Raw genomic sequence first — 57,366 nt, forward strand, 5'->3', positions numbered from 1 at the left:
AACACGAACGGGCCGCTTGGGTCTTTCTTGTCTGCTACGAGAGCATCAACGATGGCTTTGTTTGCAGGGTCTGCGTCGAAGGATTTCGGCAGGGTCACCAGCAGGCCTTCGGAAGCGCCCTGGGCGATTTGCGAGATGGAGTCGTTGCCGACGCCTTCCGGGCCCATGAACTTGGCGTTCAGGCCTTTTTCCTTGGCTTGGCGCAGGATCAGGCCCAGCTCAGGGTGGTAGCCGCCGTAGTAGACGAAGTCGACGTTGGCTTGCTTGAGCTTCTGGATGATCGAGGAGAAGTCTTTGTCGCCGGCGTTAAGGCCTTCGAAGACAGCAACCTTGGTGCCTTTCTTCTCGAGGGTCTGTTTAACGGCGGTGGCGATGCCTTCACCGTATTGCTGCTTGTCGTGCAGTACGGCAACGATCTTCGGCTTCACGTGGTCGGCGATGTAGTTGCCGGCGGCTGGGCCCTGGGCGCTGTCCAGGCCGATGGTGCGGAAGATCAGCTTGTAGCCACGGGCGGTGATTTCCGGGCTGGTGGCAGCCGGGGTAATCATGATCACGCCTTCGTCTTCATAGATGTCGGAGGCAGGTTGAGTGGAGCTGGAGCAGAGGTGGCCGACCACGAACTTGACGCCGTCGTTGACCACTTTGTTGGCGACGGCAACGGCTTGTTTAGGATCGCAAGCGTCGTCGTATTCCTTGGCCTCAAGCATCTTGCCGTCTACGCCGCCCTTGGCGTTGATGTCGGCGATGGCTTGCTTGGCACCCATGAATTGCATGTCGCCGTATTGCGTCACTGGACCGGTCTTAGGACCTGCAATACCGATCTTGATGGTGTCGGCTGCGAACGAATGGCCGGCAACCCCAGCCAGGACCATAGCGGCAAACAGTTTGGAAATCTGCTTAGTAGCCTTATTCATAGTGCTCCACTCTTACTGTTGTATTTTTTATAGTTCTAGCGGCCTTGTGAGCTGCAGAACCGGATCGGATATCTCGGATATCCCCCCGGCAGTGCCCTGGCAACTGTACCGGTACAGTGTAGAGCGCCGGTTGATCGCTTGAAAAGCTGGCTGCTGGGGGCAAAACCCGGGTATGTCGCTTAAATGAAAGAAAAAGACAGAATTGCGGCGGGGTGATGCCAGAGTTTCGGGCAATCCTTGGCTTTCCTGACACTTTCTCTCGGTGACTCATTTGCAACTGGGTTTTTCTACCTGGGCCACGACGTTATGATTGCGCCGTTTTTTTACTCAGGTGAATTCCCATGACGCAAGAACCTAGCACCCTCTATGCCAAGCTGCTCGGTGAAACCGCCGAAATATCCTGGAAGGAGCTTGAGCCGTTCTTTGCCAAGGGTGCCCTATTGTGGGTCGATGGCGGCCTGGATTTGATCGAAGCCGCCGAGGGAATGGCCGAGGACAACCGCGACAAAGTCGCTGCCTGGCTGGCCTCTGGCAGCCTGGGCGAAGTGTCTGCGACGCGGGCGCTGGACCTGGTGGAGCGCGACCCGAGCCTGTGGGCGGTGGTGGTTTCACCATGGATTCTGATCCAGGAAAGGGCGGCGTAAGAAAAACCTGCACGAAAAAGGTGCGCGTTTTTTGCCGAGAGAAGTGTGTAGCGGAGTAACTGCTGAAGCGGTGATGGCATCTTGCCGTAGAGAAAGGTCACAGCCGAGGGTGACGTGCGCGTCACGGGAACAGTTGGGGCGGTGGTGAAATCACTGGGGAATTGTTTCCAGGTGTGCCAGGGCTATAGATATCTGTTGCCTGGGCTGTTGCCTTCGCGAGCAAGCCCGCTCCCACATTCGACCGCATTCCTACAGGATGCACACCGTCAAGTGTGGGAGCGGGCTTGCTCGCGAAGAGGGCGCTTCGGTCTAGGCGGTCTTGCCCGTGTGGTTATTCAACGAAATAACCTTGGTCTTGCCGATGCGGTGACGGTAGATCTCACGCAGGTACTTGATCGACTTCTTCACGCAATCCCGTGACAAGCGAATGTCATTGATCGACACGAACTTGTCTTTGTCGTTGATCAGCTCGCGGTACTTCTTCTCATACATCGGCTTGATCGCGTACCAGTTGGTATCGAGGATCTTCGCCGGGTTTTCGAACTCGTTGAGCAGCTCGTCGATACGGTCCTCGTCGAAGTCCTCGTGGATGATGAAATCCAGGATCGAGTTGTCCAGCGTGTCATCGAAGCGGTACGGGTTGCGCGCAAAGCAGCGTTTGATAAATGCCACGATCAGCGTAAGAAAGTCGTCCGACAGGCACGGGCTCTTGGCGATCAAGGTGGTCAGCGACAAGTTGGCCGAGGCACCGATCACCAGGGCATAGCGCTTGAGCGTGGTGTTGGGAAACAGGCTGTTGAGGTGGGTCTTGAGCCGGTTCAGGTCCATGTAGGACAGCTTGTAGTCCTTGGGCAACGAGACAATCGACACCACCGATGAACAGTTCTTGAAGAAGTGCAGGTCGTGCAACGCGGCTGCGTCGTAGCCCGAATTCTTGTACTGCTCCAGCGAGGCCTTGTATCGCTTGGACTCGATCGGCAGCAGGCTGATGCCTTCGATGGCCTGGGTGACCTTGTTGAAGTGCGGCAGGTCGATGGAGCGGAAGAACAGGTCATCGATGTTCAAGCGCTGCGGCTCTTTGTCGAACACCTTGAACTTGTCACTCGACGGCGCCGGGGTTTCCGGGACCACGGATTCTGCATAGGCAATCGCCACCGGGCCGGCCAGGCTCATGAACAGGTCGTTGGCATCCAGGCGGATGGTTTCGCCGATATCGATCCCGGCACGACGGAAGTAATTCTGGTCGTAGTCGGTGGTCACGGCCTGGGCGGTGAGGATGTTGAAGATCTGCTGGGAAATGTATTGGTTGGCGTGTTTTTCCATGGCATTGACGTCAATGTTCTGGATATTGCCGTCATCGCTTTCTTCGGCGTAACGCATGATGTCGTTGGAAATCAGCATCATCGCGTTCCACGGCCGGATACGCCCCTTCACGCTGGCTTCGCTGCTGTCTTCATTGGCGAAGTTGTACGAGAAATCCCATTCTTCCGACAGGTATTTGCACAGCAGTCGTCCGGCGTTGATGTGCAGCGCCTCGGACATTTCGCTGCGATGGTCGGAGATGTTCGGCAGCACGCAAATGCCGCTGGTGAAGATCGGTTCGAACACGAAGGCATGGCCGCTTTTGCTGTCGTGCTCGTCGGCGGGCTTGGTGTCGAACGTCTTGTTCATGTACGAGTGCTGCTGGGCCAGGCCGAACTCCGAGGCCATGCCCGAGCCGGTGCCGCCGCCGGCGCTGAAGATCGAGAAATACAGGCGCGACTGGTTCGCTTTGATGCCGCAAGAGTCGATCAGGTACGAATGGATCATCTTCCAGTCAGGGCTGGAAAAACGCTGGGTGTCTTTATTGAGGATGATCTTGGCCAGGTACTGGCCGAGGATCGGCGCGTTACCGGCACCACCGGCATGGACTTCCGACAGGTCCATGATTTTCATCTTGCTGTAGTCGCGCAAAAAGCCACTTTTTTCACCCTTGCGCGAGAAACGGATGCGCCCGGCGATGTCTTTGTCCAGGTCGCCGAGCATCACCAGCGGTTCCACCAGGAACACCGGTTTGCTGGCCTTGCCGCCGCCCAGGCGCAGGTTGTTGCGGATCCACTGGGCGGGGCTATAGCCCTTGTCTTGCGACTTGTCTTCGTTGCTGAATTCGTTCAGGTAGAACTTGCGCGCGTTGTACACCAGCTCGGCCACGTCCAGCGCAATGTTGGAACCGCAGCGGCCGAGGCCGATCAGGCAGACCGAGGGAAATTCCTGCTCGTTGCGCGGGTCGTTGTCGCCTTCCAGGTGGGGCGGGCGCGGGAACACCATATCGCGCAGGCCGTCGAGGTTGTCGAGGATGCGGTCGGTATTGGTTTCGGTGAAGTACAGGTATTGCTGGGTGGCCAGCGGGCGGGCGCTGCTCAATGACTTTGAACCTGAGGGCTTGTCCGCAGGAGCTGGGAGCAACACGTCGGATATCACGGTGGCAGAGTTATTTTTAGAAGTCATTGTGCGCCATGTGCCTGGGCGGATGGCTGAAAAGTATCAAAGGGCCATCACGGAATGGGAGTTCGCGACTTTACAGTGCGTCCTTGTCCTGGGCGAGTGGGCTAAACCCTAGTGTTTTCGGGGGAAAACCTGGCCGGACTCTGATGAATCGGCCGTTCGTCGGCGTTCTTTAGGCAAATGATGGCTAAATGCCAAAGTTTCGGCGTCAGCGAATTGGCCTGACGATGGACGTGGAGCCGCCTCGGTTTGGAGAAGGCTCTTTCGGCGAGTTGCTGTCCTTGGTGAGCACTCCGCTCGGTGAGTGGAGGGGGTTGCGCATGTTGATGCCTTGCATCACACCGATGATGTCGCTGGCCGGCACCGCCGGGCTCAGCAGGTAACCCTGGACGAAATCACAGCCATGCTTGTGCAGCAGCTCAAACTGGGCCTGGGTTTCGACGCCTTCGGTCACCACTTGCAAATGCAGGGTGTGGGCCATGCCGATCACCGCCTGGACGATCTCGATATCCGCAGTGGACTTGGGAATATCCTGGATAAACGAGCGGTCGATCTTCAGCGTGTTGAGTGGCAAGCGCTTGAGGTAAGCAAGGGACGAGTAGCCGGTGCCAAAGTCGTCGATGGCCAGCGACACGCCCAGCGCGCGGATCTGCCGCAACAACGCCAAGGTGCTGCTGATGTTGCCCATCAGGGCGTTTTCGGTGACTTCCAGCTCCAGGCGGTTGGCGCCGATCCCACTGAAGCGCAACGCGTCTTCGATTTCATCCGCCAACTCATCGCGGGCCAGGTTCAGGGCCGAGCAGTTCACGGCCATGGTCAGGTCGGTGTATCCCCGTTCCGACAACAGGCTCAGGTCATGACAGGCTTGGCGCAGTACCCAGTGGTCCAATTCGGCAATCAGGCCGTTGCTTTCGGCGATACCGATAAAGCGGTCCGGGGCCAGTAAGCCGTGCTGTGGATGTTGCCAGCGCACCAGGGCTTCCAGCCGCGTGACCTTGCCCAGTTTCATGTCGAAGATCGGTTGATAGAACAGCACCAGTTGGTTACGGGTGCGCAGGGCGCCGCGCAATTCTTCTTCCAGTTGCAGTTCGAGGAAGGCGCGGGTTTTCAGGTTGGAGCTGAAGAAGTTCAGGCTGTTGCGCCCGGCATCCTTGGATTGATACAGCGCCAGGTCGGCGGTTTTCAGCAGTTCTTCGCAGGTCAGGCCATCATCGGGGAACAGGCTGATGCCGATGCTGGTGGTCATCACCATGCGCCGGCCGGCCAGTTCGATGGGTTCTTTCATCTGTTGCATGATGCGCTGGGCCAGGTGCCGGGCTTCGTCACGGTGGTGGATGCTGATCAGGATGCAGAACTCATCGCCGCCAAACCGCGCGACCACATCGGCGTGGCTGCGCACCGAGCCTTTGATGTGCCCGGCCAGCACGGTGAGCAATTGGTCGCCGGCGTCATGCCCGAGGCTGTCGTTGATGCGTTTGAAGTGGTCGATATCGAGGAAAATCACCGCCATCATGCCGTGGGAGGCAGTTTTTTCGGCGAGCTTTTCCGCAAAGATCTGGTTGAAGCCGCGGCGGTTGAGCAGGCTGGTCAAGGCGTCGTAGTGGGCCACCTGTTGCAGCGAGGCGCGGGCCTGGTCCAGTTCGCTGAGCAGCGCATTGACCCGGCGCAGGTCACGTTCCTTGTGCTGCAGCTTCTTGTCGGCCAGTGCCGCGCTGATGCTGCTGCCGATCACCAGCAGCGTGATGACGGCCACCGACAGACCCAGTTGAATCGGGTTGTTGTCCAGTGGCAACGACAGGTCCGCCCCGGTCGGCACCATCAGGCGCATAGCGGCCATGCCGGTGAAGTGCATGCTCAGGATGCCGGCGCCGAGCACCAGGCTGGCGGCATATTTGAGCAACTGGTGGAACACCCCGGCGCCGTTGCGCAGGTAACTCGACAGCAGCAAGGCCGCCAGGCTGGCACCGATGGCAATGCCGATCGAGGCCAGGAACAGCCGCGTTTCGAAATACACCTGGGCCTGGGAGCGCATGGCCGACATGCCGACGTAATGCATCAAGGCGATGCCGATGCCCATCCAGACCGACGCCAGCAAATACTGGTGGAAGCGCAAGTGGGGGTGACTGAGGGTTTGCATGGCAATCAACGACGCGATCAGCGCGATCAGCAAGGACGCGAACGTCATGAACAGTTCGTAATGGATCGCAATCGGGGCCTGGAAGGCCAGCATGCTGATGAAATGGGTCGACCAGATCCCGCCTGCCAGGCAACCAGCACCGAGCCAGCGCCAATGGCGCTGCGCGGTAGGGTCTTCGACATGGCCGACGCGTTCGGCCATGTCCAGCGTGCCGAAACCCGCCGCGCACGCGACCAGATAGGCGAGCAGTACCAGGAAGGGGTTATGACTGCAATTGAGTAATAAGTGCCCGCTCTCTGGAAGCTCGGTAAAAAAATGCAGACCCAGCCATTCCATAGCATGTCCCGTCATAGCGTCACGTCACTGCCTACGGCGATGACCTATGGGGACGAGTGTAGACGTGTAGGAGAATTCGCCAAGGAGTAATGGCACTTTGCTTGTCTACGATTTTGGCATGCCACCCATAGCGTTTGATGCTAAGCGCTGATGGGCAGGTCCAGTTCGAACGGTGCTTCCAGCGGCGCCAGGCCAAACGCGGCACGGGCTGCATCGCAATCGGCGTTGTGCACGCCCTCATACCAGGAGGACTCGAATTCGCGGCACACGCTGGAGCGCTGATCGTAAATCGTGCAGCGGGTGCCTTGGCCTACGTCTCCTTCAAGGCTGCAGCAGCGCGCCGGTTTCTGGTCGGTGCCGATCATCGCCACGCGGGTGGGGTTGATCTGTACCACCAGGTCATCGGGCACCGTGCCCCCCGACGAGGCGCACTCTCCCCAGAAGAAAGACACACGAAAGTGTGAACAGCAGGCACCGCAATTCAGACACGGACTGGCTTCGGACATGGGCGTCATCGATAAGAAAAGTAGGAGTGGGGTGTTACGGAAGGCTCGCCATTCTATCCGGGCCATGGTCGTTGGGAAGGGGGGCAGGCACTTATATTTTTGTAGGCGAAGTCCCGTGCTGCCGGGCGAAATCATGCCCTATCAGCTTTACGAATCATTACAGACAACCGGGTGCCGTCTGACTATGTTGCAGGTACCGGGCAGGATGCATCGGGCATCGCAGCTCTCATAACAATAAAAGAGACGGACCCATGCAGAACTCGACCCAAGCGGCGAATGCCTGGCGCATTCTGTTCCTGCTGTTCCTGGCCAACCTGTTCAACTTCTTCGATCGCACGATTCCGGCGATCATCATTGAGCCAATCCGCATGGAATGGCACCTGAGCGACTTCCAGCTCGGCATCATCGGTACCGCGTTCACCATCGTCTACGCCATTGCCGGCTTGCCCCTCGGGCGCCTGGCCGACACCGGTTCACGCAGCAAACTGATGGGCTGGGGCCTGTTCGCCTGGAGCGGGCTGACGGCGGTCAATGGCATGGTCGGCAGTTTCTGGACGTTTTTGCTGGTGCGCATGGGCATTGGCATTGGCGAAGCCAGTTATGCGCCGGCGGCCAACTCGCTGATTGGCGACCTGTTCCCGGCGCACCGTCGCGCGCGGGCGATGGGCATTTTCATGCTGGGCCTGCCGTTGGGGCTGTTGCTGGCGTTCTTCACCATCGGCTGGATGGTCAAGGCGTTCGACAGTTGGCGCGCGCCGTTCTTTATCGCGGCGGTACCGGGGATGATCCTGGCGGTGTTCATGTTCTATATCAAGGAGCCCAAGCGCGGCGCCGCCGAAACCGTGCAAGTCTCCCAGGAACGCGTCGACCGCCCGATCCGCCGCGTTCTGGCGGTGCCGACCTTCCTGTGGCTGGTGCTGGCCGGGTTGTGCTTCAACTTTGCGACCTATGCCTGCAACTCGTTCCTGGTGCCGATGCTGCAGCGTTATTTCCTGATGCCGTTGCAGGAAGCCGCCGTTGCCACGGGTGTGATCGTCGGTCTGACCGGCCTGGTGGGCCTGACGCTAGGCGGCTGGGTCGCTGACAAGATCCACCAGCGTGTTGCCAATGGTCGCCTGTTGTTCGCCGCGTTCAGCCTGATTATCTCCACCGTGACCACCGCTTGGGCGTTGCACGCCGGGCGCATCGAGATTGGCGTGTTCGTGGCGCTGTTCAGCGTGGGTTGGTTGTTTGCCTATAACTTCTACACCTGCGTGTACACGGCGATTCAGGACGTGGTCGAGCCGCGCCTGCGGGCCACGGCCATGGCGCTGTTTTTTGCCGGGCTGTATTTGCTGGGCGGTGGGATGGGGCCGATCGTGGTGGGCGGGCTTTCCGATCATTTCGCGCACTCGGCGATGTATGCGGCGGGGGCGGAACAGATGACCGAAGCTTATAAAGCGGTGGGGTTGCATGACGCCATGTACCTGATCCCGGTGGCGCTGTTCTTGACCATGCTGTTTCTGTTCCAAGCGTCGCGCAGCTTTGTGCGCGATGCCAAGAAGATGAAGGAGGGGTTGAGCGGGGTAGAGGTGCCGGCTGCGGGGGCAACAGCTTGAAACCGAGGTGACGCCATCGCCGGCAAGCCGGCTCCTACAAGAGATTGTGTATACCTGTAGGAGCCGGCTTGCCGGCGATGGGGCCTTTGATGACGGCGATTAGCCCGCGACCAACACCCGAATCGCTTCCAGTCGCAGCGCCGCCTTATCCAGCATGGCCAAGCCTTGCTCACGTTGGGTGCGCAGGGCGACCAGCTCACTGTCACGCACGGTCGGGTTGACCGCTTGCAACGCGGTCAGGCGCGCCAGTTCTTCGTCGGTGTCCGCCGCCAGGCGACGCTTGGCCTCGGCCACGCGCTCGGCATGTTGTGGGGTGATCTTCTCTTCACCGGCGTTGATCCGTGGCGTCAACTGGTCGCGTTGGGCCTGGATGAACTTGTTGGCGCTGGCCCTCGGCACGCTTTCCAACTGGTCGTTGAGGGTCACGAATGACACGCGGCTCGACAGGTCGTTGCCATTGGCATCCAGCAAGCAGCGCAGGGCGGCCGGCGGCAGGTAGCGGCCCAGTTGCAGCGAGCGCGGGGCGACCACTTCGCTGACGTAGAGCAGTTCCAGCAACACGGTGCCAGGCTTCAGCGCCTTGTTCTTGATCAGCGCCACGGCGGTGTTGCCCATGGAACCGGACAGCACCAGGTCCATGCCGCCCTGCACCATCGGGTGTTCCCAGGTGATGAACTGCATGTCTTCGCGCGACAGCGCCTGGTTGCGGTCGTAGGTGATGGTCACACCTTCGTCGTCACCCAGGGGGAAGCTGGCGTCGAGCATCTTTTCGCTGGGCTTGAGGATCAGCGCGTTTTCCGAATGGTCTTCGCTGTCGATGCCAAAGGCGTCGAACAGGGTTTCCATGTAGATCGGCAGGGCGAACTGGTCGTCTTGCTCCAGGATGTCCTCGACCAGCGCATCACCTTCGCCGGCGCCGCCGGAGTTGAGTTCCAGCAGGCGGTCGCGACCAGTGTGCAGCTCTTCTTCAAGACGCTCGCGCTCGGCACGGGCCTCGTCGATCAGGGCTTGCCACTCGCCGTCGTCGGCGTTCTCCAGCAGCGGCAGCAGGCGTGGGCCGAACTGATGCTGCAGGGCGTTGCCGGTCGGGCAGGTGTTGAGGAAGGCGTTGAGCGCTTCGTGGTACCACTGGAACAGACGCTCTTGCGGGCTGGTTTCCAGGTACGGCACGTGCAGTTCGATCACGTGTTTCTGGCCGATCCGGTCCAGACGGCCGATGCGCTGTTCCAGCAAATCGGGGTGGGACGGCAGATCGAACAGCACCAAGTGGTGGGAGAACTGGAAGTTGCGGCCTTCACTGCCGATTTCCGAGCAGATCAGCACTTGGGCGCCGAATTCTTCATCGGCAAAGTAGGCAGCGGCGCGGTCACGTTCGAGGATGTTCATGCCTTCGTGGAACACCGTGGCCGGAATACCGGAGCGCACGCGCAAGGCGTCTTCCAGGTCCATCGCGGTTTCGGCGTGGGCGCAGATCACCAGGACCTTGGTGCGCTTGAGCATTTTGAGCTGGTCGATCAGCCACTCGACGCGCGGATCGAAGCGCCACCAGCGGTTTTCTTCTTCGATGTCCGGTTGCGACTGGAAGCTGACTTCCGGGTACAACTCGGCGTGTTCGCCCAGCGGCAACTCGAGGTATTCGTCCGGGTTTGGCAGCGGGTAGGCGTGCAGCTTGCGCTCCGGGAAACCTTGCACGGCGGCGCGCGTGTTGCGGAACAGCACGCGGCCAGTGCCGTGACGGTCGAGCAGCTCACGCACCAGGCGTGCGCTGGCTTCGGTGTCGCCATCGTTGACGGCGGTCAGCAGGGCTTCACCTTCGTTACCGAGGAAACCCTGAATGGTCTTGTGCGCGGCCGGGGAGAGACGCCCCTTGTCGAGCAGCTCCTGCACGGCTTCGGCGACCGGGCGATAGTTCTCGCTCTCGGCGCGGAAGGCTTGCAGGTCGTGGAAACGGTTTGGGTCGAGCAGGCGCAGGCGTGCGAAGTGACTGTCCTGGCCCAATTGCTCGGGGGTGGCGGTCAGCAGCAATACGCCAGGAATCACTTCAGCCAGTTGCTCGACCAGTGCGTATTCCGGGCTGGCCTTTTCTTCGTGCCAGACCAGGTGGTGGGCTTCGTCGACCACCAGCAAGTCCCAGCCGGCAGCGAACAGTGCGTCCTGGGCCTTTTCGTCGTCCACCAGCCATTCCAGGGCGACCAGCGCAAGCTGGGTGTCTTCGAACGGGTTGGTGGCATCACTTTCGATGAAGCGCTCTTCGTCGAACAGCGCCACCTGCAGGTTGAAGCGGCGGCGCATTTCCACCAGCCATTGGTGCTGCAGGTTTTCCGGCACCAGGATCAGCACGCGGTTGGCGCGGCCCGACAGCAGTTGGCGATGGATCACCAGACCGGCTTCGATGGTTTTACCCAGGCCCACTTCGTCGGCCAGCAAGACCCGTGGCGCGATACGGTCAGCGACTTCACGGGCAATGTGTAACTGGTGAGCAATAGGTTGCGCACGCACGCCGCCCAGGCCCCACAGCGAGGACTGCAATTGGCGGCTGGTGTGTTCCAGGGTGTGGTAGCGCAGCGAGAACCAGGCCAGCGGGTCGATCTGCCCGGCGAACAGGCGGTCGCTGGCCAGGCGGAACTGGATGAAATTGGACAGTTGGGTTTCCGGCAGGGTGACCTGCTCGTTCTGCCCATTGAGGCCGTGGTACACCAGCAGGCCGTCGACGTCGTCGACTTCCTGTACGGTCATTTTCCAGCCTTCGAAGTGGGTGATGCTGTCACCCGGCGAAAACCTCACGCGAGTGAGGGGCGCATTCCGTAGCGCATACTGGCGGGTGTCGCCAGTGGCCGGATAGAGCACGGTCAACAAGCGCCCGTCCTGTGCCAGAACGGTGCCTAACCCCAGCTCTGCTTCGCTGTCACTAATCCAGCGTTGCCCCGGTTGATACTGCTGCGCCATGCTGCCTGACTCCCGCCGTGAAAAAGCCGACTATCTTAACGGAACAAGCCCCCACGCCCAAGGACTCTGACAAAAACTACTCCGTTTGCGCTGGAAGCCGGAAGCCGAATCGACGGGTGGCGGGCACTTGGGAGTGTCGACTGGGTCACAGGTTGGCAACCCTGTGCTCAAGTCGCCCTGTCACCCGCCGACAGCCTGTTGATCAGGAGAATAATCACTATGCTGCCACCCATGCTGCCCGTCAGCGTTGTGCCGGTGACGTCACAACTCGATCCGGTGCGACAGAAGCCGGATATCCCGCCCGTGGTGCCAGTTCAGCCGGGCTCCAACGAGAGCACCATCGACCTGAAAAAAGGCGACGCCGAGACGTCGGCCTTTTTGCTGCGCGAAGAACAGCGCCGCCAGCAGGAGCAACAGAAACGCCGGCGTGAAGCCGATGAAGACCCGGAGCAGCACCTGGCCATTCCGGGCGACATACTCAACGCCGACAACACCGTGCCGGTGGTGCCGCTGATCGAAGATGCCCCGCGCCAGGGCTTGTGGGTGGACGTCGAGGTTTAGTCGCGCAACGCGCGCAGGGCGGCGATCAGCAACTCGATATCCTGTTCGGTATTGAGTGGGCTGACCGAGATCCGCGCCACGCTTTCCAGGCCCCGTGCCTGCATATCCAATGGCGTGTAGGCCACGCCGTTGGCGCCGATATTGATGCGTTTCAGGCCCAGGCGCCGCTTCAGTTCGAATGCATCCCAGCCTGCCAGGTTGAAGGCGATCAAGCCTGATTGCCGCGTGCCCAGGTCATGCAGGGTAATGCCCGCCATCCCACGCAATTCGTCGCGGATTCGCCCGGCGGTTTGCGACACCCTTTCCCAGACGCGCTCGATGCCCAGACGATTCATCTCCTGTAGCGCATTGCCTAGGCCTGCGAGCAAGGCGAAGGAGGTCTCGCTGGTTTCGAAGCGCCGGGCGTCATTGCGCAGATCGAAACCCTGGGCGGTCCATGGCGCTGAAAACACGTCGCGCTGGGCCGGGTTCAAGCGCTCAAGAAAGTCCGGTCGCACATACAACAGCGCGGTGCCGCGTGGGCCACGCAGGTGTTTGCGGCCGGCCGACTTGAGCACGTCGCACTGCAACGCTTGCACATCCACGGGCACCTGGCCGACAGCTTGGCCGGCGTCGATGAAGTAGGGGATGGCATGCCGCCTCGCCACTTCACCGATGGCCTGGGCGGGGTTGATCAGGCCGCCATTGGCCGGTAGCCAGGTGAGGTCGATCAGCTTGACGTGTGCATCGATCATCGATTCCAGCGCCAGCGGGCAGACGGCGCCGGTTTCGTCGCAGGGGATAATTTCTACCCGTGCACCGGCGTGCACTGCCAGCTCCATGCTGGCCAGGTTGCCGCCCCATTCGTGGCGGCCCACCAGAATGCGATCGCCCGGTTGCCAAGGCGCCAAGGCCTGGAACGCCAGGCTCCAGGCCGTCGAGCCGCTGCTGGCAAAGGCAATCGAGGCAGCGGGGGCATTGAGCAGTTGCGCGGCGGCACGGCGGGCTTTTTCCACCAGCACCGCGCCATGTTCGCCGGCTTCCATCGGGCCGTCGCGAGCTTCGCGTTGCAGTTGCTCGATGATTGCGTCGAGGGTCGCCTGGCTGGGCAGGGATGCGCCGGCAGAGTTGAAGTGTACGATGCCGGATTGGCAGCCCGGCGTGTCGTCCCGCAGTTGCTGGACTTCGAGCGGGCTCACGGGCGTAACTCGAAAATGGCATCCACCTCCACGGCCACGCCGGCCGGCAGGCTGGAGACGCCCACGGCGGTGCGCACATGTCGGCCTTGTTCGCCAAGGGCGTTGACCAGCAGGTTGGAGGCGCCATTGGCGACCACGCTTTGTTGCTTGAAATCGGCGCTGCTGGCGATGAATACACCCAGGCGCACGGTGCGCACCAGGCGCGACAGGTCATCACTCAAGGCATTGCTCAATTGCCCCAGCAGGCCCAAAGCCGCCAATTGCGCCGCCTGTGCGCCTTCCTCATCGCTGAGGGATTCGCCCAGGCGACCGATGTAGGCGGGTTTACCGTCGACCAGGGGAATTTGTCCCGAAACGAAGAGGTGGTTTTGGCTGATGACGTGGTTGATGTAGTTGGCAATGGGCTGGGTGGGGGTAGGCAGCGTGAGGCCAAGGGCTTGAACGCGCTGGCGGATGGAGTCGCTCATGGTGAATCCTCTTGGGTCGGGAGGTTTCAGCATGTTGTTTGCACCGAGGGGCGGCAAACGGATAGATCTCACGCGACGTATCAAAAAAACTCACGCGTCGGCGCAAGCTTCCTTCAACCACTGGCTGAAGCACATGGCGGCTTCGTTGGCGGGGCCTGGGGGCGCGATGAGCCAGTAGCCGATGTCGCTGTGATAGGGCGGCCAGTCGAACGCTTCCACCAGGCTGCCGTCCTGTAATCGGCGCTCGATCAGGCGATGGCGGCCCATGGCGATGCCTTGTCCGGCCACGGCGGCTTCGACCACGATGTTGTAGTCGTGCAGCATTACGCGGGGATGCTGGGCAAGGTCGACCTGGTAGTGCGCGGACCAGTCGGTCCATTCAAAGGGGCGGTGCGAAGTGGCCATCAGCAACGGGCTGTCCTGGCGTGCCTTGAGCGACGGGCTGCACACCGGGGAGATGATCTCGGGCATGAGTCGCGTGGCCTGGACATCGGGCCAATCACCCTTGCCGTAGCGGATGGCCAGGTCGACCTCGGCGCCCGTGACATTCGCCAACTGGATCGCCGGCAACAACTCCACCTGGATATGCGGGTAGCGGTTTAGAAACCCAGCCAGGCGCGGTGCCAGCCACAGCGTGGCAAAGGACGCCAGTAAACCGATGCGTAATACGGTGGCGCTGGGGGCAACCCGCTGGGCGCGAGTGGCAGCGGCGATGGCATCGAGGGCGGGGCGGATTTCGTCGTAGTACTGTTGGCCGTCGACGGTCAGATCGATCGCGCGGGTGCGTCGGATAAACAGAGGTTTGCCCAGGTGTTGCTCAAGTTTCTGCACCTGATGACTCAGGGCGCTTTGGGTTACTGACAACTCATTCGCCGCTTTGATAAAACTCAAATGCCGCGCCACGGCTTCGAAGGCACGCAGTGCCAGCAATGGCGGAAGGTCCTTATGCAGTGCCACTTGAGAGCGTCTCCGGGTTCGGGAAAGGCCTCGATTTTGTGCGATGCCCTGCCTTTTGTCGCCCGCTGATTTGCCGTTGAGCGGGGGAGGCCGCATTATTGAGCCATTCCCTTCCACGACGTAAGCCAAGCCATGAGTGAAGACGACAAGCTGATCGACCTGAATGCCGAACGCGCCAAGCGTGTGCATGACCTCAATGACAAGCGCCTGAATGAAGTGCGCCAGGCATTTGAACACGCGATGCCACTCGGCAAAGTGAAGAAAAAGCCGAAGAACAAACCGAAAAAGCGTTGAAACAACCTGCATCCCTTGATGCAGGTCAGTTATTGCCCTTCTTTACGCCCCGTCGCGGGCGACATTGATCCCCGTCAATTTTCCAATTCGCCTTCTCCATTAACTTAGCCCTATCGCAACAGGGCAAGCACAGGAGGCCGGTCATGTTTATCGATAATGTGGTGTTTGCCGGAGTGCTGACTGTAAGCCTCATGGTGCTGTTTTTTGTAGGGTTTGGAATTTTTATCTGGAAAGACGCGAATAAGCGTAAAAAACCATAGGTTTTTCCAGGTTGCATGAGCACGCAAGGCATTTTGGGCGACTTCGGTCGCCCTTTTTTTTGCCTGTTATTTGAGTCGGCTTCTACAGAAATACGAACATAAAAAAAGGTGCGATCCACGCGGATCGCACCTTTTTTATTGCGGCTGGGGTATCAACTGCCCAGCGCCTTCGACGCCAACCAGAACAACCCGGCCGACAAGCCTACCGTCGCCGGCAGGGTCAGCACCCAGGCCATCAGGATGGTTTTCACGGTGCCGCCTTGAAGGCCGCTTTTGTTCGCGACCATGGTGCCGGCCACGCCGGAAGACAGCACGTGGGTGGTCGACACCGGCAGCGCGAAGATGTTGGCAAAGCCAATCATGGTCGCGGTGGTGATCTGTGCCGACATGCCCTGGGCATAGGTCATGCCTTGCTTGCCGATCTTCTCGCCGATGGTCAATACCACGCGCTTCCAGCCCACCATGGTGCCCAGGCCCAAGGCCAGTGCAACGGCGAGAATCACCCAGAACGGGGCGTACTCCGTGGTGGCGGTCAGGTCTTTGCGCAGCTTGTCGAGGTCGGACTTCTCACGCGCATCCAGGCCTGGCAACTTGCCGACCTTTTTCGCGGTGTCATCCAGGCAGAGCAAATAGCGACGCACTTCAATACGCTGGTCAGAAGTCAGCGAATGATAGTCGGACACGCCTTTCAAGGTGTCGACCAGCGCGTTGATGGTCGGCTCGGTCTGCTGTGGGTTGCACTGGAACTTGCCTGGCAGATCGTTCTTCACGCTCTTACCCAGGGCCAGGAACTCACCGAGCGTGGCGTTGTTACGCTGGTAGAACTGGCTCAAATGCACGGTTGCATCGCGGGTACGTTCGATCTGGTAAGTGGTACTGCCCAGGTCGAGCACGAACTGCGCCGGCACGATACCGATCAGCACGAGCATGATCAGGCCGATGCCTTTCTGGCCGTCGTTGGAACCGTGCACGAAACTCACGGCCATGGCGGAAATCACCAGCACCAGGCGGTTCCAGAACGGCGGGTGTTTCTTGTCGTCGAGCTTGCGGCGCTGGTCCGGGGTCTTGTGCATCTTCGACAGTGGGCGCCACCACTTCAGGCCGATCAGCACCAGGGCTGCGACCAGGAAGCCGGCCATCGGCGAGAACACCAGGGAAGCGCCGATATCCACCGCTTTCTGCCAGTTCACACCGTCAGCCAGGGGGATGTCGTTGATCAAGGCATTGGCCAGGCCGACACCGAGGATCGAGCCGATCAGGGTGTGGGAACTGGAAGCCGGGATACCGAAGTACCAGGTGCCCAGGTTCCAGGTGATCGCCGCTGCCAATAAAGAGAAGACCATCGCCAAGCCATGGCCGGTGTTCACATTGATCAGCAACTCCACCGGCAGCAAGTGCACGATGGCGTAGGCGACACCGACACCACCGAGCAACACGCCGAGGAAGTTGAACACCCCGGAGAAGAACACGGCCAGGTGCGGCGGCATGGCTTTGGTATAGATGACTGTGGCCACCGCGTTAGCGGTGTCATGAAAGCCATTGATGAACTCGAAGGCGAGGACAAAGGCCAGGGCGAGCAACAGGCTCACGAGAACCCAAGCATCCAGTCCGCTGAATAAATCGATCATGAAGGTTTTCTGACCCGGTCGTAAGGGGGCGCGATTATGCCAGAAAACCTCAGTAATCGATGCACTAGCTGCTCATCGGTAACAATCTTCACCGAAAAAAATACCGGGAAAGGCGTGCATCCCAGGGTTTTCGGGGCTTTGGCAAGTCTTTGATTTATAAAGCAGAGGGGCCGCAGAGCGGGGTTTTGTCACAAAAACGTCACGCCTGAAACATTTGTATGAAATTTTACTGGTGGTGGTGGGATTCAAGGTTGCCGGCTGCTAGCTATGTGCCAGCAGCCGAGGCAAAAACCTTGGGGTTCAAACCGGATCGCTTATGGCTCTTCGGTTTTCAGCTCTTGTTCAATCTTTTGGATTTCCTGGGCAAATGCCTGGTCGAGCAGGCTGGCTCGCTTGCGCCATGGTTTGCGTTCAGGTTCTGGCTGGGCGGCGTAGGTGGTCACTTCCCCGCCGTAAACGTCCTTGTAACGTTGCTCCTGGCGCTCAAGTTCCGCGCGCAGTTCATCTTTCGTCACATCGTTACCTAATTGAGTTGAGTGTTAATACGTTGCAGCGTTATGCCGGAATGCGCCCTCGGCGTGTTCCAAGTTGAAGCGCAGAAACGTTCAAGTTTGGAATAGGTACGAGCGGCCACTTGTTAGTGGTGCATTCGAGGCAGGTAGTTGCGATCGGCAATGCACGGTAGGTGCATCACCTGACGAGTTCCTGTCCCGCTGATCGAGCCGGGCGGACCCGCGCATAGAATGCATTATAGCCGTGCCTCTGAATAACACTATCAGCATAAAGTTAAAAACCGTCAACTTTGTGTGAGCGTTTTGTTACACAGGCGTGTCGGTAATTGCACAAATTTCTGGCGTCATTAACTCAGTCCAACTTCAGGCGTTATTAAGCGTCACCTATTTTTACTCAGCGCTTCAGGTCGACTCGGCCTAGGTCGCTCGCAAATTGCGATAATCGAATGATCGTCCGATAATCGCACGATGTTCTCGGCGCTGCCTTGTGCATCCCGGCTGACGCGGCTTGTAATAGCAGCCGAACCTCCCCTGCGGTCGACAATAAGAGAAAGGATCCCTGACATGAACGATCAATTGCGCAACTCTTTCGCGTCAGTGGCGCCGCCGATCGTTGCCTCTCCGGCCAAGCGTATCCAGGCGTTTACCGGTGATCCGGACTTCATGACGTCCCTGGCCCGTGGCCTGGCCGTGGTACAGGCGTTCCAGGAACGCAAGCGCCACCTCACCATCGCCCAGATCAGCCACCGCACGGAAATCCCCCGCGCCGCCGTGCGCCGTTGCCTGCACACCTTGATCAAGCTCGGCTACGCCACCACCGACGGGCGCACCTATTCGCTGCTGCCCAAAGTGCTGACCCTGGGCCATGCCTATTTGTCGTCCACACCGTTGGCCGTGTCGGCCCAGCCCTATCTGGACCGCATGAGCGAGCAGCTCCATGAAGCCTGCAACATGGCCACCCTCGAAGGTGACGACATCCTCTACATCGCCCGTTCGGCCACCACCCAACGCCTGATTTCCGTGGACCTGTCGGTGGGCGGGCGCTTGCCGGCCTATTGCACCTCCATGGGCCGCATCCTGCTTGCCGCACTGGATGACGCCTCGCTGCAGGACTACCTCGACCACGCCGACCTGCAGACCAAGACCAGCCGCACCCTGACCACCCCCGCAGCGCTGTTCGAATGCCTGCAACAAGTGCGTCAGCAGGGCTGGTGCATTGTCGACCAAGAGTTGGAGCAGGGCCTGCGTTCCATCGCGGTGCCGGTGTATGACGCCTCGGGCCAAGTGCTGGCCGCGCTGAACGTCAGCACCCACGCCGGACGCGTCAGCCGCAGTGAACTGGAGCAGCGCTTCCTGCCGAGCATGCTCAGCGCCAGCCGTGAGTTGAGCGCGCAACTGTTCGCCTAAGCTGTTCGGTCACCGCACAGATCCCGGTTTGCTCAATTGACGGTGTTTCCTCCGACTTATTACTGTGCGGCAGCGCTGTTGAAGCGCCCCAATAATAACGACGACCCCAGGTCGTCAGCCCGCCATCGGTGTGGAAATAAAAACAATGAATCAGCCTTCTGTCGGTTCCACGTTGGACGTCCAGTCCTTCATCAACGCCCAGCCACTGTCCCGTTATCAGTGGCGCGTGGTGATCCTGTGTTTCCTGATTGTTTTCCTCGACGGCCTCGACACTGCCGCCATGGGCTTTATCGCACCGGCGCTGTCCCAGGACTGGGGCATCGACCGCGCCAGCCTCGGCCCGGTGATGAGCGCCGCGTTGATCGGCATGGTCTTCGGCGCCCTGGGTTCCGGCCCGTTGGCTGACCGCTTCGGCCGTAAAGTGGTGCTGGTGGGCGCGGTGCTGGTGTTTGGCGCGTTCAGCTTAGCGTCCGCCTACAGCAGCAACGTCGATCAATTGCTGGTGCTGCGTTTTCTCACCGGGTTGGGCCTGGGCGCCGGCATGCCGAACGCCACGACGCTGCTGTCCGAGTACACCCCGGAACGCCACAAGTCATTGCTGGTGACCAGCATGTTCTGCGGCTTCAACCTGGGCATGGCCGGTGGTGGGTTTATCTCGGCCAAGTTGATCCCGGCGTTCGGCTGGCATGCCTTATTGCTGATCGGCGGCATCCTGCCCTTGATCCTGGTAGTGGTGCTGATGCTGTGGCTGCCGGAGTCGGCACGCTACCTGGTGGTGCGTAACCGGGGCACCGACAAAGTGCGCAAAACCCTCTCGCCCATCGAACCCAGCATCGTCGCCCAAGCCACCCATTTCAGCGTGCCCGAGCAAAAAACCGTCAAGGCGCGCAACGTGTTTGCGGTGATCTTCTCCGGCACCTACAGCGCCGGCACGTTGCTGCTCTGGCTCACCTACTTCATGGGCCTGGTGATCGTCTACCTGCTCACCAGTTGGTTGCCGACCCTGATGCGCGACAGCGGCGCCAGCCTGGAACAGGCCGCGTTTATCGGTGCGTTGTTCCAGTTTGGCGGTGTGTTGAGCGCAGTGGGCGTAGGCTGGGCGATGGACCGGTTCAATCCCCACAAGGTCATCGGTATTTTCTACCTGCTGGCCGGGGTGTTTGCCTACGCGGTAGGGCAGAGCCTGGGCAATATCACGCTGCTGGCAACCCTGGTGCTGGTGGCCGGGATGTGCGTCAACGGTGCGCAGTCGGCAATGCCTTCACTGGCTGCACGTTTCTATCCGACCCAAGGTCGCGCGACCGGCGTGTCGTGGATGCTCGGCATCGGTCGCTTCGGCGCGATCCTCGGTGCCTGGATGGGCGCGACCTTGCTGGGCCTGGGCTGGAACTTCGAACAAGTGCTCACCGCCCTGGTGATTCCGGCTGCATTGGCCACGGCTGCCGTGGTGATCAAGGGCATGGTCAGCCATGCCGACGCTACCTGACAAGCCCTTGTGGGAGCCGGCAAGCCGGCGCCTACAGGGCGTCGTACCCCAGATAAATAGCAAGACAACAATCCGTTCGATAATCGAACACTGAGTCGATTATCGGATTGTTTGGCCCATTTCCCCGGCTTAATCTTCAAGCACTTCGGCGCCACCTCAGCGCCTTTTTCGATCCATACCGGGAGCCCGAACCCCATGGCTGAAATCCTCGCGCTGCGTGACGCGGTGAAGCAATTTGTGAACGACGGCGACACCGTCGCACTGGAAGGCTTCACCCATCTGATCCCTACGGCAGCGGGTCATGAAATCATTCGTCAGGGCAAGAAAGATCTGACGCTGGTGCGTATGACACCTGACCTGATCTACGACCAGTTGATCGGTGCCGGTTGCGCCCGCAAGCTGATTTTCTCCTGGGGCGGCAACCCGGGTGTGGGCTCCTTGCATCGCCTGCGCGACGCGGTCGAGAAGCAATGGCCGCAACCGCTGGAAATCGAAGAACACAGCCACGCCGACCTGGCCAATGCCTACGTTGCCGGCGCCTCCGGCCTGCCCTTCGCGGTGCTGCGTGCCTACGCCGGTTCCGACCTGCCCAAGGTCAACCCGCTGATCAAGACCGTGACCTGCCCATTCACTGGCGAAGTGCTGGCGGCGGTGCCGTCGGTGCGTCCGGACGTCACCGTGATCCATGCGCAAAAGGCTGATCGCAAGGGCAACGTTTTGTTGTGGGGCATCCTCGGTGTGCAGAAAGAGGCGGCTCTGGCGGCCAAGCGTTGCATCGTCACCGTCGAAGAAATCGTCGATGACCTGAATGCGCCGATGAACAGTTGCGTATTGCCGACCTGGGCACTGACGGCGGTGTGTCATGTGCCAGGTGGCGCACACCCGTCCTACGCCCATGGCTACAACGAGCGCGATAACCGCTTCTACCAGGCGTGGGACCCGATCGCCCGCGACCGTGGGACTTTTACAGCCTGGATCAACGAATACATCCACGGCACTGCCGACTTCACCGAATTCCAGGCCAAACTGGCCACCGCGCAGGAGGCCAAGTAATGGCTTACTCGACCAATGAGATGATGACCGTCGCCGCCGCGCGCCGCCTCAAGAATGGCTCCGTGTGCTTCGTCGGCATCGGCCTGCCGTCCAAGGCGGCCAACCTGGCGCGCCTGACCTCGTCGCCAGATGTGGTGCTGATCTACGAATCCGGTCCGATTGGCGCCAAACCGTCGGTATTGCCGCTGTCCATCGGTGATGGCGAACTGGCGGAAACCGCCGACACCGTCGTGCCGACCGGTGAAATCTTTCGCTATTGGCTGCAAGGCGGGCGCATCGATGTGGGCTTCCTCGGCGCAGCCCAGGTCGACCGTTTCGGCAACATCAACACCACCGTGGTCGGTGATTACCACCAGCCTAAAGTGCGCCTGCCGGGTGCCGGTGGCGCGCCGGAAATTGCCGGTTCGGCCAAGAGCGTGCTGATCATCCTCAAGCAGTCGGCGCGTTCGTTTGTCGACAAGCTCGACTTCATCACCTCGGTCGGTCATGGCGAAGGCGGCGACTCGCGTCAACGCCTGGGGCTGCCGGGCGCCGGTCCTGTAGGGATTATTACTGACCTGTGCATCATGGAGCCGGAAGCGGGCACCCATGAGTTCGTGGTCACCGCGCTACACCCTGGGGTGACCCGTGAGCAGGTGGTGGCCGCCACCGGCTGGGCAATTCGTTTTGCTGACCAGGTCGACACCACCGCCGAACCGACTGATGTGGAGCTGACCGCCCTGCGTGACCTTGAAGCACGTACCGCGGCCGCCCATGGCCAAGCGCCTGGAGAAGCCTGATGCACGACGTATTTATCTGTGATGCCATCCGTACCCCCATCGGCCGTTTCGGCGGGGGATTGTCCACCGTTCGTGCGGATGACCTGGCAGCGCTGCCGATCAAGGCGCTGATCGAGCGCAACCCTTCGGTGGATTGGACTGCCGTCGATGAAGTGTTCCTCGGCTGCGCCAACCAGGCCGGTGAAGACAACCGCAACGTGGCGCGCATGGCGTTGTTGCTGGCGGGCCTGCCAGAGAGCATTCCAGGCGTGACCCTCAACCGCTTGTGCGCCTCGGGCATGGACGCCATCGGCACCGCCTTCCGCGCGATTGCCAGTGGTGAAATGGAGCTGGCGATTGCCGGTGGCGTCGAGTCGATGTCCCGCGCGCCCTTCGTGATGGGCAAGGCCGACGCGGCGTTCTCGCGCAACATGAAGCTTGAAGACACCACCATCGGCTGGCGCTTTATCAACCCGTTGATGAAGGCCCAGTACGGCGTGGATGCAATGCCGCAGACGGCCGACAATGTGGCCGACGACTACAAGGTGTCCCGCGCCGACCAGGACGCTTTTGCCCTGCGCAGCCAGCAACGTACCGCTGCTGCCCAAGCCGCCGGGTACTTCGCTGAAGAAATCGTGCCCGTACGCGTCGCCCATAAAAAAGGCGAAACGCTGGTGGAACACGATGAACATCCACGGGACACCACGCTGGAAGCCCTGACGAAGCTCAAGCCCGTGAACGGCCCAGACAAAACGGTCACTGCCGGCAACGCCTCGGGTGTTAACGACGGCGCCGCCGCGTTGATCCTGGCCTCAGCCGAAGCCGTCAAAAAGCATGGCCTGACCGCCCGCGCCCGCGTGTTGGGCATGGCCAGCGCCGGTGTCGCGCCGCGTGTGATGGGCATTGGCCCGGTGCCGGCCGTGCGCAAGCTGGTGGAGCGTCTTGGCCTGGCCGTGACCGATTTCGATGTGATCGAACTCAACGAGGCCTTCGCCAGCCAAGGCCTGGCCGTGCTGCGTGAACTGGGCATTGCCGACGACGCGCCGCAGGTCAACCCGAACGGCGGCGCCATCGCCCTCGGCCACCCGCTGGGCATGAGCGGCGCGCGGCTGGTGCTGACGGCCCTGCACCAACTCGAAAAAACCGGCGGCAGCAAAGGCCTGGCGACCATGTGCGTGGGCGTCGGCCAAGGCTTGGCCCTGGCGATTGAACGCATCTAATAAGAGAGGACTGCGCCATGAGTGACAAGCCTGGATACCGGCGCCCGCAAGCGGGCACTCAACCTGATTACCTGCACCCGGCCTACCAGTCGACGAACCTGCGTTCGCCGTCCCAGCCGTTGGTGTTCCTGCCCCATTCTTTGTCGGAAATCACCGGCCCGACCATCGGCGCTGAGCGCGTCAACGAGAAGGACAACGACCTCACGGCCCAGCATGAAGGCGAGCCCCAGGGCGAACGCATCATCATTCATGGCCGCGTGCTCGACGAAAACGGTTTGCCGGTGCCGGGCATTCTGGTGGAAATATGGCAAGCCAACGCCGCCGGTCGCTACAACCACAAGCGCGACCTGCACGACGCGCCGCTGGACCCGAACTTCACCGGTACCGGCCGCACCGTCACCGACGCCGATGGCTGGTACCAGTTCCAGACCATCAAGCCTGGCGCCTACCCGTGGGGCAACCACCACAACGCGTGGCGCCCGGCGCATATCCACTTTTCGCTGTTCGGCCCGAGCGTGCTCACGCGGTTGGTCACGCAGATGTACTTCCCCGGCGACCCGCTGCTGGAATACGACCCGATCTACAACTGCGTGCCGGACACTTCGGCCAAGCAACGTTTGATCGCCAGCTTTGACCTGGAAAAAACCATTCCTTCCTATGCCCTCGGCTACCGCTGGGACATCGTCCTGCGCGGCCGCGACGCCACGCCGATGGAGAAATGAGATGACACTCAACGCGACCACGTCCCACACCGTCGGGCCGTATTACCACATCGGCCTGACCTGGCTGAACCGCGAAGACCTGACCGTGGGCGCCACCCTCGGCGAACGTGTGGCGATCAGCGGGCAAGTGGTGGATGGCAATGGCGATGTCGTCAACGACGCCATGCTTGAAGTCTGGCAGGCCAATGCCGCCGGTAAATATGACCACCCGGAAGACGAGCAGGACAAAGCCGTCGACCCGAACTTCGAAGGTTTCGGCCGGGTGCCGGTGGATGCCGAAGGGCGGTTTCGCTTTACCACCATCAAGCCGGGGGCGGTTCCTGGCCTGAAAGGCACCACCCAGGCGCCACACCTGGTGGTGCTGGTGTTTGCCCGTGGTTTGGTGAAGCACTTGCTGACACGGATTTATTTTGATGGCGAAGCGCTGAATGGGGATGACCCGTTGCTGGCGTGTGTGCCTGCAGAGCGTCGCAGTACCTTGATTGCTCAGCAGGATACGGCCGGGGTGTATCAGTGGAATGTGATTTTGCAGGGCACAGATAAGGAAACGGTGTTCTTCGATTATTGAGGCTTCCTGTAGGAGCGAGCTTGCTCGCGAAAAGCCTGAGAGCGCCGCATTCATTCAGGCTGCCCGCGTCATCGTTGGCGATTTTCGCGAGCAAGCTCGCTTCTACAGAGATGAGGCTTCAGGCAACACCCATCCAAAAGTCTGCTTGCATGACATGGTTGTTGCAAAGTATGTCTAGGCTACACACGTTCCCACTGAGTGAAAAATCATGACAACAACAACCAGTCACTACACCGGAGAAGAACGCAGCAAACGGATTTTTGCGATCGTCGGGGCATCCTCCGGCAACCTCGTCGAATGGTTTGACTTCTACGTTTACGCCTTCTGCGCCATTTACTTTGCCCCGGCGTTCTTCCCGTCGGACGACCCCACGGTCCAACTGCTCAACACTGCCGGTGTGTTCGCCGCCGGCTTCCTGATGCGACCTATCGGCGGCTGGCTGTTTGGCCGTGTGGCTGACAAGCACGGGCGCAAGAATTCGATGATGATCTCGGTGCTGATGATGTGCGCCGGTTCCCTGGTCATCGCCTTCCTGCCCACCTACAAAGACATCGGCGCGTGGGCCCCGGCGTTGCTGTTGGTGGCGCGCCTGTTCCAGGGCTTGTCGGTGGGTGGCGAGTACGGCACCACCGCGACCTACATGAGTGAAGTCGCGCTCAAGGGCCAGCGCGGTTTCTTCGCCTCGTTCCAGTACGTGACCCTGATCGGCGGGCAACTGCTGGCGGTGCTTGTAGTGGTGATCCTGCAACAGATCCTCACCGAAGAAGAATTGCGCGCCTGGGGCTGGAGGATTCCGTTCGTGATCGGCGCCATTGCGGCGGTGATCTCCCTGTTGCTGCGTCGCACCCTCAAGGAAACCACCAGCAAGGAAATGCGCCAGGACAAGGACGCCGGTAGCGTGGCCGCGTTGTTCCGCAACCACAAGGCGGCCTTCATCACCGTGCTCGGCTACACCGCCGGCGGCTCGCTGATTTTCTACACCTTTACCACCTACATGCAGAAATACCTGGTGAACACGGCCGGGATGCACGCCAAGACCGCCAGCTACATCATGACCGGCGCGCTGTTCGTGTACATGTGCATGCAGCCGCTGTTCGGCATGCTCTCGGACAAGATCGGCCGTCGTAACTCCATGCTTTGGTTCGGTGCGCTCGGCACCTTGTGCACCGTGCCGATCCTGCTGACCCTGAAAACCGTGACCAACCCGTTCCTGGCCTTTGTGCTGATTTCCCTGGCCCTGGCCATCGTCAGCTTCTACACCTCCATCAGCGGCCTGGTGAAAGCGGAAATGTTCCCGCCTCACGTGCGTGCCCTGGGTGTCGGCCTGGCCTATGCGGTGGCCAACGCGATCTTCGGTGGTTCGGCGGAATACGTGGCCCTGGGCCTCAAATCCATGGGCATGGAAAACACTTTCTACTGGTACGTCACCGGCATGATGGCGGTGGCCTTCCTGTTCAGCCTGCGCCTGCCGAAACAGGCAGAGTACTTGCACCACGACCTATAAGGGACGCGTTATGACACTGCGCACGAGCAATCAATTGTTCGACGCTTACTTCACGGCGGGCAGCATGGCCGAGGTGTTCTGTGACCAGGGACGCTTGCAGGGCATGCTGGATTTTGAAGCGGGGTTGGCCCGGGCCCAGGCCCAGGTCGGCTTGATTCCCCAGGCCGCCGTTGCACCGATTGCCCAGGCGTGCCTGGCCTCGCTGTACGACGTGGATGCCCTCGGCGTGGCGATTGCCACGGCGGGGAATTCGGCGATTCCGCTGGTGAAGGCGCTGGGCAAGTTGATTGCCAGTGAAGATGCCGGGGCCGAACGCTATGTGCATCTGGGGGCGACCAGCCAGGATGTGATGGACACCGGCCTGGTGCTGCAACTGCAGCGTGCGGTGGGGTTGATCGAGGCGGATTTGGTGCGTCTGGGCGACATTCTTGCCGCCCAGGCCCAGCGCTATACCGGCGTGCCGTTGGCCGGGCGTACCTGGTTGCAGCATGCAACACCGGTCACCCTGGGGATGAAAATCGCCGGTTGGTTGGGCGCGGTCACCCGCAATCGCCAGCGTCTGGCGCAACTGAAACCGCGTTTGCTGGTGCTGCAATTCGGTGGTGCATCCGGAACCTTGGCAGCGCTTGGCGAACAGGCCATGCCGGTGGCCGAAGCGCTGGCGGCTGAGTTGCAACTGACCTTGCCCGAACAACCTTGGCACACCCAACGGGATCGTTTGGTGGAGTTCGCCAGCGTCCTCGGTTTGATCGCCGGCAGCCTGGGCAAGCTGGGCCGTGATATCAGCTTGTTGATGCAGACCGAAGCCGCCGAGGTGTTTGAGCCGTCCGCACCGGGCAAGGGCGGTTCGTCCACCATGCCGCACAAGCGCAACCCGGTAGGCGCTGCGGTGCTGATCAGCGCCGCTACCCGCGTGCCGGGCCTGGTCTCGACGATGTTCAGCGCCATGCCCCAGGAGCACGAACGCAGCCTGGGCCTGTGGCACGCCGAATGGGAAACCCTGCCGGAGATCTGCCGTTTGGTCTCCGGTGTGTTGCAACAGGCGTTGCTGGTGAGCGAAGGCTTGGAAGTCGACCCGCAGCGCATGGCACAAAACCTCGACCTGACCCAAGGCCTGGTATTGGCCGAAGCCGTCAGCATCGTGCTTGCCCAGCGCCTGGGCCGCGAAACCGCGCACCATCTGCTGGAGCAGTGCTGCAAGCGTGCCGTCGCAGAGGGTCGTCACCTGCGTGCGGTATTGGCGGATGAGCCACAGGTCACCGCCGAGCTGTCTGCAACAGAATTGGACCGTTTGCTCGATCCCGCCCACTACCTGGGCCAGGCCCACACTTGGGTCACCCGCGCCGTAGCCGAACACTTTGCTTGAGGAGACCATCGTGGCCTTTGTAAAACTCGCCGAGGGCGAACTGCATTACCAATTGGATGGGCCCGAGGATGCGCCGGTGCTGGTGCTCTCCAACTCGTTGGGCACCGACCTGCACATGTGGGACATCCAGGTCCCGGCTTTCACCCAACATTTTCGTGTGCTGCGTTTCGATACCCGTGGCCATGGCAAGTCCCTGGTCACTCCAGGCCCCTACAGCATCGAGCAACTCGGTCAGGATGTGATCGCACTACTGGATGCGTTGGATATACAACGCGCGCATTTCTGCGGGCTGTCCATGGGGGGGCTGATTGGCCAATGGCTGGGCATCCATGCAGGCCTACGTCTGCAGCGCCTGGTGGTGTGCAACACCGCCGCCAAGATCGGCACACCCGAGGTGTGGAACCCGCGCATCGAGATGGTGCTGCGCGATGGCGCAGCGGCGATGGTGGCGCTGCGCGATGCATCGATTGCACGCTGGTTCACCGCAGACTTTGCGGCGGCCAACCCGCACCAGGCCAAGCAGATTACCGACATGCTGGCGGCCACTTCACCCGAAGGTTATGCCGCCAACTGCGCCGCGGTGCGTGATGCGGATTTCCGTGAGCAACTGGCTTCAATCAAAGTCCCGACCCTGGTCATTGCCGGCACTGAAGATGCGGTCACACCGCCGGCCGGCGGTCACTTTATCCAAAACCATGTGCAGGGTGCCGAGTACGCTGAGTTCTATGCGGCGCACCTGTCCAATGTGCAGGCCGGTGCGGCGTTCAGCGACTGCGTCATTGAATTTTTGCTGGCCCGCTGAGGAGCTTTTTGTGGACGAGAAACAACGTTATGCCGAAGGCCTGCAAGTGCGCCGCGAAGTGCTGGGCGACGCCCATGTCGATCGCAGCCTCAATGCCCTGACCGAATTCAACAGCGAGTTCCAGGAAATGATCACCCGCCATGCCTGGGGTGACATCTGGACCCGTCCCGGCCTGCCCCGGCACACCCGCAGCCTGATCACCATTGCCATGTTGATCGGCATGAACCGCAGTGAAGAACTCAAGCTGCACCTGCGCGCCGCCGCCAGCAATGGCGTGACCCGTGCCGAGATCAAGGAAGTGCTGATGCAAAGCGCAATCTACTGTGGGATCCCGGCGGCGAATGCGACGTTCCACTTGGCGGAGTCGGTGTGGGATGAGTTAGGCGTTGAGTCGCAAGGTTAACGCCTGGATCTGCTGACACGTGTCCTCCGTAGAGCGTCAATCAAAGTATCGGGTACGTAGTGATTCTCCCATTTCTTGGTGAAGGGCATTTTCATTAAACGGATCGGGGTTGGTATCGGTTGGCGGTGTTGCCGGATCATTGTCAAAGTCAAACGGGGTGGCGTCGGTGGGTAAGCCCACGGCTTGACGTTCAATATTGGCTTCGTTTTCGGTTGTACCTGGCAGCACGGTGCCATTTCTGCCGTTATAGGCATGCGACATCTCGTGGTACAAGTAGCTGACGGGGTGGTTCTTATGCGTTCCGTTATTCACATATGAACGATTGTATTGCAGCGCTCCATGAGTCAGAGGTGTGCCTCGCACACCATTTTTTATAACGCCCAAGTCTGGGTCTTCTGCTGAGTGAGGTTCAATCCCGTCTTTGACTTTTTGATCAAAATGCGAGTTTCTGCCCATATAAAAGCTATTGTCTTCGGATTCTACTTCTATTATGTTTAGTGGCACACCGATGTTATTTGTTGAGGCATCAAATTCTTTAAGCATTTGCTGTCCGGAGGGCGACGCACGCAACATCTCCAAGTCATCCTCAACTCGCTGTTTGAACTCAGGGGAGCCCTCGATTTTAATGCCCGTTTTGCCGACGTTTTCGTAAACAATGGGAATGAACGTTGCTTCGGTTTTTTTCTGAATCAAGTCGGTGGGTTTTGCATAAATCAGATCTTCAACATTTTCCGAAATGATGCTGTCCTTTCCATCGCCCGCATAGAATGTGCTACGACCTATACCTTTCAGTGTGTCGTCACCCAAACCGCCGTTCATCACTGAGTGCGCGCTTCCACCGCTAATCGAATCGTTTCCTGCACCACCGTCCATGTAGACTGGATTGGCATCAGGTCCTACATACCCTATCAGACGATCATTACCGTTGTTGCCGTACAGGACGCCTTTGCCACGCCCGGCGTAAATGCAGTCATCACCGTCGTTGCCTTCGGCGTAACCTGTACCCCGGCCTAAGCGAATAGTGTCATTACCTGCGCCACCGAAGATTCGAGTAGTGCCGCCACCCGCCGTTATGTCGTCATCCCCATCCCCACCTTCGACAATGATTTCGTAATCAACGTCATCGTCAATTTTGACTGTGTCATCGCCTCCCTGAGTTTGAATGACTATTTTTTGATTGGTTCGGCGTTCTTCGCTGGGTTTGATGGAATAAGTCTGATCGTTTACTTGTACATTAAGAGTGCCATCCTTCCCTTTACTGATATGTACAATGTCTGCGTTATTGCCAGTTTTTATTACCAGGGCATCGTTCGTCAGCTGGTTTGAGAAACGTTTGTCTTCAGGGTAGCGAACAGTGCGCTCTCTGGTGATGTCTACGTTGCTGTCGCTGTATAAGGGGTTGTATTCGATGCGGGTAGTGCTGAAGGGGCGTTGGTCGGTTGTGAGCCTGGATTTGCCGGCATAATGAGAAGGAATAAGAGGTTTGTTTGATTTGGCATTGAGTTTGTTTTGATTCTCTATATAGTCCGGGTCTACGTAGGTTCTCTTATTTCCATCGATCGCTACAGGGGGCGCGGGATTGTTTTTCAGCGTTTGTTGAGTTGCCTGCTTCGGCTCCTGTAGCTTTATTGGATGTGGGGGGAGAGTACTTACACGCTGAGTTAGCATCATGGGTGGTTTTCTGTAGTCTGCTAGGAATTATTCAACCTCTAGGTGGTTTGTTGTAGCGGAAAAGTTCCAACGGTGTGTAGTTGGATTCAGCTCGCTTAGTGGGAGTCGGCGTCCCACACCCAATTCCACACGCCTGGCAGATGCACCTCTTTACTCACATCCTTGACCGTACGCGCCAGCGCCGCGCGCTGAAGTTGTGCTGTGTCGGTGTAGAAGGGCTCGGCGGCAGTCTTCATGCCGTTGATCCGGGCGCTGTCCAGCAGGATCTGCAAGTACTCCTGCATATGCCGCGCGGTGTAGCGGTTGATGTCGTGGAAGGTCACCACCACCGGAATCACACCGTCCACCGTTGGCAACTCACCCAACGCAATGCGCTCGCGCACCACCGACAGTTGCCGATATAAATTGGCTCGGCGGCGCGGGCTGCCGTTGAAGCCCCAGATCTTGCCGTCATTGGCGCTCAGGTCCGTCAGCAATACGTGCATGCCATGGCGCTGGTAGGCGGCGAAGGTGCGGCGGTCGTAATTCCAGAACGGCGGGCGCACCAGCACCGGCGGCGCGCCTGTGATCGCAGCAATATCGGCGGCGCCTTGGCTGAGGGTGCGTTCCAGTTCGGCATCGTTTAGCCAGCGGTGGTTTGTGTGAAACCCCGTGGCCGTGTGGAAGGCCAGGACGTGACCGGCCGCATACTCGCGCTGCATGGTCTTGCGGCCCCGTGCGCTGCCGCCGGACCGGGCTGCTTCGGTCTGCAAGAAGAACACCGCCTTGATCCCCGGCAGCACCGGGTTCTGCGCCAAGTCGGCGATCACCGACCGGCTCGGGTTGTTGTAGCCCGACGCGCTGGGGCCGTCATCGAAGGTCAGCAGGAAACGGATCGGTGCCTGGGCTTGCAGGCGCTGCTCGGTTTGCGGCGTAAGGGCAATGGGCGCGCCGATGCAGCCGCTGAGGCTCAGGGCCAGGGCTAGCAGGGCGGACGCATAAGCGAAGGATTTCATGGTGTGCGCGGGCTCGAATGAAAGCCGCTGCTGATTCAGCTCAGCAGCGGCAGGCGCGCACCATACAGCAAGGTCAATGATGGTTTACAGCAGGCTTATCGGGTAACTGACGATCAACCGGTTTTCGTCGAACTCATTGTTGCTGTAGTCGCGGCGCATGCTGGAGTTACGCAGGCGCACATTGAGGTTTTTGGCCACGCCGCTTTGCACGGTATAGCCCACTTCGGTTTCGCGGCCCCATTCCTTGCCGTCGGTGATGGTGCCGGTGTGCACGTTACTGCCACTGATGTAGCGGTTCATCAGGGTCAGGCCGGGCACGCCGAGGGCGGCGAAGTTGTAGTCGTGACGTACTTGCCAGGATTTTTCCTGGGCGTTGTCGTAGCTGCTGTTGTAGCTGTCGTTGGCCAGGGTGCCGCCGCTGGTGCCGTTGACACGCATCCACGCGCTGTTGCCGGTGAGTTTCTGCAGGCCCACGTAGAAGGTGTTGCCGCCGTATTTGGCGGAGAACAGGCCGGACCAGGTCTTGTTGTCCAGGTCGCCGGCACGGGCGCTGCCGTCGTCCTTGCCGTAGAAGAAACCGAGGTTGGCGCCCAGGGTCCAGTCGCCGATAGGCTGGCTGTGGATCAGGTTGACGAACTGCTGGCTGTAGATGTCCTTGAGTTGGGCGTTCCACAGGCCGATCTGGGTGCGTTTGTCGTTGAACGCGTATTCGCCGCCCTGAAAGTTGAAACGGTCCGAGGTGAAGGCGGTTTTACCGAACATCGACATGTCCGTCATGCTGCTGTCGTCGCGCGGGCTGTTGGCGCGGAACTGGCCGCCGTAGAGGGTCAGGCCATCGATTTCTTTCGAGGTGATTTGCCCGCCGCGCAGGGTTTGCGGCAGGGAGCGGCCATCGTCCGAGCGCAGGATCGGCAGCACCGGCATCCACTCGCCGACCTTCACTTCCGTCTTGGAAATACGCGCCTTGAACGCCACCCCGAGACGCCCGAATTCATCCGCCGGGCGGCCATCACGGTCCAACGGCAACAGTTGAGTACCCCCGGTGCCGCGTCCGCCATCCAGTTTCAACGAATACAACCCCAGCACATCCACGCCAAACCCCACGGTGCCCTGGGTAAAGCCAGACTTGGCGTCGAGGATGAAACTCTGCGTCCATTCCTGCGCGCCGCCCTGGGCCTTGGTGGGGTTGGTGTAGTTGCGGTTGAAGAAGAAGTTGCGCAGGTTGAGGTTGGCGCTGGCGTCTTCGAGAAAGCCGTGCTCTTCGGCGGTGACGGGCAAGGCAAGGCCGGTGAAAGCGGTAAGCAACAACAGGTCGCGGGCGTTGAGGGGGCTCATGATGTCAGGTCTCTCTAATTGTTAGGGATGAAGCGGGGCACTGCCGCAATTCGAGGTTGCAGACACGGGCCGGATCATTAGGTCAAACGGCTTGAGTCAGCCGTAGGGAAGGGGGCGTTGGGTCATGATTGGCGTACCTGTTGTTATTGGTTTTTGCAGGTGCGGGCTATGGTGCGGTGCTTGTGTGGCGAGATTCAATTGAACGGAAAGAGTTTTGGGCGATTATCGAACGAAAGCGCTGCGCACGTTTTTTATGCAATTACGCGCGCGAAAGGCTGATTTCAGTCTGCGCGCCAGGCGCGAAGTAGCCCGATGAACTGTTGCGCGACGTCGGACAAGGGGCGGTCGGTGGGGGTCGTCAACCCGACCGGGGCACGCAACAACGGGCTGGCGAAAGGTAGCGCACGTACGATGTTCAGGCGCAGGTCCAAGTCGATCACGCCGCGTTGTACGAACCACACGGCATCGTAGTCGTGTACGTAGACCCGCGAGAATGTCTCGCTCAGCGACTCCAGAATCTGAAATCCGCTGGCCGCGCCGTTGGACAACAGGAAGTTGTCGACACTGATGCGTACCAGAGTGCCTTGCGGCGAAGCCAGCAGCACGTAGGGCAGCAGGTCCGCGAGCACCAGGTGTTCGCGGCTGGCCAGTGGATGACCCTTGCGCACTACCACCAGCAGTTCCTCTTCGTACAGTGCTTCAAACGCGACCCCTAGCATGTCCCGGCCGATCAGACGGCCCACGATCAGGTCGATTTCGTGGGTGCGCAGGCGACCCACCAGAAAATCGTAGACGCCGGACAGTACTTGAATTCGCACATGAGGGAAGCGTTCACGCATTTTCTCGACCACGGGGGCGAGCATGTAGCCGGCAGCGGTAGGCAGCGCGCCGATGCGCAACAGTTGCGGAGCTTGCGTGGCCAACTGCGCCTGGTCCAGGGCCTGGTTGAAACTGGCCAGGGTCTGCACGGCATGTTGGTGGAAAGCCTCACCGGCCGGAGTGAGGCGTACGCCTTTGCGGCCACGTATCAACAACTGCACAGCCAGTTCCTGCTCCAACTCCTTCATGCTTTTGGATACGGCGGACAGGGTGATGTGCAGCAGCTTCGAGGCGGTGACGAGGTTTCCGGAACCGACCACGGCGACAAAAACCCGCAGATGACGAAGATTGATCGGTGATTGGCTCACAGTGGGAATACCTGGTTAATCAACCTCCAGGTTAATCAGGTCGGTAATTTATATCAATTTAATCAACCAAAAGTTTGTTTTAGCATCGTTTTGCCGATCAATTTTCATTTTTCGAGGGTAAGTCCCAATGATTTATTCCGAGCCGCGACTCGGCGCGTCAAGCGCATCGCTGCCCAGCCTCAGCCCGCAGGCGCTGGCCGACGAACTCGCGCGCCTGGGTTATCAGGGTGTTGAGTGGCGCGTGGCCGATACGCGGCAACTTCAGCCCACTCACCCCTGGAACGCGCGCACCAACAATCTGTGCACGGTGGCTCCCGACGCCACTGCCGTCATGCGGATCCAACAGCATTGCCAGGCGCTTGGGTTGCAGACGTTTGGCATCAGCCCGTACCTCGAAGTGGGGGATCTGGGGCAGACGTATCTAATGATGGACCTGGCCGCGCTGGCCGATCAGGCACGCTTGAGGTTGTGGGCTCCCAGCTATGAGGACGAGCGCTATCCCCAGGCATATGCGCGGATGCGTCGCTATCTTGACCAGATACTGCCGCGCGCCGAGTCGTTGGGTGTTCGACTGGTGCTGGAAGTGCACCAACGCACCATCTGTTCCAGCCCATCGCTGGCGATGCGTGTGGCCGAGCATTACCCGGCCGATCGCCTGGGAATCATCTATGACATCGGCAACCTGGGCATCGAAGGCCGCGAAGACGTGCAAATGTCGCTGGACCTGATGGGCAAACACCTCGCCCATGTGCAAATCAAAAACGTCGCCTACACCGCCCTTGGTCCGGGCCTTGGATGGAAGTGGGAGTGGTGCCCGCCAGACGAAGGCGTGTTGCCGTTGCGCGCGATGCTCGCGACGTTGCGTTCGAGTGGTTTCAGCGACTGGGTCTCCATCGAAGATTTTTCCACTTCCTACAGTGACCTGCAAAAACTTTCCCGCAACTACTCGCTGGTCCGCAGCTACATGGGGCTGGACGGCGCGTAGGAGCCAGACACTCTCGTGAGGCTGAATTACACATGAACATCACGCAATCCAACCGTCGCGTGGCATTGATCACCGGTGCTGCCGGCGAACTTGGTCGGGCGATTTGCCAGCGTCTTTGCCAGGACGGCTTCGACATCGCCGCTGTCGACTTGAATCTGGATGCTGCCAAAGCCCTGGTTGATGGATTGGACGGGGCGCCGGGGCAGTTGCTGCTGGCGATTCAGGCAGACCTTGGCGATGAGGCCTCCATCAGCGCGATGGTGGACGAGGTCGGGCAGAGTTTTGGCCGGATCGACGTGGTGGTGAACAACGCGGCGGTCAACCATCGTGGTTCGATCTACGACTTCAGCGTCGAACAGTGGGACCACATGATGGCCGTGAACCTGCGGGGGCCGGCGCTGCTCTGTCAAAAAGTAGCGCCTTACTGGAAGGCTCAGGCCAGTGGTTGCGTGGTCAACATGGTGTCGCGTTGCTGGGTGGCCGGCGGCCCTCCTGCCTATGTGGCGTGCAAGGCCGGGCTGGTTGGGCTGACACGTTCAATGGCGCGTGAACTGGCGCCGCATAACGTCACGGTGAATGCGATTGCGCCCGGCTTTTTGCCATCGGCCTTCACCATGGACGGCAGGGATGCAGAGAGTTTCGAGCGCATAGCCCAGAACGCCATCGGCAGCACTCCGCTCAAGCGTCTGACCACACCGCAGGACGTCGCCAATACCGCGTCCTTTCTGGCTTCCAGCAATGCCGGCTTTATCACGGCGGAAGTGATCCATGTGTGCGGCGGTAGCCAGTTGGCGCCCTTCGGCGTTGGCTGACAGCCCGTTTTTGTTCAACCACCATAATTCCAATAAAGGTTGCCTTCCAATGAACAATAATCAGCCGGACAACCGGCGCATGGCACGCAAAGCCGCGTTTGGCAGTTTTCTGGGCAGCGTCGTCGAGTACTACGACTTCTTCATTTATGGCTCAGCTGCCGCCCTGGTATTCAACAAGATATTTTTTCCGTCCGACGACCCCATGGCCGGCACCTTGGTAGCCCTTGCTACGTTTGGCGTGGGATACGTTGCCAGGCCGATAGGTGCGCTGTTGTTCGGGCACCTGGGCGATCGCATCGGGCGTAAGCAGGTCTTGATGATGACGCTCCTGTTGATGGGGCTCGCTACCTTTACGATCGGCCTGCTGCCGACCCATGCAAGCATCGGCGCCTGGGCACCGGCGTTGCTGGTGCTTTGCCGGCTGCTGCAAGGGCTTTCGGCGGGGGGCGAACAGGTCGGTGCCAGTCTGCTGACCATGGAGCACGCGCCTGGAAAGAACCGCGCGTTTTATACCAGTTGGTTGATCAACGGCGCCTCGATGGGCTCGATTCTCGCCACCGCGGTATTCATTCCTTTGTCGATGCTGTCAGAAGAGCAGTTGCTGGCGTGGGGTTGGCGCATTCCGTTTCTGCTCAGCGCGGTGATGGTGGTGATTACCTGGTTGATCCGCCGAGGTGTGGATGAAAGCCCCGAGTTTCTGGCTAAAAAGACGGACCCAATGCATATTCCGGTCGTGGAGATGTTCAGCAAGGAATGGCGCGCCTTTATCAGTGTGTTCTGTTGTGCACTAATTGCTTCGGTGTCCTCGTTGGTGATCATCTTTGGCTTATCGTGGGCCACCAATAATAATGGCGTTGACCGGTCGGCGATGTTGATGGCTATCGCGGCCAGTCAGGTGGGGGCGTTGATGTGCCAACCATTGTTCGGTCTGCTGGCAGATCGTATGGGCAAGCGAGTGATCTTTGCTGGCGGGTCGTTGGCTAGTTGTGCGGGGGTATTCCTGTTCTTGTGGTCGATTACCACCGGCCAGATTGGCTTGATCGTTTTCAGTACGGTGCTGCTCAAGGCGGTGTTCTACAGTGCACCGAACGCGCTGTGGCCATCGTTCTATGCCGAAATGTTCAGCATTCGGGTGCGCTACACTGGCGTTGGGCTTGCCACGCAACTGAGCTTTATTGTCGCCGGTTTCTCCCCGAGCGTGTGTTATGCGCTGCTGGGCGAGGGCGGTAAGTGGCTGCCGGTCGGCTACTTCATTGGTGGGCTGGCGCTGGTGGCGGCCATTGCGGCGATACTGTCGCGCCCGGCGAGTGAAATGGCGGTGGAACAGCAAGCATTGCAGGTTGCTCAGAGAGGCTGATCCGCACGATAGATCCAAGCCGAAAAAAAACCGCTTCCTTTACAGGGAAGCGGTTTTTTATTGCCGTGCTATCAGAACAACTTCAGCGCCGGTGCTTCTTCTTTCAACGGCTCGTTCTTCGCGGTCTGCTCGTTCCAACCGCCGCCGAGGGCCTTGTACAGGTTGACCTCGCTGGTCAGCTGCGCCAGGCGGTCGGTGATCAGCGATTGCTGGGCACTGAACAGTTGGCGCTGGGCATCGAGGAACGTCAGGTTGCTGTCGACACCAATGCGGTAGCGACGCTCGGCCAGTCGGTAGTAATCCTGGTTGGCCGCGACGAAGCCACGCTGGGCATCCAGTTGCTGCTTGTAGGTCTCACGTGCGGCGAGGCCGTCGGAGACTTCCTGGAAGCCGGTCTGGATGGCCTTCTCGTAGTTCGCCACATTGATCTCTTTCTGGATCTTCGAGTAGTCCAGGCTGGCGCGCAGGCTGCCGGCGTTGAAGATCGGGATGTTGATCTGCGGGGCGAACGACCAGGTGCCCGAGCCGCCCTTGAACAAGCCGCCCAGGTTCGGGCTCGCGGTACCGGCGCTGGCGGTCAGGGTGATGCTCGGGAAGAACGCAGCACGGGCCGCGCCGATGTTGGCGTTGGCGGCCTTGAGGTTGTACTCGGCCTGGACAATGTCGGGACGACGTTGCAGCAGGTCGGACGGCAAGCCGGCCGGCACTTCGCTGAGCAGGTCATCCGACAGCGGCTTGCTGGCGATATTCGCCGGCAGGCCGGTGCCCAGCAGCAGGGTCAGGCTGTTTTCGTCCTGGGCCACCTGGCGGGTATAACGCGCCAGGGCGACCCGGGCGTTTTCCACCGAGGTGCGCGACTGGCTCAGGTCGAGGGCCGAGGCCACGCCGACTTCGTTACTGCGCGAGGTGAGCTTGAAGCTCTGCTCGTAGGCATCCAGGGTGTCCTGGGTGAGCTTGAGCAGTTCCTTGTCGGCCTGCCAGGTCAGGTAGGCATTGGCCACGCTGGCCACCAGGCTGATCTGGGTACTGCGCCGTGCTTCTTCAGTGGCGAAGTACTTTTGCAGGGCTTCTTCGCTCAGGCTGCGTACGCGACCGAACAGGTCCAGCTCATAGGAGCTGATCCCGAGACCGGCCGAGTATTGGCTGCTGATGGTCGATTCGCCAGTCTGCGACAGGCGGGCCGGCGTACGCGAACGGCTGCCGCTGCCCGTGGCCGATACGGCCGGGAACAGGTCGGCGCGCTGGATCTGGTACTGCGCGGCATAGGCGTCGATGTTCAGCGCCGCGACACGCAGGTCGCGGTTGTTCACCAGCGCGGTCTGGATCAGTTGTTGCAGGGCAGGGTCATGGAAAAACTGCTTCCAGCCCTGCTCGGCAGCGGCCTGGCTCGGCGCCTGGGCCGACGAATACGCCGGCCCCTGCGGGAACTGTGCGGCCACCGGCGCTTCGGGGCGCTGATAGTCAGGTATCAGCGAGCAGCCACTGAGCACGAATGCCGTGACGGCTAGGGAAAGTAGCGACTTGCTCATTGGCCAGCCTCTTTAGGGGTTTCAGTTGTGTCAGTCTTTTTACGTTCGCCAGCGGCGGATACGGTTGCGAAGAACAAAGGCACCCAGAAGATCGCCAGCACAGTGGCCGTGATCATACCGCCGATTACACCGGTACCGATGGCGTGCTGGCTGCCTGAACCGGCGCCCGAGGAGATCGCCAGTGGCAGTACGCCGAGGATGAACGCCATGGAGGTCATGATGATCGGGCGCAGACGCATGCGAGACGCCTCGATGGCTGCCTCGACGATGCCTTTGCCCTGTTCGTGGAGCTCTTTGGCGAACTCCACGATCAAGATGGCGTTCTTCGCCGCCAAGCCCACCGTCACCAACAGGCCCACCTGGAAGAACACGTCGTTGGACAGCCCGCGCATGCTGGTGGCGATCAACGCACCCACCACGCCCAGCGGCACAACGAGTACCACCGCAATCGGGATCGACCAGCTTTCGTACAGGGCCGCGAGGCACAGGAACACCACCAGCAGCGACAGGGCGTACAGCGCAGGTGCCTGGGAGCCGGACAGACGTTCTTCGTACGACAGGCCCGTCCAGGCATAACCTACGCCCGCAGGCAATTGCTTGGCGATACGCTCGACTTCGGCCATGGCGTCACCGGTACTGTAGCCCGGTGCCGGGGTACCGAGGATTTCCATCGCCGCTACACCGTTGTACCGCGAGAGCTTCGGCGAACCGTAGATCCACTTGCCCGAGGAAATGGCCGACATTGGCACCATCTTCCCGGAGTCGCTGCGCACGTACCACTTGTCCAGGTCTTCCGGGGACATCCGGCCAGCGGCTTCGCCTTGCACGTACACCTTCTTCACCCGACCACGGTCGATGAAGTCGTTGACGTAGCTGCCACCCAGGGCAATCGCCAGGGTCTGGTTGATGCTCGACAGGGTGATGCCCTGGGCGCTGGCCTTCTCGTCGTCGACGGTCAGCTCGTACTGCGGCTCATCGTTCACGCCGTTGGGGCGCACGCCCGCCAGGATCTTGCTTTGTGCGGCGGCACCCAGGAACTGGTTGCGCGCTTCCATCAGTTTTTCGTGGCCGACACCGCCCTGGTCTTGCAGGAACACGTCGAAACCGGTGGCGTTACCCAGCTCCAGAACCGAAGGCGGCACGATGGCAAATACCATGGCGTCCTTGAAGGCCCCGAAGAAGTAACCCTGGGCACGCTTGGCCACTTCGAATACCGACATGGATGCGTCACGCTCATCCCATGGCTTGAGCATCACGAACGCCAGGCCCGAACTCTGGCCACGGCCAGCGAAGTTGAAGCCGTTGACGGTAAACACCGATTTCACGGCCTTGCCTTCGCCCGGCTCGCCTTCCTTGTCGTTGAGCAGGAAGGCACGCATGTCGTCGATGACTTTTTGCGTACGCTCAGCCGAAGAACCGACCGGGGTCTGCACCTGGGCAAAGATCACGCCCTGGTCTTCTTCCGGCAGGAACGCGCTCGGGATGCGGGTGAACAGCCAGATCATGCCGGCGAAAATGATCAGGTACACGAAGAATGCAGGAAACTTGTGCTTGATCATGTTGCCCACGCCGCGCTCGTAGCTCAGTACGCCACGGTCGAAGGTGCGGTTGAACCAGCCGAAGAAACCACGCTTGGGTTGGCCGTGTTTCTCGGGGTCGATCGGCTTGAGCATGGTGGCGCACAAGGCCGGGGTGAAGATCAGGGCAACCAGTACCGACAACGCCATGGCCGAAACGATGGTGATGGAGAACTGTTTGTAGATCACACCGGTGGAGCCACCGAAGAACGCCATCGGCAACAGTACCGCCGACAGTACCAGGGCAATACCTACCAGGGCGCCCTGGATCTGGCCCATGGATTTCACCGTCGCTTCTTTAGGCGACAGGTGTTCCTCGGCCATCACCCGCTCGACGTTTTCCACCACCACGATGGCATCGTCCACCAGCAAACCGATGGCCAGGATCATGCCGAACATGGTCAGGGTGTTGATGGTGAAGCCGAACGCGGCCAGGATCCCGAAGGTGCCCAGCAATACCACCGGTACCGTCATGGTGGTGATGATGGTGGCGCGGAAGTTCTGCAGGAACAGGAACATCACCAGGAACACCAGCACGATCGCTTCGACCAGGGTGTGCACTACACCGGAGATCGATTCGGTCACCACAGGCGTGGTGTCATACGGCACCACCGCCTTCATGCCAGGCGGGAAGAATGGTTCCAGGGACGCCACGGTGGCACGGATGGCCTTGGCGGTGTCCAGGGCGTTGGCGCCCGACGCGAGCTTGATCGCCATACCGGAAGCCGGCTTGCCGTTGAACTGTGCACTGATGCTGTAGTTCTGGCCGCCCAGTTCGATACGCGCGATGTCACGCAGGCGAACCTGCGAGCCGTCGGCATTCACCTTCATCAGGATCTTGCCAAACTGCTCGGCGGTTTGCAGACGGGTCTTGCCGATGATGGTTGCGTTCAGCTGGGTGCCGGGCAGGGCAGGCAGGCCACCCAATTGGCCGGTGGCCACCTGGACGTTCTGGGCCGCGATGGCTGTGCTGACGTCTACCGGGGTCAACTGGTAGTTGTTCAGCTTGGCCGGGTCGAGCCAGATCCGCATAGCGTATTGCGAACCGAACACCTGGAAGTCACCTACACCCGCGGTACGCGAGATCGGGTCCTGGATGTTGGACACGATGTAGTTGGACAGGTCGTCCTTGGTCATGCTGCCGTCTTCCGACACCAGACCGATCACCATCAGGAAGTTCTTCACCGACTTGGTCACGCGGATACCCTGTTGCTGCACTTCTTGCGGCAGCAATGGGGTCGCCAGGTTCAGCTTGTTCTGCACCTGAACCTGGGCGATGTCCGGGTTGGTCCCCTGGTTGAACGTCGCGGTGATGGTCATGCTGCCGTCGGAGTTACTGTCCGAGGCCACATAACGCAGGTTGTCGATACCGTTGAGCTGTTGCTCGATGACCTGCACCACGGTGTCCTGCACGGTTTGTGCGGACGCGCCTGGGTAGGTCACCTGGATGTCGATGGCGGTGGGCGCGATGGCCGGGTATTGGTTGATGGGCAACTTCAGGATCGACAGTGCCCCGACCAGCATGATCACCAGGGCAATTACCCAGGCGAAAATGGGACGGTCGATAAAAAATTTCGACATGGGTTACTCCCCCTGGCCAGCAGCGGCAGCAGGAGCTGGAGCAGAACCGGCAGGCTTGGCGTTGTCGGCGTCCTTGACCTTGACTTCGATGCCCGGCTTGATGAATTGCAGGCCTTCGGTGATCACGCGGTCACCGGCATTCAAGCCTTTTTCCACCAGCCAGTAGGCGCCGGCCGTGCGGTTGGCCACCAGTTGACGCTGTTCGACCTTGTTGTCCTTGTTCACCACCATTGCGGTCGGGATACCTTTGATATCGCGGGTCACGCCTTGTTGGGGTGCCAGGATGGCTTTGCTGTTCACGCCGGCTTGCAGTTGGGCGTGTACGAACATGCCCGGCAGCAGGGTGTGGTCAGGGTTGGGGAACACGGCGCGCAGGGTTACGGAACCGGTGGTCTGGTCAACCGACACTTCGGAGAATTCCAGTTTGCCGTCCTGGCCGTAGGCGCTACCGTCTTCCAGGGTCAACTTGACCTTGGCGGCGTTGGCGCCGGCTTTTTCCAGCTGGCCGCTTTCCAGGTCGCGGCGCAGTTTCAGCATCTCAGCCGAAGACTGCGTGACGTCGACGTAGATCGGGTCCAGTTGCTGGATCACGGCCATGGCATCGGTCTGGCCGTTGCTGACCAGCGCGCCTTCGGTCACCGAAGAACGGCCGATACGCCCGGAGATCGGCGCGAACACCTTGGTGTAACGCACGTTGATCTGGGCCGTTTGAACGTTTGCTTCCGCAGTCATGCGGTTGGCGACGGCGGTGTCGTATTCCTGGCGGCTGACGGCTTGTTCATCGACCAACTGCTTGTAGCGGTCGGAGATGGACTTGGTCTGGGTCAGGCTGGCTTGTGCGCTTTTCAGGGTGGCGTCATACACCGACGGGTCGATCTGGTAGAGCTGTTGCCCTTCCTTCACGTCGCCGCCTTCCTTGAACAGGCGCTTGAGAATGATGCCGTTGACCTGTGGGCGAACTTCCGCGATGCGGTAGGCGGTGGTGCGGCCTGGCAGCTCGGACGTCAGGGTATAGGCTTGCGGTTGAATGGTGACCACGCCGACCTGAGGGGTTTGAGCGGGCGGAGCCGCTTCTTCCTTTTTACATCCGCTGAGCAGCGATGCCAGGGCGACGGCAGTGACCAGAGCGGTAACAGCTGGCTTAAGTTGCATGAAGATCCTCGGGTCAGGCGCGCAGAGTGCGCACAAGAAGTGTGGAAGGGTAAAAAACAAGCACTGACTGGATAAGTAGCTTGCTACGCAATATACTTACGTTCATGGTTGTTTGTAAACTCTTGACAGGCTGCGCGGAATGTTGACAAAGCAACGCCCAAAGCCTCGATTTCACTACGTTCGGCACCCATGACGGTGTCGTCCCACAAATATTCGGATGATCGTTACCGACGGTTAATTCTGCGTTAACGATAGTCTCAGATGTCCTGATTGAGGTTGTACTGCCATGGTTCGTCGCACCAAAGAAGAAGCTCAGGAAACGCGCAGCCAGATTCTTCAAGCCGCCGAGCAAGCCTTCTATGAGCGCGGCGTCGCGCGGACCACGCTGGCGGACATCGCCGCGCTGGCCGGTGTGACGCGGGGTGCCATCTACTGGCATTTCAGTAACAAATCCGATTTGCTCCAGGCGTTGCTCGACACGCTGCATGAGCCGCTGGATGAGTTGGCCAGGGCGAGTGAAAGCGAGGATGAACTCGACCCGCTGGGCTGTATGCGCAAGCTGCTGATTCATTTGTTTCATCAAGTGGCCCTGGACCCGAAAACCCGGCGCATCAACGAGATCTTGTTCCATAAGTGCGAATTCACCGATGAAATGTGCGATATGCGTCGCCAACGTCAGACCCATAGCCTGGAGTGCAACCTGCGCATCGGTCTGACCTTGCGTAACGCGGTCCATCGCGGGCAACTGCCGGAAAACCTCGATACCACCCGTGGCGCGGTGTGCATCCACGCTTACATCAACGGGCTGATCGGCCAGTGGCTGCTGGTTCCCGACAGCTTCCAACTGCATCAGGAAGCCGAACGCTGGGTGGATGCCGGGCTGGACATGCTGCGCTGGAGCCCCAGCCTGCGCAATTAAGACAAAATGCGTAATTGCATCAGGTTGTGTCAACAGTAAAGCCCAAGGACAGTCAATCGTCCTTCCGCCTGATCGGTGGGGTGACTTTATATACGGGCTGGCGGGCGGTTGATAGGTAGCCGCCTAAGTATTTTGTAGCGATTTTGTTGCAGGGCTGTGAAGGAATGTTACCCAGCGTCCATGAAAAAGCCCCGGTTCCTGCGAACCGGGGCTTTTTCGTTTCAGCTTTTTACATCACAGCGCCAGGGTCGGGTAGTCGATGTAGCCGACTGGGCCTTTGCTGTAGAACGTATCCGGGCGTGCTTCATTCAACGGCGCGTCAGCCTTCAAGCGAGCCGGCAGATCCGGGTTGGCAATGAACGGCACACCCCAGGCCACGGCATCGGCTTTGCCTTCGGCCAGCCAGGCGTTGGCGCTGTCCTTGGTGAAGCGTTCGTTGGCGATGTACACGCCGCCGAAAGCCTTCTTGAGTTGTGGACCGAGGCTGTCGCCAGCTTCTTTCTCACGGGAGCAGATGAAGGCGATACCACGCTTGCCCAGTTCGCTGGCGACGTAGGTGAAGGTTTCCGCCAGGTTGTCGTCGCCCATGTCATGGGAGTCGGCGCGTGGTGCCAGGTGCACACCCACACGGCCAGCGCCCCAGACTTCGATGGCCGCGTCGGTCACTTCCAGCAGCAGGCGTGCACGATTTTCCAGGGAGCCGCCGTACTGGTCGGTGCGCTGGTTGGTGCTGCTCTGCAGGAACTGGTCGAGCAGGTAGCCATTGGCGCCGTGGATTTCCACGCCGTCGAAACCGGCGGCCTTGGCATTCTCGGCGCCGGTGCGGTAGGCGTCGACGATGTCGGCGATTTCAGCGGTTTCCAGGGCGCGTGGCGTCGGGTAGTCGGCCAATGGGCGTACCAGGCTGACGTGGCCTTTAGGCTGGATCGCGCTCGGGGCCACCGGGCTTTCGCCGTTCAGGTACGACTCATGGGAAATACGCCCCACATGCCACAGTTGCAGGAAGATCTTGCCGCCCGCGCCATGAATCGCCTTGGTGACGTTGGCCCAGCCGCGTACCTGATCGTTGGACCAGATGCCCGGCGTGTCCGGGTAACCCACGCCCAGTGGCGTCACGGACGTGGCTTCGCTGAGGATCAGCCCGGCGGAGGCACGTTGCACGTAGTACTCGGCCATCAGCGCGTTGGGCACGCGACCGGCGTCGGCACGGCAGCGGGTCAGCGGCGCCATGATGATGCGGTTCGACAGTTCCAGGTCGCCCAGTTTGATTGGATCGAAAATAGTCGTCATGGGGAAAGCACCTTTGTCTTTTAAGTGGATCAGTGTCTTTGAAGTGGGTCAGTTGGTCGCGGGGACCAGGTCGGCATTGCCGCTCTGACGGAAAGTAATCAGGGTCACCAACAGCGCGAGGATCGCCAGGGCTGCTGCGGCCAAGGGCACGCTGGTCAGGCCGAAACCGTGGGCAATCACACTGCCACCGACCCAGGCGCCGAGGGCATTGCCGATGTTGAACGCGCCGATGTTCAGGGTGGACACCAGGTTCGGCGCGGCCTTGCCGAAGGTCACCACGTTGATCTGCAAGGCAGGCACGGCGGCGAACGACGCGGTGGCCCACAGGAACAGGGTGATTTCGGTCGGGATCACGGCGACGCTGGTCCAGGTCAGTGCCGTGGAGACCACCGCCATGCTGATGAATACGCCGATCAGAGTGGCCGCCAGGCGCTTGTCCGCCAGCTTGCCGCCGATGATGTTGCCGACGGTAAGGCCCAGGCCGATCAGCAGCAGGGTCCAGGTCACGCCTTTGGGCGACACGCCGGTGACATCGCCCAGCAGCGGCGCGACGTAGGTGAAGAGGGTGAACATGGACGCGGCAAACAACGCGGTCATGCTCAACGACAGCCAGATGCCGGCGCCCTTGAGGGCGCCCAGTTCGGCACGCATGTCGAGTTTCTCTTCATCACGCTTGGCCGGCAGGAAGCGGATCAGGCCGATCAACGCCACCACACCAATCACTGTCACCGCCCAGAAGGTCGAGCGCCAGCCGGCTTCCTGGCCCAGTGCCGTACCCAGCGGCACGCCGAGCACATTGGCCAGGGTCAGGCCGGTGAACATCAAGGCCACGGCCGAAGCCCGCTTGTTGGCCGGCACCAGGTTGGCGGCTACGACTGAACCAATCCCAAAGAATGCCCCGTGGCACAGCGCGGTGACGACACGGGCAAACATCAGCACGTTATAGTCACTGGCCAGGGCGCAGAGCAGGTTGCCGATAATGAAGATGCCCATCAACGCTACCAGTGCCGCCTTGCGTGGCAGCTTGGCGGTGGCCAGTGCCATGAATGGCGCGCCGATCGCCACGCCCAGGGCGTAGCCGGTCACCAGCCAACCGGCGCCGGGAATCGACACACCCAGGTCCGTCGCCACATCGGGCAACAAGCCCATGATGACGAACTCGGTGGTGCCGATGGCGAAGGCGCTGAGGGCCAGTATGAGTAGCGAGAGGGGCATTAGGGTTTCCTTGTTACAACGCGGCGCTGTCGTGCGCGCTGAGTTCGGTGGTGAGCGCCGCGAGGAAGGCCTGGATGGTGTCCTCGTTGCGTTTGAAAAAGTGCCACTGGCCGGCCTTCTGGCTGCTGATCAACCCGGCGCGTTGCAGGGTGGCCAGGTGGGCCGACACGGTCGACTGGGACAAGCCGCAGCGCTGGTCGATCTGCCCGGCGCAGATGCCGTATTCGTGGTTGTGCAGTTGTTCGGGGAATTGCACTTTCGGGTCTTTCAGCCAGGTGAGGATGTCTCGTCGTACTGGGTGCGCCAGGGCTTTTATTATTTCGTCGAGGTCGATGGACATGGCAGGTGCTCGGTGTCGTACAGCGTTATATCGCGATGAGGCGAATTTTATATCGGTCTATCCCGATAGACCAATATGATTTTGGTCTGAGCCTAGGCTCATTCGGTATATCGGGTTATAACGATACGTTGAGGGCAGTGGTAGACTGCGCACCATGAATTATCTCGCACATCTGCACCTGGGCGGCCAACTTCCTGCGCAACTGCTGGGCAGCCTCTATGGCGACTTCGTCAAAGGCCGCCTGCAGGGCCAGTTCAGCCCGCAAATCGAATCGGCGATCCAGTTGCATCGTTCCATCGACCGCTTCACTGACAGCCACCCGCTGGTGGGGGAGGCGTTGTCACGCTTCAGCCTGACACGCAGGCGCTATGCCGGGATCGTCCTCGATGTGTTTTTCGACCACTGCCTGGCGCGGGACTGGACTCTGTATGCCGACCAGCCCCTGGAGCGTTTCACGTCGCAGGTGTACCGCGTGCTGGCGGCCGAGCCGCAATTGCCGGGGCGGTTGGCGCAGATTGCGCCGTACATGGCGGCGGATGATTGGTTGGGCTCGTACCGTGAGTTTGCGGTGATGGAGCAGGTGTTGCGGGGGATCTCCCGAAGGTTGACACAGCCGCAGGAGTTGGGTTTTGCGATGCAAGAGTTGCGGGTGTTGTATGAGCCGTTGAGTGAAGACTTCAGCGTTTTCTACCCGCTGTTGCAAGACTTCTGTAGGAGCGAGCTTGCTCGCGAAGATCGTCAACGATAACGCAGCGCTATCAGCCAGCCCGTGGCGCCTATTCGTTTTTCGCGAGCAAGCTCGCTCCTACAGTGAATCGGGTTCAGGCGGCAATCAGCGCGCCGCGGGGTTCGGCCGGCTGCACCACTTCACCAAACAACGCCTTCTGCACCGCCTGCTGCGCCTGATACGCCAGCGCCGCGCGTTCCTGCCCGGCGCAGGCGATCGGCTTGAGCACATGGATTTCCACATCGCCTTGGTCGTTCGCAAACAAACGCATCAGGTGCGAGAGCAAATCATCATCGCCAATAAAAGGCGCCAGCGGGTCGACTTGCCCATCACGCAGGTAACGGATCGCCACCGGTTGCAGCGACACATCCGCATCGATCGCACTGGCCAGCAAGCGTCCGTGGAAGGTACGCAGGCTGCGCCCGTCGGTGGTGGTGCCTTCCGGGAACATCAACAGCGGGTGCTGTTGCTCCAAGTGGCGGGTCATCTGCTTGCGGATCAACTGGCTGTCGCCCGAACCTCGGCGGATAAACAAGCTGCCAGCCTTGGCCGCCAACCAACCTGCCACCGGCCAGGTGCGCACTTCGGCCTTGGACAGGAATGACATCGGCGCCACGGCGCCGAGCAGCGGAATATCGGTCCAGGACACGTGATTGCTCACCCACAGCATCGGCTGCGTTGGCAATTCGCCGTGCACCGTCACGCGAAAGGGCAGCGCGTTGGTCAGCCGCGCCATAAAGAAACGCGACCAACGCTGGCGCCGTACCATCGAATTGGCGATGCCCATGCGCTCGAATACCCCAAACACGCTGGCCATGCTCAAGCCCAGCGCCACCACCACCAGCACGCGGGCAATGCGCCCGTAAACCCGCAGGCGGCTCATCACATTGCAGCCTTGAAGTGGCGGGCGTAACGCGGGCACAGCTCATCGCGCTTGAGCAGGATGAACACGTCGGCCACCTGGAAATCTTCATCCCAGCACGGCTCGCCGCAGATCTTCGCACCCAGGCGCATGTACGCCTTGAGCAATGGCGGCATCTCGGCGATCACGTTGGACGGCAGGTCCAGCGCCGGCAGTGGTTTCTTCGGTTCGGCGCGCAGGTGTTCATTGCACAGATAGCGTTCGCGCAGGCGCTGCATGATTGCGTGGGCCTGGATGCCGCCATCGTGCATCGGGATGCTCGCGCACCCCATCAGGTAGCTGTAGCCGCCCTGGTTGAGCACTTCGGCCAATTCGCCCCACAACACGGCGATGGTGCCGCCGTTGCGGTAGGCGGGGTCGACGCAGGTGCGGCCGATTTCCAGGATCGGGCCTTGCAGATGGAGCAAGCCATGCAGGCTGAATTCTTCTTCACTGTAGAACCGGCCCAGGGTGCTGGCAGCCTGGTGGTCCAGCAAACGGGTGGTGGCGACGAGTCGACCGCTGTTCAAGTCCCGCACGCCAATGTGGCTGCAGTGAACATCATAGTCATCCATGTCCAGGCCCAGTTCCGCGCCTTTCAGCTTGGCGTTGAATTCGCCGCTGAACACGTTGAACCGCAGGGCCTGGGCTTCCTGCAACGCCTGCGCGCCAACCAGGCGTTCGGCTTGCAGACGGCGTTCATTGCCGGTGTCGCTGATGCGGGCGATCTGAGTCATGGCGAGTCTCCGAGTGCCGGCCACGATTTCGGCCGGTCGACTTTGTTGTCCAAACTCAGGCTATGTAGGCTCGGTGTCATCTCCATGAAGTTATGGTGACGCTTGGATGACAGCCCTCGCTGTCGCAAATCTGTCATCAGCCTCGGCTAGGCTCGCGGGCTTGAATGCCCCCCTTGAGTCTGCGTCCATGGTCAGAGGCCTGTTGTGTGTTGCCCTGCTGTTTGTCACCGTTGCCGCTCACGCTGAAACCTGGCCCGATAAAGACTGGGCCAAGGGAATACCGCTTTCTGGTCCCGCTGTTGATGCCCTGGAGGCCTACGCCTTCCCGGCACGAGATGACGCCACCCGCCAAGGCATTCGCACCGACGCGCTGTTGGTGATTCGTGACGGTGAAGTGATCTACGAACGCTACGCCGCGCCCACCAGCGCCAGCACCCCGCACCTCACTTGGTCCGTCAGCAAAAGCCTGATGGCAACTGTGTTGGGCGTGGCCTACGGCGAAAACCGCTTCAAACTGAGCGACCCCGCCGCGCGTTTTTATCCTCCGATGAAACAGCACCCAACCGTGACCATGGCCGACCTGCTGCACTGGGCCTCGGGCCTCGACTGGCAGGAAGACTACGAATACGCGCCGTTGAAATCCTCGGTGGTGGCGATGCTCTACACCCGTGGCCGTGGCGACATGGCCGACTTTGCCGCCGACACCGAGGCCGCCGCTGCACCGGGCCAGGTGTTCCGTTACTCCAGCGGCGACACCAATATCCTGTCCGCCACCCTTAAAGGCATGCTTGGGCACAAGGCCTATATGAGTTACCCGTGGGATGCGCTGTTCAAGCCCTTGGGCATTCGTAATGCCACCTGGGAGACTGACGCCGATGAAACCTTCGTCGCCTCGTCCTATGCCTACCTCACCGCTCGTGACTTGGCGCGTGTCGGTTTGCTGATGGCGCGGGACGGTCGCTGGGGCGATCAACAACTGCTGCCGAAAGACTGGGTCGCCTTTAACCGCCAGCCCTTCGATAAATACAAACCCGGCCAGGACGAAGCCGTCCCCGGTGGTCATTGGTGGCTCAATAAAGGCGCGTCAAGACCCTGGCCCGATGCTCCCGCCGACACCTTCGCCGCCCTCGGCCATTGGGGCCAGGCGCTGTACGTGATGCCTGACGAACACCTGGTGATCGTGCGCTACGGCGATGACCGTGACGCCAGCTACCGGCATAACGAACTGCTCAAGCGCGTACTCGCGGCGGTGCAACCATGATCCGTCGTCGGCCGTTTACCAGTGTGTTTCTGCTGTTATTGCTCGCCTTGCTGGGCTGGCTCTGGCACGAACGCGTCAACCTGCAAGCCTTCCCCGACATCATCGCGGCCTACAGCGCCAAGGAGTACTGCTCGTGCCGGTATGTGGCGAACAACCCGGCGGAGTATTGCCGGGGGTACGTGAAGCAGTACGTGCCGACGAGTGCGTTCAGAGATAATCCGGAGCGCAGTGAGGTGACGGCCAGTGGGTTGGGGCGCACGCATATGGCGCGCTGGTTGGGGGAGCGGCAGGGGTGTCGCCTGCTGCCCTAGGACTTACCTTCCCACGCTTCAAACGCAACGTGCAGCGTCCTGATTTTGATGCCGCGCGCATGTAGTAATATTGCCGGTGGCCGATGACAGGGATTGCGGCCCTTCATAGGCAGAGCGGACGTTTCTGGCTCTAGCGCGTGTGGCTCAAAATTACTTCAGGATGATAAGAATGCGAATGGGCATGGAGAAAGGCCATTTTTTTGAGGGCTTGATGATTGGACTGTTTTTATTCTTTATGACCGCTTATGGTTTCCGGTCGAGCGATAACGCTGCTATTTATATTTCTGTCTGCGCGGCTAATGCACTTTTGTTCCCGTTCTCAAGGCGCGCAGTAGAAAACATTGTCTTCAGTGTTACTGGGAAACGCTTTTGGGGGTCAGCTCCATTAAGGACGGCTGCATCCCAGGGTGGTCACACACTGTTATGGCTGTTCTATTTTGTCTTCGCCCTTCCCCTCGGTGGGTTCTATTTGATCTGGTTGTACAGAAAAAATAATGCCCTCTAGCACGTTTTCCTTACACAAGATTCGACCCAGTTATTCATGATTGTTGGCCGCCTGGTTTTTGGCGGCACTTCCCCCTCCAACGCAAGCAAGCTTGCTCACCGCAGAGAGAGGCAAGCTTCAGGAAAACTATGTAATGCCGCAAGGTTCCACAGGGTGGAACCACCTTTGATTGTCCTTGCGCCCACATCGCGGTTAGCTGGCGATGTGCAGCAAACAAGAACGGGAACACCCGCCTGTGAGGAGAATCACCATGCGCCCACACCAGCACATCCTGGATTGGCTCAGCGACGTCGCTGGCGATTTGCACGCCGTGCGCCAGGACATCCACGCCCATCCTGAACTTGGCTTTGAAGAAAACCGCACCAGCGCGCTCGTTGCCAAATCGTTGCAGGAGTGGGGCTATGAGGTGCACACCGGTATCGGCAAGACCGGTGTGGTGGGCGTGCTGCGCAATGGCAGCAGTTCGCGCACCCTGGGCATTCGTGCCGACATGGATGCGTTACCCATCATCGAAAACACCGGCGCGTCCTACACCAGCCAACACGCCGGTTGCATGCACGCCTGCGGCCATGACGGCCACACCACCATGTTGCTCGGCGCCGCGCGCTACCTGGCGGCGACGCGGCAGTTCGACGGCACCTTGAACCTGATTTTCCAACCCGCCGAAGAAGGCCAGGGGGGCGCCGAAGCCATGCTGGCCGACGGTTTGCTGGAGCGTTTCCCCTGCGATGGCTTGTTTGGCATGCACAACATGCCGGGGCTGCCGGCGGGGCATCTGGGCTTGCGCGTCGGGCCGATGATGGCCTCGCAGGACTTGCTCACCGTGACCCTCGAAGGCGTTGGCGGCCACGGCTCCATGCCGCATTTGACGGTGGACCCGCTGGTGGCGGCAGCGAGCATGGTCATGGCGTTGCAGACGGTGGTGGCGCGCAATATCGACACCCAGGAAGCCGCCGTGGTCACGGTCGGCGCGCTGCAAGCGGGCCAGGCAGCCAACGTGATTCCCCAACAGGCGCTGTTGCGTCTGAGCCTGCGCGCGCTCAATCCCAAGGTGCGTGAGCAGATGCTGGAGCGGGTGTTCGCCATCATCCACACCCAGGCCGCCAGCTTTGGCTGCACGGTGCAGATCGAACACCGCCCGGCTTATCCGGTGCTGGTCAACCACGCCGAAGAAACCGAATTCGCCCGCCAGGTTGGCGTCGCCTTGCTCGGTGCCGACGCGGTGGACGGTAACACCCGCACGCTGATGGGCAGCGAAGACTTCGCCTGGATGCTGCAACGCTGCCCCGGCAGCTACCTGTTCATCGGCAACGGCGTGTCGCGGCCGATGGTGCATAACCCCGCCTACGACTTCAACGACGACATCCTGCTGACGGGCGCCGCCTATTGGGGCGCGCTGGCCGAGAGCTGGCTCAAGCCTGCCTGACGACCTTCTTTTTCTGCCGCTGGACCCTTTCCCTCGATCGGTTGAATGGAGTGTTCCTCATGCAGACTGCAAAACCAGGTGTGTCCCGCACCCGCCAAGTGGTGGCGGCTGTGATCGGCAATGCGCTGGAATGGTATGACTTCATTGTCTACGGCTTTCTCGCGAGCATCATCGCCCGACAGTTTTTTCCTTCAGATGACGAGTACGCCTCGCTGCTGATGGCCTTGGCCACTTTCGGCGTGGGCTTTTTCATGCGCCCGGTGGGCGGCATCCTGCTGGGGATGTATTCCGACCGCAAAGGCCGCAAGGCCGCGATGCAGTTGATTATCCGGCTGATGACCGTGTCCATCGCGTTGATCGCCTTTGCGCCCAACTACGCCGCCATCGGCATGGGCGCGCCTTTGTTGATCGTGGTAGCGCGCATGCTTCAAGGCTTTGCCACCGGCGGTGAGTACGCGAGTGCTACGGCGTTCCTGGTGGAAAGCGCGCCAGCCCATCGCAAGGGCTTATATGGCTCCTGGCAATTGGTGGGGCAATGCCTGGCCGTGTTCGGCGGCGCGGCGATGGTGGCGGCGGTCACGCATTTCTTTTCGCCGCAAACCCTCGACCTGTGGGGCTGGCGTCTGCCGTTCGTGTTCGGTTTGCTGATTGGCCCGGTGGGCCTGTGGATTCGTCGGCACATGGAAGACCCGGAAGAATTCATCGAGGCACGCAAACAGGCGACCGGCCCGGCGCCGAGCCTGATGCAGGTGGTGCGCGAGCATCGGCGCAGCATCCTCGTATCCATGGGCCTGGCCTGTGGCGCGACGGTGTCGTTCTATGTGGTGCTGGTGAACATGCCGACCTTTGCCCACAAAAGCCTCGGTCTGCCGCTGGATCAAGTGCTGATGGTGCAGATGTTTGCGGTGGCGCTGATGACCGTGGTGATTCCGCTGTCTGGTTTGCTGTCGGACCGCCTGGGACGGCGGCCGGTGTTGATGGCGTTCACCCTGGCGTTTTTTGTGATGGTCTATCCGCTGTATGTTTGGGTCGCCGCCGCGCCGTCCATCGAGCGTCTGCTGGTGATGCAAGTGATGCTGTGCACCGCCATCGGTGGGTTCTTCGGCCCGGCGCCGACCGCGCTGGCCGAGCAGTTTCCCACCGAAGTTCGCTCGACCGGTGTATCGGTCGCCTATAACGTGGCGGTCATGGTGTTCGGCGGTTTTGCGCCGCTGATCGTCACCTGGCTGACCAAAGTGCTGGGCACGCCGGTCGCCCCATCCTTCTATGTATTGTTCGCTTGCGTGCTGACGCTGCTGGGCACCTACTGCATGCATGAGGCGCCGCGGGCACAGAAGCCGCTGCCGTTTTCCAAAGAGGTGAAGCCTTGAGTATTGTTGATTGGGATGCCACCGAACTGTCGCGGGCGATCCACGCACGGCAGGTGTCGTGCGAAGAGGTGATGCAGGCGTATCTGGCGCAGATCCAGCGCTTCAATCCGACGGTGAATGCGCTGGTGTCGCTGCGTGATGCCGATGACGTGTTGGCGGAGGCGCGGGGGCGTGATCGCGAGCTGGACCAAGGCCAGTCGCGCGGCTGGATGCACGGCATGCCCCAGGCGATCAAGGACCTCGCTGCTACCCAAGGCTTGCGCACCACCTTGGGCTCTCCGCTGTTCGCCGAGCACGTGCCCAGCGAAGACGCCATCAGCGTGGCGCGGGTGCGGGCCAGTGGCGCGATCATCATCGGCAAGAGCAACGTGCCGGAGTTCGGCCTGGGTTCGCAGACCTACAACACACTGTTCGGCACCACCGGCAATGCCTACGACCCCAGCCTCGTCGCGGGCGGCAGCAGCGGCGGGGCAGCGGTGGCCCTGGCGTTGCGCATGCTGCCGGTGGCCGACGGCAGCGACATGATGGGCTCGCTGCGCAACCCGGCGGCGTTCAACAACGTGTTTGGCTTGCGCCCGTCCCAAGGCCGAGTGCCTTACGGACCGGCCCCAGAACTGTTCGTGCAACAACTGGGCACCGAAGGCCCGATGGGCCGCAGCGTGACGGATGTGGCGCGGTTGTTGAGCATCCAGGCGGGTTACGACCCACGGGTGCCGTTGTCGTCCAAGGAGGACCCGGCGATGTTCGGCCAGCCCTTGCAGCGTGATTTCAAGGGCGCACGCCTGGGCTGGCTGGGGGATTACAACGGCTATCTGCCGATGGACGACGGCGTGCTGAGCCTGTGCGAATCGGCGCTCGGCGATTTCGCTGCATTGGGCTGCACCGTGGAAAGCTGCCAGCCGGACTTTTCCATGGCACGGCTGTGGCGCAGTTGGTTGGTGCATCGCCACTGGCTGGTGCACGGCAACCTCGGCGCGGCCTACGCCAACCCGCAGAAACGCGCACTGCTCAAGCCCGAGGCGCAATGGGAAGTGGAGGGTGGCCTGGCGTTGACAGCCCAGCAGGTGTACCAGGCATCGCTGGATCGCAGCGAGTGGTATCGCGCCCTCGCCAAGCTGTTCGAACGTTACGATTTTCTGCTTCTGCCCACCGCCCAAGTGTTCCCTTTCGATGCACAGCAGCCCTGGCCGCGCCTCGTTGGCGGGCGTGAAATGGACACCTACCACCGCTGGATGGAGGGGGTGATCGGCCCGACCCTGGCCGGGCTGCCGAGCATGAGTGTGCCGGTGGGCTTCAACCCCCAGGGCCTGCCCATGGGCGTGCAGATCATCGGCCCGGCCCAGGCGGATCGGGCGGTGCTGCAATTGGCCTATGCTCATGAACAGTTGACGCAGTGGGTGCAGCGTCGGCCGCCGACGTGCCTGGCATCGACGGGTTGAGCTGCGACCGGGCCTGTATCTTGCTGTGAACAATGATCATCCATCGGCAACAGGGAGATCGAACATGGAGACAGGCACCGTACGCTCGGTCGAGCGCGCACTGGCAATCGTCGAGTTGCTGGGCGCGCACCAGGCCCTGGGGCTGGAGGAGTTGCACTACCTCACACGCCTGCCCAAGGCCACGGTGTCGCGCATGTTGCTGACGTTGCAGGAGCAGGGCTGGGTCTATCGCGGCTTGAGCGATCGTCGTTACCGCCTGCGCGCCCAGCGCCTGTTCGGCGACACCCAGCAACGCTTCAAACGCCAAGTCGTGGAAAGCGCGGCGCCGTGGCTGCTGGAACTTAGCGAGCGCACCGGGCTGGTGGTGGATTTGTCCTGTTTTGATGGCGAGCGCCTGGAAGTCATGGAGAGCGCGATCCCCAGCGTGTTGCGCAAGCTGTACCCCAACAATTGCCAGATCGTCGGCCAGCACGCCAGCCTGTTTCATTCGGCGATGGGCAAGGCCTGCCTGACCCAGTTATCGGCTGAAGAAGTGCAGCGCCTGGCCGGTCGCGATCAGGTGGCGGCGGACGAGCAATACCAGGCCTGCGAGCAAACCCAGCACCAGGGCTTTGGCCAGCGCACCGAGGGTTATTGGGAGTATCCGGTGCGTTTGCCGTTCCTGATTCGCGCCGTCGCCTTGCCGGTGCGCGCCAATGGTCGTCTGGTTGGGAGCATGGCGCTGCATTGGCCGATGCATCAGGCGCCGGTGGAGCGGGTGTTGAACCTGCACATGGCCAGCCTGGAAGAGACGGTGCGCGAAGTGCAGCGCGCATTGGCGTAACCCTCGCGATCCGGTTAAGGTTCGTTCAGGTTTTTCGCCCCACGAGTCTTCAATGTTCAACGCTTCCGTGATCAAACCCCTGGCCTTCGCCCTGTTGGCCGCCGCTGCTGTGCCTGCCCATGCCGACTGGTATCTGGATAACGAATCGTCGCGTCTGTCGTTCGTCACCACCAAGAACACCGAAATCGCCGAAGTGCAGCGTTTCCTGGTGTTGCACGGCAAGGTCGACAGCAAGGGCGCGGCGCAACTGGAGGTCGAGCTGGAGTCCGTCAATAGTGGCATCCCGCTGCGCGACGAGCGCATGCGCAATCAATTGTTCGAGATCAAAACCTTTCCCGATGCGCTGATCAACGCGCAGATCAACCTGCAGCCGATCAATGATTTGGCTCCCGGCGCACAATTGGAGTTGCGCCTGCCGTTGTCCGTGACCCTGCACGGCAAGACCCAGACCTACAGCGCCGAGTTGCTGGCCACGCGGTTGGACGACCGACGCTTCCAAGTGGTGACCCTGGAACCGCTGGTGGTACATGCGGAGGATTTCGACCTGGCGCCGGGCGTGGCAGCGTTGCGTAAGGCAGCGGGGCTCAAGTCGATCAGTCTGTCGGTGCCGGTGGGTGCGGTGCTGATTTTCACGGCGCGCTGACATGAGCGGCGCGGTGTTCCCCTGGCGCAGCGCCAACCGTTTCGAATTGCTGATCGACGGGCCGAATTTCTTCCCGCAGATGCTGGTGGACATTGCTCGCGCCGAGCGGCAAGTCGAGCTGGAGTTGTACCTGGTGGAAGCCGGCGCCTGCGCCGAAGCCATGGTGCAGGCGCTGGTGCTCGCCGCCGAACGCGGCGTGCAGGTGCGCTGCCTGTTCGATGATTACGGCAGCCTGGCGTTTACCCTCGGGCTGCGCAAACGCCTGACCGACGCCGGTGTGCAACTGCGCTTCTACAATCGCCTGAGCTGGCGCCGCTGGATGCGTAACCTGTACCGCGACCATCGCAAACTGTTGTTGATCGACCAGCGTGTCGCCTTCGTCGGCGGCACCGGCGTGACCGATGAATTCTGGACGCCGGGCAATGACAGCGCCGACTGGCATGAAGTCATGGTGCAGATCAGCGGCCCGTTGGTGCAGGATTGGCACGCACTGTTCGACCGCCAATGGCACGCCAACAACGCGCGCCGCGCGTGGAAACCTGCCACCCACTTCGGTTTGCCGCGTTT

The 57,366-nt window shown here is 60.6% G+C and carries 51 protein-coding genes (2 of these 51 running past the window's edge); 29 read left to right on the plus strand and 22 right to left on the minus strand.

Annotation, left to right across the window (positions count from 1 at the left end):
* Nucleotides 1-914, minus strand: partial view of a branched-chain amino acid ABC transporter substrate-binding protein gene (locus CI807_RS13625; protein ID WP_095015004.1) — the 5' portion only. 214 nt of this gene lie to the left of the window's left edge; the window shows 914 of its 1,128 coding nt (coding positions 1-914); its start codon is at nt 912-914; the stop codon falls past the left edge of the window.
* Between the two features lie 341 nt (nt 915-1,255).
* Here CI807_RS13625 and CI807_RS13630 point away from each other — a divergent pair, with 341 nt between their 5' ends.
* Entirely contained in the window at nt 1,256-1,558 is a 303-nt protein-coding gene (locus tag CI807_RS13630; RefSeq protein ID WP_095015005.1) for a DUF2288 domain-containing protein, read from the plus strand.
* A gap of 309 nt (nt 1,559-1,867) precedes the next feature.
* On the opposite strand, the gene CI807_RS13635 is transcribed toward CI807_RS13630, so the two are convergent.
* From CI807_RS13635 to CI807_RS13645, 3 genes are all read right to left on the minus strand, one after another.
* Nucleotides 1,868-4,045: a hypothetical protein gene (locus CI807_RS13635; RefSeq protein ID WP_095015006.1), complete on the minus strand. Its 2,178-nt coding sequence runs from the start codon at nt 4,043-4,045 to the stop codon at nt 1,868-1,870.
* A 205-nt stretch (nt 4,046-4,250) separates the two neighbouring features.
* Nucleotides 4,251-6,515 (minus strand): bifunctional diguanylate cyclase/phosphodiesterase, encoded by a 2,265-nt coding sequence (locus tag CI807_RS13640; RefSeq protein WP_095015007.1) that lies wholly within the window; start codon nt 6,513-6,515, stop codon nt 4,251-4,253.
* Nucleotides 6,516-6,655: 140 nt separating this feature from the next.
* Complete coding sequence (locus CI807_RS13645) at nt 6,656-7,021, minus strand: YkgJ family cysteine cluster protein (RefSeq protein WP_095015008.1); 366 nt, start codon at nt 7,019-7,021, stop codon at nt 6,656-6,658.
* A 251-nt stretch (nt 7,022-7,272) separates the two neighbouring features.
* Here CI807_RS13645 and CI807_RS13655 point away from each other — a divergent pair, with 251 nt between their 5' ends.
* Nucleotides 7,273-8,619 (plus strand): MFS transporter, encoded by a 1,347-nt coding sequence (locus CI807_RS13655; protein WP_095015010.1) that lies wholly within the window; start codon nt 7,273-7,275, stop codon nt 8,617-8,619.
* A 99-nt stretch (nt 8,620-8,718) separates the two neighbouring features.
* Here the strand turns inward: CI807_RS13655 and rapA are convergent, their stop codons facing one another.
* A complete protein-coding gene (gene rapA, locus CI807_RS13660) occupies nt 8,719-11,565 on the minus strand; it encodes an RNA polymerase-associated protein RapA (protein ID WP_095015011.1) in 2,847 nt (948 codons plus the stop codon).
* A 219-nt stretch (nt 11,566-11,784) separates the two neighbouring features.
* Here rapA and CI807_RS13665 point away from each other — a divergent pair, with 219 nt between their 5' ends.
* Entirely contained in the window at nt 11,785-12,126 is a 342-nt protein-coding gene (locus tag CI807_RS13665; RefSeq protein ID WP_033902733.1) for a hypothetical protein, read from the plus strand.
* On the opposite strand, the gene CI807_RS13670 is transcribed toward CI807_RS13665, so the two are convergent.
* From CI807_RS13670 to CI807_RS13680, 3 genes are all read right to left on the minus strand, one after another.
* Entirely contained in the window at nt 12,123-13,304 is a 1,182-nt protein-coding gene (locus tag CI807_RS13670) for an aminotransferase class V-fold PLP-dependent enzyme (protein ID WP_095015012.1), read from the minus strand. The two genes, CI807_RS13665 and CI807_RS13670, sit on opposite strands and share 4 nt — an antisense overlap.
* Nucleotides 13,301-13,771, minus strand: a complete 471-nt coding sequence (locus tag CI807_RS13675) for a RidA family protein (protein ID WP_095015013.1) — start codon at nt 13,769-13,771, stop codon at nt 13,301-13,303. The genes CI807_RS13670 and CI807_RS13675 overlap by 4 nt, the downstream gene beginning before the upstream one ends.
* Nucleotides 13,772-13,861: 90 nt before the next feature.
* Entirely contained in the window at nt 13,862-14,728 is an 867-nt protein-coding gene (locus tag CI807_RS13680) for a LysR substrate-binding domain-containing protein (RefSeq protein ID WP_095015014.1), read from the minus strand.
* 132 nt (nt 14,729-14,860) lie between these two features.
* Between CI807_RS13680 and CI807_RS31420 the strand changes: the two genes are divergently transcribed.
* Together CI807_RS31420 and ccoM are read left to right on the plus strand one after the other, a co-directional pair.
* The gene (locus tag CI807_RS31420) at nt 14,861-15,022 is read left to right on the plus strand and encodes a hypothetical protein (protein ID WP_095015015.1); all 162 of its coding nucleotides are present in this window, start codon (nt 14,861-14,863) and stop codon (nt 15,020-15,022) included.
* Between the two features lie 143 nt (nt 15,023-15,165).
* A complete protein-coding gene (gene ccoM, locus CI807_RS32015; RefSeq protein ID WP_003172387.1) occupies nt 15,166-15,282 on the plus strand; it encodes a cytochrome c oxidase subunit CcoM in 117 nt (38 codons plus the stop codon).
* Nucleotides 15,283-15,434: 152 nt separating this feature from the next.
* On the opposite strand, the gene CI807_RS13690 is transcribed toward ccoM, so the two are convergent.
* Complete coding sequence (locus CI807_RS13690) at nt 15,435-16,910, minus strand: inorganic phosphate transporter (RefSeq protein WP_016975081.1); 1,476 nt, start codon at nt 16,908-16,910, stop codon at nt 15,435-15,437.
* 314 nt (nt 16,911-17,224) lie between these two features.
* Complete coding sequence (locus CI807_RS13695) at nt 17,225-17,425, minus strand: hypothetical protein (RefSeq protein WP_003189295.1); 201 nt, start codon at nt 17,423-17,425, stop codon at nt 17,225-17,227.
* 561 nt (nt 17,426-17,986) lie between these two features.
* Here CI807_RS13695 and pcaR point away from each other — a divergent pair.
* The 11 genes from pcaR to pcaC all read left to right on the plus strand — a co-directional run bounded on the left by pcaR (nt 17,987) and on the right by pcaC (nt 28,711).
* On the plus strand, nt 17,987-18,829 hold the full coding sequence (pcaR, locus tag CI807_RS13700; protein WP_028619267.1) for a pca regulon transcriptional regulator PcaR: 843 nt from the start codon (nt 17,987-17,989) through the stop codon (nt 18,827-18,829).
* Nucleotides 18,830-18,974: 145 nt separating this feature from the next.
* Complete coding sequence (locus CI807_RS13705; RefSeq protein WP_095015016.1) at nt 18,975-20,315, plus strand: MFS transporter; 1,341 nt, start codon at nt 18,975-18,977, stop codon at nt 20,313-20,315.
* A gap of 195 nt (nt 20,316-20,510) precedes the next feature.
* On the plus strand, nt 20,511-21,368 hold the full coding sequence (locus CI807_RS13710) for a CoA transferase subunit A (RefSeq protein ID WP_010212331.1): 858 nt from the start codon (nt 20,511-20,513) through the stop codon (nt 21,366-21,368).
* Nucleotides 21,368-22,147 (plus strand): CoA-transferase subunit beta, encoded by a 780-nt coding sequence (locus CI807_RS13715; RefSeq protein ID WP_095015017.1) that lies wholly within the window; start codon nt 21,368-21,370, stop codon nt 22,145-22,147. Before CI807_RS13710 ends, CI807_RS13715 begins: the two co-directional genes overlap by 1 nt.
* Nucleotides 22,144-23,346, plus strand: a complete 1,203-nt coding sequence (gene pcaF, locus CI807_RS13720; protein WP_177409628.1) for a 3-oxoadipyl-CoA thiolase — start codon at nt 22,144-22,146, stop codon at nt 23,344-23,346. The genes CI807_RS13715 and pcaF overlap by 4 nt, the downstream gene beginning before the upstream one ends.
* A 17-nt stretch (nt 23,347-23,363) precedes the next feature.
* The gene (gene pcaH, locus CI807_RS13725; protein ID WP_016975086.1) at nt 23,364-24,068 is read left to right on the plus strand and encodes a protocatechuate 3,4-dioxygenase subunit beta; all 705 of its coding nucleotides are present in this window, start codon (nt 23,364-23,366) and stop codon (nt 24,066-24,068) included.
* Between the two features lies 1 nt (nt 24,069).
* Nucleotides 24,070-24,636 carry a protocatechuate 3,4-dioxygenase subunit alpha gene (gene pcaG, locus CI807_RS13730; RefSeq protein WP_095015019.1) on the plus strand — a complete coding sequence of 189 codons (567 nt, stop codon included), beginning with the start codon at nt 24,070-24,072 and terminating at the stop codon, nt 24,634-24,636.
* 208 nt (nt 24,637-24,844) lie between these two features.
* Nucleotides 24,845-26,140, plus strand: coding sequence for an MFS family transporter (locus CI807_RS13735; protein ID WP_016975088.1), 1,296 nt, complete (start codon nt 24,845-24,847; stop codon nt 26,138-26,140).
* Nucleotides 26,141-26,150: 10 nt separating this feature from the next.
* Nucleotides 26,151-27,506, plus strand: a complete 1,356-nt coding sequence (locus tag CI807_RS13740) for a 3-carboxy-cis,cis-muconate cycloisomerase (protein WP_095015020.1) — start codon at nt 26,151-26,153, stop codon at nt 27,504-27,506.
* A gap of 10 nt (nt 27,507-27,516) precedes the next feature.
* The gene (gene pcaD / locus CI807_RS13745) at nt 27,517-28,308 is read left to right on the plus strand and encodes a 3-oxoadipate enol-lactonase (RefSeq protein ID WP_095015021.1); all 792 of its coding nucleotides are present in this window, start codon (nt 27,517-27,519) and stop codon (nt 28,306-28,308) included.
* Nucleotides 28,309-28,318: 10 nt separating this feature from the next.
* On the plus strand, nt 28,319-28,711 hold the full coding sequence (pcaC, locus tag CI807_RS13750) for a 4-carboxymuconolactone decarboxylase (RefSeq protein ID WP_095015022.1): 393 nt from the start codon (nt 28,319-28,321) through the stop codon (nt 28,709-28,711).
* Between the two features lie 36 nt (nt 28,712-28,747).
* Here pcaC and CI807_RS13755 read toward each other — a convergent pair whose 3' ends face one another.
* The 4 genes from CI807_RS13755 to CI807_RS13770 all read right to left on the minus strand — a co-directional run bounded on the left by CI807_RS13755 (nt 28,748) and on the right by CI807_RS13770 (nt 33,899).
* Entirely contained in the window at nt 28,748-30,382 is a 1,635-nt protein-coding gene (locus CI807_RS13755) for a M91 family zinc metallopeptidase (protein ID WP_095015023.1), read from the minus strand.
* Between the two features lie 95 nt (nt 30,383-30,477).
* Complete coding sequence (locus CI807_RS13760) at nt 30,478-31,377, minus strand: polysaccharide deacetylase family protein (RefSeq protein ID WP_095015024.1); 900 nt, start codon at nt 31,375-31,377, stop codon at nt 30,478-30,480.
* An 84-nt stretch (nt 31,378-31,461) separates the two neighbouring features.
* Nucleotides 31,462-32,712, minus strand: a complete 1,251-nt coding sequence (locus tag CI807_RS13765) for an OprD family porin (protein WP_095015025.1) — start codon at nt 32,710-32,712, stop codon at nt 31,462-31,464.
* Between the two features lie 281 nt (nt 32,713-32,993).
* Nucleotides 32,994-33,899 carry a LysR substrate-binding domain-containing protein gene (locus CI807_RS13770; protein WP_095015026.1) on the minus strand — a complete coding sequence of 302 codons (906 nt, stop codon included), beginning with the start codon at nt 33,897-33,899 and terminating at the stop codon, nt 32,994-32,996.
* 127 nt (nt 33,900-34,026) lie between these two features.
* Here CI807_RS13770 and CI807_RS13775 point away from each other — a divergent pair, with 127 nt between their 5' ends.
* The 3 genes from CI807_RS13775 to CI807_RS13785 are packed head-to-tail and all read left to right on the plus strand — an operon-like array spanning nt 34,027 to nt 37,053.
* Nucleotides 34,027-34,884 (plus strand): sugar phosphate isomerase/epimerase, encoded by an 858-nt coding sequence (locus CI807_RS13775; protein ID WP_095015027.1) that lies wholly within the window; start codon nt 34,027-34,029, stop codon nt 34,882-34,884.
* A 32-nt stretch (nt 34,885-34,916) separates the two neighbouring features.
* Nucleotides 34,917-35,696: an SDR family NAD(P)-dependent oxidoreductase gene (locus CI807_RS13780; RefSeq protein ID WP_095015028.1), complete on the plus strand. Its 780-nt coding sequence runs from the start codon at nt 34,917-34,919 to the stop codon at nt 35,694-35,696.
* A gap of 49 nt (nt 35,697-35,745) precedes the next feature.
* A complete protein-coding gene (locus CI807_RS13785; RefSeq protein WP_177409577.1) occupies nt 35,746-37,053 on the plus strand; it encodes an MFS transporter in 1,308 nt (435 codons plus the stop codon).
* 71 nt (nt 37,054-37,124) lie between these two features.
* Here CI807_RS13785 and adeC read toward each other — a convergent pair whose 3' ends face one another.
* The 3 genes from adeC to CI807_RS13800 are packed head-to-tail and all read right to left on the minus strand — an operon-like array spanning nt 37,125 to nt 42,892.
* On the minus strand, nt 37,125-38,582 hold the full coding sequence (gene adeC / locus CI807_RS13790) for an AdeC/AdeK/OprM family multidrug efflux complex outer membrane factor (protein ID WP_016975095.1): 1,458 nt from the start codon (nt 38,580-38,582) through the stop codon (nt 37,125-37,127).
* Nucleotides 38,579-41,740, minus strand: coding sequence for an efflux RND transporter permease subunit (locus tag CI807_RS13795; RefSeq protein WP_016975096.1), 3,162 nt, complete (start codon nt 41,738-41,740; stop codon nt 38,579-38,581). The genes adeC and CI807_RS13795 overlap by 4 nt, the downstream gene beginning before the upstream one ends.
* A 3-nt stretch (nt 41,741-41,743) precedes the next feature.
* Complete coding sequence (locus CI807_RS13800; protein ID WP_033902717.1) at nt 41,744-42,892, minus strand: efflux RND transporter periplasmic adaptor subunit; 1,149 nt, start codon at nt 42,890-42,892, stop codon at nt 41,744-41,746.
* 286 nt (nt 42,893-43,178) lie between these two features.
* Here CI807_RS13800 and CI807_RS13805 point away from each other — a divergent pair, with 286 nt between their 5' ends.
* Nucleotides 43,179-43,811 (plus strand): TetR family transcriptional regulator, encoded by a 633-nt coding sequence (locus CI807_RS13805; RefSeq protein ID WP_010212311.1) that lies wholly within the window; start codon nt 43,179-43,181, stop codon nt 43,809-43,811.
* Nucleotides 43,812-44,045: 234 nt separating this feature from the next.
* On the opposite strand, the gene CI807_RS13810 is transcribed toward CI807_RS13805, so the two are convergent.
* Genes CI807_RS13810 through CI807_RS13820 form a run of 3 tightly spaced genes read right to left on the minus strand, consistent with a single transcriptional unit; the run spans nt 44,046 to nt 46,656 of the window.
* The gene (locus tag CI807_RS13810; RefSeq protein WP_095015029.1) at nt 44,046-45,101 is read right to left on the minus strand and encodes an alkene reductase; all 1,056 of its coding nucleotides are present in this window, start codon (nt 45,099-45,101) and stop codon (nt 44,046-44,048) included.
* Nucleotides 45,102-45,149: 48 nt separating this feature from the next.
* Nucleotides 45,150-46,316, minus strand: coding sequence for an MFS transporter (locus CI807_RS13815; RefSeq protein WP_095015030.1), 1,167 nt, complete (start codon nt 46,314-46,316; stop codon nt 45,150-45,152).
* 13 nt (nt 46,317-46,329) lie between these two features.
* A complete protein-coding gene (locus CI807_RS13820; RefSeq protein WP_016975101.1) occupies nt 46,330-46,656 on the minus strand; it encodes a helix-turn-helix transcriptional regulator in 327 nt (108 codons plus the stop codon).
* Between the two features lie 154 nt (nt 46,657-46,810).
* Between CI807_RS13820 and CI807_RS13825 the strand changes: the two genes are divergently transcribed.
* On the plus strand, nt 46,811-47,404 hold the full coding sequence (locus tag CI807_RS13825; protein WP_016975102.1) for an ACP phosphodiesterase: 594 nt from the start codon (nt 46,811-46,813) through the stop codon (nt 47,402-47,404).
* Nucleotides 47,405-47,477: 73 nt separating this feature from the next.
* Here CI807_RS13825 and CI807_RS13830 read toward each other — a convergent pair whose 3' ends face one another.
* Nucleotides 47,478-48,266, minus strand: coding sequence for a lysophospholipid acyltransferase family protein (locus CI807_RS13830; RefSeq protein WP_095015031.1), 789 nt, complete (start codon nt 48,264-48,266; stop codon nt 47,478-47,480).
* Nucleotides 48,266-49,021: an L-ornithine N(alpha)-acyltransferase gene (olsB, locus tag CI807_RS13835; RefSeq protein WP_003172415.1), complete on the minus strand. Its 756-nt coding sequence runs from the start codon at nt 49,019-49,021 to the stop codon at nt 48,266-48,268. Before olsB ends, CI807_RS13830 begins: the two co-directional genes overlap by 1 nt.
* A gap of 187 nt (nt 49,022-49,208) precedes the next feature.
* Between olsB and CI807_RS13840 the strand changes: the two genes are divergently transcribed.
* From CI807_RS13840 to CI807_RS13880, 8 genes are all read left to right on the plus strand, one after another.
* Complete coding sequence (locus CI807_RS13840; protein ID WP_095015032.1) at nt 49,209-50,282, plus strand: serine hydrolase; 1,074 nt, start codon at nt 49,209-49,211, stop codon at nt 50,280-50,282.
* The gene (locus CI807_RS13845; RefSeq protein ID WP_095015033.1) at nt 50,279-50,593 is read left to right on the plus strand and encodes an amidase; all 315 of its coding nucleotides are present in this window, start codon (nt 50,279-50,281) and stop codon (nt 50,591-50,593) included. The genes CI807_RS13840 and CI807_RS13845 overlap by 4 nt, the downstream gene beginning before the upstream one ends.
* Before the next feature lie 755 nt (nt 50,594-51,348).
* Nucleotides 51,349-52,524 (plus strand): M20 aminoacylase family protein, encoded by a 1,176-nt coding sequence (locus CI807_RS13855; protein WP_095015035.1) that lies wholly within the window; start codon nt 51,349-51,351, stop codon nt 52,522-52,524.
* Between the two features lie 59 nt (nt 52,525-52,583).
* The gene (locus tag CI807_RS13860) at nt 52,584-53,894 is read left to right on the plus strand and encodes a citrate-proton symporter (RefSeq protein ID WP_095015036.1); all 1,311 of its coding nucleotides are present in this window, start codon (nt 52,584-52,586) and stop codon (nt 53,892-53,894) included.
* A complete protein-coding gene (locus tag CI807_RS13865; protein WP_095015037.1) occupies nt 53,891-55,333 on the plus strand; it encodes an amidase in 1,443 nt (480 codons plus the stop codon). The genes CI807_RS13860 and CI807_RS13865 overlap by 4 nt, the downstream gene beginning before the upstream one ends.
* A 64-nt stretch (nt 55,334-55,397) precedes the next feature.
* Nucleotides 55,398-56,156 (plus strand): IclR family transcriptional regulator, encoded by a 759-nt coding sequence (locus CI807_RS13870; protein ID WP_095015038.1) that lies wholly within the window; start codon nt 55,398-55,400, stop codon nt 56,154-56,156.
* A gap of 52 nt (nt 56,157-56,208) precedes the next feature.
* On the plus strand, nt 56,209-56,799 hold the full coding sequence (locus CI807_RS13875; RefSeq protein ID WP_095015039.1) for a YceI family protein: 591 nt from the start codon (nt 56,209-56,211) through the stop codon (nt 56,797-56,799).
* A 1-nt stretch (nt 56,800) separates the two neighbouring features.
* Nucleotides 56,801-57,366, plus strand: partial view of a phosphatidylserine/phosphatidylglycerophosphate/cardiolipin synthase family protein gene (locus tag CI807_RS13880; RefSeq protein ID WP_095015040.1) — the 5' end (the start) only. Its footprint extends 592 nt past the window's final position; only the first 566 of its 1,158 coding nucleotides appear in the window; the start codon lies at nt 56,801-56,803; its stop codon lies off the right edge, out of view.

This window comes from Pseudomonas sp. NS1(2017), assembly GCF_002269425.1.
Lineage (GTDB): Bacteria > Pseudomonadota > Gammaproteobacteria > Pseudomonadales > Pseudomonadaceae > Aquipseudomonas > Aquipseudomonas reactans.

Bases quoted from the DNA above. Each gene is read 5' to 3' on its own strand.
- CI807_RS13630 (WP_095015005.1), top strand. From the start codon at position 1,256: ATGACGCAAGAACCTAGCACCCTCTATGCCAAGCTGCTCGGTGAAACC.
- CI807_RS13635 (WP_095015006.1), bottom strand. From the start codon at position 4,045: ATGACTTCTAAAAATAACTCTGCCACCGTGATATCCGACGTGTTGCTC.
- CI807_RS13640 (WP_095015007.1), bottom strand. From the start codon at position 6,515: ATGGAATGGCTGGGTCTGCATTTTTTTACCGAGCTTCCAGAGAGCGGG.
- CI807_RS13645 (WP_095015008.1), bottom strand. From the start codon at position 7,021: ATGTCCGAAGCCAGTCCGTGTCTGAATTGCGGTGCCTGCTGTTCACAC.
- CI807_RS13655 (WP_095015010.1), top strand. From the start codon at position 7,273: ATGCAGAACTCGACCCAAGCGGCGAATGCCTGGCGCATTCTGTTCCTG.
- rapA (WP_095015011.1), bottom strand. From the start codon at position 11,565: ATGGCGCAGCAGTATCAACCGGGGCAACGCTGGATTAGTGACAGCGAA.
- CI807_RS13665 (WP_033902733.1), top strand. From the start codon at position 11,785: ATGCTGCCACCCATGCTGCCCGTCAGCGTTGTGCCGGTGACGTCACAA.
- CI807_RS13675 (WP_095015013.1), bottom strand. From the start codon at position 13,771: ATGAGCGACTCCATCCGCCAGCGCGTTCAAGCCCTTGGCCTCACGCTG.
- CI807_RS31420 (WP_095015015.1), top strand. From the start codon at position 14,861: ATGAGTGAAGACGACAAGCTGATCGACCTGAATGCCGAACGCGCCAAG.
- ccoM (WP_003172387.1), top strand. From the start codon at position 15,166: ATGTTTATCGATAATGTGGTGTTTGCCGGAGTGCTGACTGTAAGCCTC.
- CI807_RS13690 (WP_016975081.1), bottom strand. From the start codon at position 16,910: ATGATCGATTTATTCAGCGGACTGGATGCTTGGGTTCTCGTGAGCCTG.
- pcaR (WP_028619267.1), top strand. From the start codon at position 17,987: ATGAACGATCAATTGCGCAACTCTTTCGCGTCAGTGGCGCCGCCGATC.
- CI807_RS13705 (WP_095015016.1), top strand. From the start codon at position 18,975: ATGAATCAGCCTTCTGTCGGTTCCACGTTGGACGTCCAGTCCTTCATC.
- CI807_RS13710 (WP_010212331.1), top strand. From the start codon at position 20,511: ATGGCTGAAATCCTCGCGCTGCGTGACGCGGTGAAGCAATTTGTGAAC.
- CI807_RS13715 (WP_095015017.1), top strand. From the start codon at position 21,368: ATGGCTTACTCGACCAATGAGATGATGACCGTCGCCGCCGCGCGCCGC.
- pcaH (WP_016975086.1), top strand. From the start codon at position 23,364: ATGAGTGACAAGCCTGGATACCGGCGCCCGCAAGCGGGCACTCAACCT.
- pcaG (WP_095015019.1), top strand. From the start codon at position 24,070: ATGACACTCAACGCGACCACGTCCCACACCGTCGGGCCGTATTACCAC.
- CI807_RS13735 (WP_016975088.1), top strand. From the start codon at position 24,845: ATGACAACAACAACCAGTCACTACACCGGAGAAGAACGCAGCAAACGG.
- CI807_RS13740 (WP_095015020.1), top strand. From the start codon at position 26,151: ATGACACTGCGCACGAGCAATCAATTGTTCGACGCTTACTTCACGGCG.
- CI807_RS13755 (WP_095015023.1), bottom strand. From the start codon at position 30,382: ATGATGCTAACTCAGCGTGTAAGTACTCTCCCCCCACATCCAATAAAG.
- CI807_RS13760 (WP_095015024.1), bottom strand. From the start codon at position 31,377: ATGAAATCCTTCGCTTATGCGTCCGCCCTGCTAGCCCTGGCCCTGAGC.
- CI807_RS13765 (WP_095015025.1), bottom strand. From the start codon at position 32,712: ATGAGCCCCCTCAACGCCCGCGACCTGTTGTTGCTTACCGCTTTCACC.
- CI807_RS13775 (WP_095015027.1), top strand. From the start codon at position 34,027: ATGATTTATTCCGAGCCGCGACTCGGCGCGTCAAGCGCATCGCTGCCC.
- CI807_RS13780 (WP_095015028.1), top strand. From the start codon at position 34,917: ATGAACATCACGCAATCCAACCGTCGCGTGGCATTGATCACCGGTGCT.
- CI807_RS13785 (WP_177409577.1), top strand. From the start codon at position 35,746: ATGAACAATAATCAGCCGGACAACCGGCGCATGGCACGCAAAGCCGCG.
- adeC (WP_016975095.1), bottom strand. From the start codon at position 38,582: ATGAGCAAGTCGCTACTTTCCCTAGCCGTCACGGCATTCGTGCTCAGT.
- CI807_RS13795 (WP_016975096.1), bottom strand. From the start codon at position 41,740: ATGTCGAAATTTTTTATCGACCGTCCCATTTTCGCCTGGGTAATTGCC.
- CI807_RS13800 (WP_033902717.1), bottom strand. From the start codon at position 42,892: ATGCAACTTAAGCCAGCTGTTACCGCTCTGGTCACTGCCGTCGCCCTG.
- CI807_RS13805 (WP_010212311.1), top strand. From the start codon at position 43,179: ATGGTTCGTCGCACCAAAGAAGAAGCTCAGGAAACGCGCAGCCAGATT.
- CI807_RS13810 (WP_095015029.1), bottom strand. From the start codon at position 45,101: ATGACGACTATTTTCGATCCAATCAAACTGGGCGACCTGGAACTGTCG.
- CI807_RS13815 (WP_095015030.1), bottom strand. From the start codon at position 46,316: ATGCCCCTCTCGCTACTCATACTGGCCCTCAGCGCCTTCGCCATCGGC.
- CI807_RS13820 (WP_016975101.1), bottom strand. From the start codon at position 46,656: ATGTCCATCGACCTCGACGAAATAATAAAAGCCCTGGCGCACCCAGTA.
- CI807_RS13825 (WP_016975102.1), top strand. From the start codon at position 46,811: ATGAATTATCTCGCACATCTGCACCTGGGCGGCCAACTTCCTGCGCAA.
- CI807_RS13830 (WP_095015031.1), bottom strand. From the start codon at position 48,266: ATGAGCCGCCTGCGGGTTTACGGGCGCATTGCCCGCGTGCTGGTGGTG.
- olsB (WP_003172415.1), bottom strand. From the start codon at position 49,021: ATGACTCAGATCGCCCGCATCAGCGACACCGGCAATGAACGCCGTCTG.
- CI807_RS13840 (WP_095015032.1), top strand. From the start codon at position 49,209: ATGGTCAGAGGCCTGTTGTGTGTTGCCCTGCTGTTTGTCACCGTTGCC.
- CI807_RS13845 (WP_095015033.1), top strand. From the start codon at position 50,279: ATGATCCGTCGTCGGCCGTTTACCAGTGTGTTTCTGCTGTTATTGCTC.
- CI807_RS13855 (WP_095015035.1), top strand. From the start codon at position 51,349: ATGCGCCCACACCAGCACATCCTGGATTGGCTCAGCGACGTCGCTGGC.
- CI807_RS13860 (WP_095015036.1), top strand. From the start codon at position 52,584: ATGCAGACTGCAAAACCAGGTGTGTCCCGCACCCGCCAAGTGGTGGCG.
- CI807_RS13870 (WP_095015038.1), top strand. From the start codon at position 55,398: ATGGAGACAGGCACCGTACGCTCGGTCGAGCGCGCACTGGCAATCGTC.
- CI807_RS13875 (WP_095015039.1), top strand. From the start codon at position 56,209: ATGTTCAACGCTTCCGTGATCAAACCCCTGGCCTTCGCCCTGTTGGCC.